The 57671-nt window shown below is 40.3% G+C and carries 52 protein-coding genes and 1 other annotated feature (1 of these 53 running past the window's edge); of the genes, 20 read left to right on the forward strand and 32 right to left on the reverse strand.

Going from position 1 to position 57671, the window contains the following annotated elements; translation table 11 throughout:
* Positions 1–368: 368 nt before the first annotated feature.
* From HHO47_RS12970 to HHO47_RS12990, 5 genes are all read right to left on the reverse strand, one after another.
* Entirely contained in the window at positions 369–1208 is an 840-nt protein-coding gene (locus tag HHO47_RS12970) for an REP-associated tyrosine transposase (RefSeq protein ID WP_169020675.1), read from the reverse strand.
* 457 nt (positions 1209–1665) lie between these two features.
* Positions 1666–2046, reverse strand: a complete 381-nt coding sequence (locus HHO47_RS12975) for a transposase (protein ID WP_248291005.1) — start codon at positions 2044–2046, stop codon at positions 1666–1668.
* A gap of 155 nt (positions 2047–2201) precedes the next feature.
* A complete protein-coding gene (locus HHO47_RS12980; RefSeq protein WP_169020676.1) occupies positions 2202–2543 on the reverse strand; it encodes a hypothetical protein in 342 nt (113 codons plus the stop codon).
* Positions 2544–2550: 7 nt separating this feature from the next.
* On the reverse strand, positions 2551–3372 hold the full coding sequence (locus HHO47_RS12985; protein WP_169020677.1) for a hypothetical protein: 822 nt from the start codon (positions 3370–3372) through the stop codon (positions 2551–2553).
* 225 nt (positions 3373–3597) lie between these two features.
* Complete coding sequence (locus HHO47_RS12990) at positions 3598–5055, reverse strand: PLP-dependent aminotransferase family protein (protein ID WP_169020678.1); 1458 nt, start codon at positions 5053–5055, stop codon at positions 3598–3600.
* 115 nt (positions 5056–5170) lie between these two features.
* Here HHO47_RS12990 and HHO47_RS12995 point away from each other — a divergent pair, with 115 nt between their 5' ends.
* The gene (locus HHO47_RS12995; protein ID WP_169020679.1) at positions 5171–5746 is read left to right on the forward strand and encodes a GNAT family N-acetyltransferase; all 576 of its coding nucleotides are present in this window, start codon (positions 5171–5173) and stop codon (positions 5744–5746) included.
* The gene (locus HHO47_RS13000) at positions 5746–6348 is read left to right on the forward strand and encodes an FMN-binding negative transcriptional regulator (protein WP_169020680.1); all 603 of its coding nucleotides are present in this window, start codon (positions 5746–5748) and stop codon (positions 6346–6348) included. Before HHO47_RS12995 ends, HHO47_RS13000 begins: the two co-directional genes overlap by 1 nt.
* A gap of 79 nt (positions 6349–6427) precedes the next feature.
* On the opposite strand, the gene cyoE is transcribed toward HHO47_RS13000, so the two are convergent.
* The 6 genes from cyoE to HHO47_RS13030 form a co-directional block, all read right to left on the reverse strand.
* A complete protein-coding gene (gene cyoE, locus HHO47_RS13005; RefSeq protein WP_169020681.1) occupies positions 6428–7312 on the reverse strand; it encodes a heme o synthase in 885 nt (294 codons plus the stop codon).
* A 45-nt stretch (positions 7313–7357) separates the two neighbouring features.
* A complete protein-coding gene (cyoD, locus tag HHO47_RS13010) occupies positions 7358–7717 on the reverse strand; it encodes a cytochrome o ubiquinol oxidase subunit IV (RefSeq protein ID WP_169020682.1) in 360 nt (119 codons plus the stop codon).
* Positions 7717–8337: a cytochrome o ubiquinol oxidase subunit III gene (cyoC, locus tag HHO47_RS13015; RefSeq protein ID WP_169020683.1), complete on the reverse strand. Its 621-nt coding sequence runs from the start codon at positions 8335–8337 to the stop codon at positions 7717–7719. Before cyoC ends, cyoD begins: the two co-directional genes overlap by 1 nt.
* Positions 8334–10337 (reverse strand): cytochrome o ubiquinol oxidase subunit I, encoded by a 2004-nt coding sequence (gene cyoB, locus HHO47_RS13020; protein WP_169020684.1) that lies wholly within the window; start codon positions 10335–10337, stop codon positions 8334–8336. Before cyoB ends, cyoC begins: the two co-directional genes overlap by 4 nt.
* A gap of 2 nt (positions 10338–10339) precedes the next feature.
* Positions 10340–11263 carry a ubiquinol oxidase subunit II gene (gene cyoA / locus HHO47_RS13025; RefSeq protein ID WP_169020685.1) on the reverse strand — a complete coding sequence of 308 codons (924 nt, stop codon included), beginning with the start codon at positions 11261–11263 and terminating at the stop codon, positions 10340–10342.
* 253 nt (positions 11264–11516) lie between these two features.
* Positions 11517–11930, reverse strand: a complete 414-nt coding sequence (locus HHO47_RS13030; RefSeq protein WP_169020686.1) for a hypothetical protein — start codon at positions 11928–11930, stop codon at positions 11517–11519.
* Between the two features lie 254 nt (positions 11931–12184).
* Here HHO47_RS13030 and HHO47_RS13035 point away from each other — a divergent pair, with 254 nt between their 5' ends.
* The gene (locus HHO47_RS13035) at positions 12185–13537 is read left to right on the forward strand and encodes a M14 family metallopeptidase (RefSeq protein ID WP_169020687.1); all 1353 of its coding nucleotides are present in this window, start codon (positions 12185–12187) and stop codon (positions 13535–13537) included.
* A 60-nt stretch (positions 13538–13597) separates the two neighbouring features.
* Here HHO47_RS13035 and nqrM read toward each other — a convergent pair whose 3' ends face one another.
* The 11 genes from nqrM to HHO47_RS13090 form a co-directional block, all read right to left on the reverse strand.
* A complete protein-coding gene (gene nqrM, locus HHO47_RS13040) occupies positions 13598–13810 on the reverse strand; it encodes a (Na+)-NQR maturation NqrM (protein WP_169020688.1) in 213 nt (70 codons plus the stop codon).
* An 84-nt stretch (positions 13811–13894) separates the two neighbouring features.
* The gene (locus tag HHO47_RS13045; RefSeq protein WP_169020689.1) at positions 13895–14926 is read right to left on the reverse strand and encodes an FAD:protein FMN transferase; all 1032 of its coding nucleotides are present in this window, start codon (positions 14924–14926) and stop codon (positions 13895–13897) included.
* Positions 14927–15023: 97 nt separating this feature from the next.
* Positions 15024–16253 carry an NADH:ubiquinone reductase (Na(+)-transporting) subunit F gene (gene nqrF, locus HHO47_RS13050; RefSeq protein ID WP_169020690.1) on the reverse strand — a complete coding sequence of 410 codons (1230 nt, stop codon included), beginning with the start codon at positions 16251–16253 and terminating at the stop codon, positions 15024–15026.
* A gap of 19 nt (positions 16254–16272) precedes the next feature.
* Entirely contained in the window at positions 16273–16881 is a 609-nt protein-coding gene (gene nqrE, locus HHO47_RS13055) for an NADH:ubiquinone reductase (Na(+)-transporting) subunit E (protein ID WP_169020691.1), read from the reverse strand.
* Positions 16882–16891: 10 nt separating this feature from the next.
* Positions 16892–17524, reverse strand: coding sequence for an NADH:ubiquinone reductase (Na(+)-transporting) subunit D (locus tag HHO47_RS13060; protein WP_145241325.1), 633 nt, complete (start codon positions 17522–17524; stop codon positions 16892–16894).
* Positions 17524–18288 carry a Na(+)-translocating NADH-quinone reductase subunit C gene (locus HHO47_RS13065; RefSeq protein ID WP_169020692.1) on the reverse strand — a complete coding sequence of 255 codons (765 nt, stop codon included), beginning with the start codon at positions 18286–18288 and terminating at the stop codon, positions 17524–17526. Before HHO47_RS13065 ends, HHO47_RS13060 begins: the two co-directional genes overlap by 1 nt.
* Positions 18281–19483, reverse strand: a complete 1203-nt coding sequence (locus HHO47_RS13070; protein ID WP_169020693.1) for an NADH:ubiquinone reductase (Na(+)-transporting) subunit B — start codon at positions 19481–19483, stop codon at positions 18281–18283. The genes HHO47_RS13065 and HHO47_RS13070 overlap by 8 nt, the downstream gene beginning before the upstream one ends.
* A gap of 4 nt (positions 19484–19487) precedes the next feature.
* A complete protein-coding gene (locus HHO47_RS13075) occupies positions 19488–20831 on the reverse strand; it encodes a Na(+)-translocating NADH-quinone reductase subunit A (RefSeq protein ID WP_169020694.1) in 1344 nt (447 codons plus the stop codon).
* Between the two features lie 372 nt (positions 20832–21203).
* On the reverse strand, positions 21204–22397 hold the full coding sequence (gene fabV, locus HHO47_RS13080; RefSeq protein ID WP_169020695.1) for an enoyl-ACP reductase FabV: 1194 nt from the start codon (positions 22395–22397) through the stop codon (positions 21204–21206).
* Between the two features lie 100 nt (positions 22398–22497).
* Positions 22498–22809, reverse strand: coding sequence for a BolA family protein (locus HHO47_RS13085; protein WP_169020696.1), 312 nt, complete (start codon positions 22807–22809; stop codon positions 22498–22500).
* Between the two features lie 68 nt (positions 22810–22877).
* Entirely contained in the window at positions 22878–23477 is a 600-nt protein-coding gene (locus tag HHO47_RS13090; RefSeq protein WP_169020697.1) for an alpha-ketoglutarate-dependent dioxygenase AlkB family protein, read from the reverse strand.
* A gap of 42 nt (positions 23478–23519) precedes the next feature.
* On the opposite strand from HHO47_RS13090, the gene HHO47_RS13095 reads away from it, so the two are divergent.
* Genes HHO47_RS13095 through HHO47_RS13110 form a run of 4 tightly spaced genes read left to right on the forward strand, consistent with a single transcriptional unit; the run spans position 23520 to position 27270 of the window.
* Positions 23520–24668 carry a methyltransferase gene (locus HHO47_RS13095; protein WP_169020698.1) on the forward strand — a complete coding sequence of 383 codons (1149 nt, stop codon included), beginning with the start codon at positions 23520–23522 and terminating at the stop codon, positions 24666–24668.
* 2 nt (positions 24669–24670) lie between these two features.
* Positions 24671–25225, forward strand: a complete 555-nt coding sequence (locus HHO47_RS13100) for a YajG family lipoprotein (RefSeq protein ID WP_211183722.1) — start codon at positions 24671–24673, stop codon at positions 25223–25225.
* Positions 25226–25227: 2 nt separating this feature from the next.
* A complete protein-coding gene (locus tag HHO47_RS13105; protein WP_169020699.1) occupies positions 25228–25848 on the forward strand; it encodes a peptidylprolyl isomerase in 621 nt (206 codons plus the stop codon).
* Between the two features lie 42 nt (positions 25849–25890).
* Positions 25891–27270 (forward strand): AmpG family muropeptide MFS transporter, encoded by a 1380-nt coding sequence (locus tag HHO47_RS13110; RefSeq protein WP_169020700.1) that lies wholly within the window; start codon positions 25891–25893, stop codon positions 27268–27270.
* Positions 27271–27324: 54 nt separating this feature from the next.
* Here the strand turns inward: HHO47_RS13110 and HHO47_RS13115 are convergent, their stop codons facing one another.
* Both HHO47_RS13115 and erpA read right to left on the reverse strand, forming a co-directional pair.
* Positions 27325–27564, reverse strand: a complete 240-nt coding sequence (locus tag HHO47_RS13115) for a helix-turn-helix domain-containing protein (RefSeq protein WP_016708680.1) — start codon at positions 27562–27564, stop codon at positions 27325–27327.
* 848 nt (positions 27565–28412) lie between these two features.
* Positions 28413–28751: an iron-sulfur cluster insertion protein ErpA gene (gene erpA / locus HHO47_RS13120; protein ID WP_058560150.1), complete on the reverse strand. Its 339-nt coding sequence runs from the start codon at positions 28749–28751 to the stop codon at positions 28413–28415.
* A gap of 293 nt (positions 28752–29044) precedes the next feature.
* Between erpA and HHO47_RS13125 the strand changes: the two genes are divergently transcribed.
* The 7 genes from HHO47_RS13125 (at position 29045) to HHO47_RS13155 (ending at position 38603) form a co-directional block, all read left to right on the forward strand.
* Positions 29045–30727: a chloride channel protein gene (locus tag HHO47_RS13125; RefSeq protein ID WP_169020701.1), complete on the forward strand. Its 1683-nt coding sequence runs from the start codon at positions 29045–29047 to the stop codon at positions 30725–30727.
* 18 nt (positions 30728–30745) lie between these two features.
* Positions 30746–31180: a CopD family protein gene (locus HHO47_RS13130; RefSeq protein WP_169020702.1), complete on the forward strand. Its 435-nt coding sequence runs from the start codon at positions 30746–30748 to the stop codon at positions 31178–31180.
* A 136-nt stretch (positions 31181–31316) separates the two neighbouring features.
* Positions 31317–32333, forward strand: coding sequence for an aspartate carbamoyltransferase (locus HHO47_RS13135; RefSeq protein WP_169020703.1), 1017 nt, complete (start codon positions 31317–31319; stop codon positions 32331–32333).
* Between the two features lie 44 nt (positions 32334–32377).
* Positions 32378–33658, forward strand: coding sequence for a glutamate-1-semialdehyde 2,1-aminomutase (hemL, locus tag HHO47_RS13140; RefSeq protein ID WP_169020704.1), 1281 nt, complete (start codon positions 32378–32380; stop codon positions 33656–33658).
* Positions 33659–34363: 705 nt separating this feature from the next.
* A complete protein-coding gene (locus HHO47_RS13145; protein ID WP_248291006.1) occupies positions 34364–35311 on the forward strand; it encodes a TonB-dependent receptor in 948 nt (315 codons plus the stop codon).
* A 47-nt stretch (positions 35312–35358) separates the two neighbouring features.
* Positions 35359–36578 (forward strand): IS3 family transposase gene (locus HHO47_RS13150; protein WP_223230517.1). Its coding sequence is split into 2 segments (ribosomal slippage): positions 35359–35647 and positions 35647–36578, totalling 1221 coding nucleotides; the frame shifts between segments, so codons are not numbered across the junction.
* Positions 35637–35753: a sequence feature (AL1L pseudoknot), on the forward strand. (Overlaps the previous gene by 117 nt.)
* Before the next feature lie 162 nt (positions 36579–36740).
* On the forward strand, positions 36741–38603 hold the full coding sequence (locus HHO47_RS13155; protein ID WP_348981661.1) for a TonB-dependent receptor domain-containing protein: 1863 nt from the start codon (positions 36741–36743) through the stop codon (positions 38601–38603).
* Between the two features lie 451 nt (positions 38604–39054).
* Here HHO47_RS13155 and mrcB read toward each other — a convergent pair whose 3' ends face one another.
* The 5 genes from mrcB to HHO47_RS13180 all read right to left on the reverse strand — a co-directional run bounded on the left by mrcB (position 39055) and on the right by HHO47_RS13180 (position 44926).
* Positions 39055–41406, reverse strand: a complete 2352-nt coding sequence (gene mrcB / locus HHO47_RS13160; protein WP_169020705.1) for a penicillin-binding protein 1B — start codon at positions 41404–41406, stop codon at positions 39055–39057.
* Between the two features lie 192 nt (positions 41407–41598).
* Complete coding sequence (locus tag HHO47_RS13165) at positions 41599–41760, reverse strand: YqaE/Pmp3 family membrane protein (protein WP_145241282.1); 162 nt, start codon at positions 41758–41760, stop codon at positions 41599–41601.
* Positions 41761–41939: 179 nt separating this feature from the next.
* Positions 41940–43169: an ammonium transporter gene (locus HHO47_RS13170; RefSeq protein ID WP_169020706.1), complete on the reverse strand. Its 1230-nt coding sequence runs from the start codon at positions 43167–43169 to the stop codon at positions 41940–41942.
* A gap of 9 nt (positions 43170–43178) precedes the next feature.
* Entirely contained in the window at positions 43179–43517 is a 339-nt protein-coding gene (locus tag HHO47_RS13175) for a P-II family nitrogen regulator (protein WP_169020707.1), read from the reverse strand.
* Between the two features lie 176 nt (positions 43518–43693).
* Positions 43694–44926, reverse strand: a complete 1233-nt coding sequence (locus HHO47_RS13180; RefSeq protein ID WP_169020708.1) for a GGDEF domain-containing response regulator — start codon at positions 44924–44926, stop codon at positions 43694–43696.
* A gap of 411 nt (positions 44927–45337) precedes the next feature.
* Between HHO47_RS13180 and HHO47_RS13185 the strand changes: the two genes are divergently transcribed.
* From HHO47_RS13185 to HHO47_RS13210, 6 genes are all read left to right on the forward strand, one after another.
* Positions 45338–46855: a S10 family peptidase gene (locus HHO47_RS13185; RefSeq protein WP_169020709.1), complete on the forward strand. Its 1518-nt coding sequence runs from the start codon at positions 45338–45340 to the stop codon at positions 46853–46855.
* A 107-nt stretch (positions 46856–46962) separates the two neighbouring features.
* Positions 46963–47520 (forward strand): hypothetical protein, encoded by a 558-nt coding sequence (locus tag HHO47_RS13190; protein ID WP_169020710.1) that lies wholly within the window; start codon positions 46963–46965, stop codon positions 47518–47520.
* A gap of 20 nt (positions 47521–47540) precedes the next feature.
* Entirely contained in the window at positions 47541–48137 is a 597-nt protein-coding gene (locus HHO47_RS13195) for a 5-formyltetrahydrofolate cyclo-ligase (protein WP_169020711.1), read from the forward strand.
* 315 nt (positions 48138–48452) lie between these two features.
* Positions 48453–49106, forward strand: a complete 654-nt coding sequence (rpiA, locus tag HHO47_RS13200; RefSeq protein WP_169020712.1) for a ribose-5-phosphate isomerase RpiA — start codon at positions 48453–48455, stop codon at positions 49104–49106.
* A 13-nt stretch (positions 49107–49119) separates the two neighbouring features.
* Positions 49120–50349 (forward strand): phosphoglycerate dehydrogenase, encoded by a 1230-nt coding sequence (gene serA / locus HHO47_RS13205; protein WP_169020713.1) that lies wholly within the window; start codon positions 49120–49122, stop codon positions 50347–50349.
* 315 nt (positions 50350–50664) lie between these two features.
* Positions 50665–53184: a TonB-dependent receptor plug domain-containing protein gene (locus tag HHO47_RS13210; RefSeq protein WP_169020714.1), complete on the forward strand. Its 2520-nt coding sequence runs from the start codon at positions 50665–50667 to the stop codon at positions 53182–53184.
* A 65-nt stretch (positions 53185–53249) separates the two neighbouring features.
* On the opposite strand, the gene HHO47_RS13215 is transcribed toward HHO47_RS13210, so the two are convergent.
* The 3 genes from HHO47_RS13215 to HHO47_RS13225 form a co-directional block, all read right to left on the reverse strand.
* Entirely contained in the window at positions 53250–53387 is a 138-nt protein-coding gene (locus HHO47_RS13215) for a hypothetical protein (RefSeq protein ID WP_169020715.1), read from the reverse strand.
* Positions 53388–53553: 166 nt separating this feature from the next.
* The gene (locus HHO47_RS13220) at positions 53554–54906 is read right to left on the reverse strand and encodes a magnesium transporter (RefSeq protein WP_169020716.1); all 1353 of its coding nucleotides are present in this window, start codon (positions 54904–54906) and stop codon (positions 53554–53556) included.
* A gap of 111 nt (positions 54907–55017) precedes the next feature.
* A protein-coding gene (locus HHO47_RS13225) for an efflux RND transporter permease subunit (protein ID WP_169020717.1) crosses the window boundary here: on the reverse strand, positions 55018–57671 show its 3' portion. 427 nt of this gene lie beyond the right edge of the window; only the last 2654 of its 3081 coding nucleotides appear in the window; the start codon falls outside the window, past its right edge — the gene reads right to left on this strand; the stop codon is at positions 55018–55020.

Consider the following 57671-nt stretch of genomic DNA (forward strand, 5'->3'; position numbering starts at 1 on the left):
AATTAGGCTCTCAAAAGAGAGTAATAGATCAAACCTAGGGTTCTGCGTCAAGCTTTTATTTACAAAAGCAAATCAAGTGGCTATTTAATGAGCGAGTTTAATTCAAATTAGGGGTGCGGAACAACAGGTATATACGTTGTATAAGTTTTGCAAATGTTTTTTATTTTCATTGCGTTATCTTTCTGCTTCCTTTTTATTAGCTATTGTTAAAAGATGGATCATTGTGCTTTTACAGATAGGTTATTCCAGAGAGGGAACTATTTATAGTTGTAATAAGTAGAATAAAATTAAATTTTTTTAATGATGCCTCACACCATAAAAATAAATAAACAAGACACCCAATCTAAATTTTGGGTCATGGGTTGGGGTCAGGTCTTTCTTTTTGCCACTATCTTACTTACTCGAGAATAATGCAGCTGAAAATAATCGCCAACCTCTTTCAACGTATATCCACCGGATGCATAGGCAGCTCTTATGGCATCATTACGACTACTACACTGTTGAGCATATTCTGCTAATGCTAACGCTGCCCTGCGCCTTTGCTTTTGGGGTACTTCCGATAAATCGCCTTCCTGTGCTTTAAGTAATTCTAAATGCTCCTTTACGAACTCATCGCTCCCTAAAAAGACCTGATTTGAAATATTACCCCAAGGATCCAGCCCTTTTCCTTGCTCTACAAACTGCGCAAACTTTCGTTTGGCTATTGTTTTATACTTTGCAAATTGCAGTAACATTTTATCTACTGAAAGCCATTGGGGAATCGGCTCTTGACCCATTACATAATGCCAGCTACTCCAAGGCCAATCCGATAGACTATCGACCATTTTCGCTCTAATTGGGTTTAACACAATATACCTATTTAACTCTAATAAATATGCATCCTTATCAACCAAAATTGCCTTATAACGCCCTTGGAATAAATGCCCCACACGCCGATGTTTTCTATTAAACCATTGCGTATATACACCATTTAATTGCCGCATCCCTTTGCTTAAATTCGCATCCGGCGTTTCGACTAATAAATGATAATGATTTGTCATTAAGCAAAAAGAATGGATCACCCAATTATAGCGCTCACAAACGTCTCCTAGGATTTTTAAAAACCCCTCAAAATCTGATTCATCTAGATAGATAGGCTTTCTTTCATTACCCCGCGAAGTTATGTGATATAACGCACCCGCAAACTCTAATCTGAGAGGCCTAGCCATCTTCTCACCTATCAATTTTTATAAATTAATATCTAAGATTAGCGCAACTAACAAAAAGGCAAGAAGAAAGACCTGACCCTATTTATTTTTTAAACTATCAATTTGTATAAATTAATATCTTAAGATTAGCCGCAACTAACAAAAGGCAAGAAGAAAGACCTGACCCCATTCTTTCCTCGTGATATACATTACTGAAATCAAGGGTCAAAGGGTCATATTACCTCGGGTATCGTAGCTAAATGACTTCCAACCGCCACTGCACTCTGGTATTTTTTTAAATTCCAACCTAAATCAGTTGAAAGACAAAAAGAAAGACCTGACCCCACCATTTCTATAAATAGATAGGCTTTCTTTCATTACCCCGTGAAGTTATGTGATATAACGCAACCGCAAACTCTAATCTGAGAGGCCTAGCCATCTTTTCACCTATCAATTTGTATAAATTAATATCTAAAGATTAGCCGCAACTAACTAAAAGGCAAAAAGAAAGACCTGACCCCATTCTTTCATCCTTATCAACCAAAATTGCCTTATAACGCCCTTGGAATAAATGCCCCACACGCCGATGTTTTCTATTAAACCATTGCGTATATACACCATTTAATTGCCGCATCCCTTTGCTTAAATTCGCATCCGGCGTTTCGACTAATAAATGATAATGATTTGTCATTAAGCAAAAAGAATGGATCACCCAATTATAGCGCTCACAAACGTCTCCTAGGATTTTTAAAAACCCCTCAAAATCTGATTCATCTAGATAGATAGGCTTTCTTTCATTACCCCGCGAAGTTATGTGATATAACGCACCCGCAAACTCTAATCTGAGAGGCCTAGCCATCTTCTCACCTATCAATTTTTATAAATTAATATCTAAGATTAGCGCAACTAACAAAAAGGCAAGAAGAAAGACCTGACCCTATTTATTTACAATAAAATAAAAAGACAAAAAGAAAGACCTGACCCTATTTATTTTTATATTTATTCTTTTTATATTCACTTTAGACTTTGTGAACATAGAAGCTCACTTAAACGAACGATTTTATTTTTCAAAATTATTATATATAACAACAAGAAAAAACCAAAAACACGTTTACTTATATCTAATTCTTCCAAATTAATTATATTAAATGAAAACACTATTGCTACTGTATAGTTAATAATAATTACAGTTTTCAAAAATGTATCCTGCAAAATAGCCCCTCTAAGCTTTTTCCAAAAAAATATAATGACCAAACCAATTATAACAACCAAGTAAGTTACATCTTGACCTTTCAATGTAGAGAATAAAGGAAAAAATAGTAAAAAAACTAACACAACTGCAAAAAATTTATCCATATTAATCCTAATCTCTTTTTTCAACATAATTATTAGATATACCTTGGGGAATACCTGAACCAGCAGCAGTATTTATGGTTCCAATATAATCTAAAGTTTGCCCTAAAGGTTTATAAATATAAGATGCGCCTCGTCCAAGAGGTCCCAGCACTACTCCCAATGCATTTTGCGTATTAGGAACTAATAGCCATGAATAAAATGAAACCCCAGTTGATACTACTAAAGCTGATGTAGTAGCAGGTAGTGCCAAAATTCCAGCAGCTACGCCAACAGCGGAAGAAAGTTCAGAATCCGTAGTCGTTTCGTAATCAGAAATACTTTCACCAACTTGCTCTGCCATAAATGAGTTGCCATAACTAGAAGGATTTGATAACGGGTCTCCCCAATAATATTTTCCATCTCTGCCAACCATTCTTTTAAAACCTTCAGCCTTGTAACCCATGGGCTTTGCCCAAGAACCTGACTTTCCTGGATTCCCTTCTGCATTATACCACCATTGCATTGCTGAGGTGACGGCACCATTGGCAAACTTTCCACCAGTAAGTTTAGACACAGTGCCACCTACAGCCCCTGCAATTGCTGTTCTTCTCACTGCATCAGCATAAGTGCCGGTTTTTGGATTCATAAACCCTTTCATACTGGCGGTGACTAAGGAGCTGACAAAGCCATGACCAAACTTTCCTCCTTGAAGAACAGCAGAAACGCCACCTACCATCGCATGGGATGCCACATTTTGAACGGCAGTCCACCCACCGAGATCAAAATTTAATTCAGCACCGATGTATTGAGAAATACCTATTGTAGCCGACGAAATAACGTAAGCTTTCAAAGCTGCACCAAAACTACCTGTGACTGCATAGGTTTTTAAGCCTTGATATAACGGTAATGCCCAAGGTGCATATATCCCTATTACTATGCTTACAGCTGCTAAATGGGAGAATTAGGAATATAAAGTAATGAAATTTATAGTATTAGATCATAGATTATAAATATTTACAAAGTATGATCCCGCCCTGCCAATTTGAACTTCCCACTGTGATAATAATTCATTTGTCTAATAATATTGCGCTACAAGCTGTAAACCTTGCTGCATCTTCTCACTCGATTGTCCTGCAAAGCCAAGTCGAGCATAGCTATAGTTTGTGGGCTTTAAACTACGTACTGAGTTGGTAAAGTAAAACTCGGCTTGGGTTTGTAAATATATACCTTGCTTTGCTAACTGCGCTTTTAAGTGCTGAGTATCTTTATTAAAGTTGACCCACATCGCCATGCCGCCGTCGGGCTTTTTATACTCGATTGGGTAGCCTGAAGTTTGCAACTGCGTTAGATAATCATCCATCGCTTCATAGCGCTGTTTATACAGTTTGCTCATACGTTTTAAATGGCGTTCAAAACCACCTTCTTTCATCCAGTGCGCCACAGCTAATTGCATGATCACATCGTTCTTATGGTTCATCAGCTGCTTCCACGCAGTTAACTGCGCTAATATTTCAGGCGCTGCGCAGATATAACCGATACGTGCGGCTGAAAACATAATCTTTGAAAACGTCGATAGGTAAATAACAATGCCTGCGGGGTCATCGGCGGCCATGGGTTGTAATGGCTGACAGCGATAATGAAATTCATGGTCGTAGTCATCTTCGATGATCATCACGTTATGGGCATAACACAGTTGATAAATTTGCAAGCGCCGCGTTGGCGATAGAGTAACAGTGGTTGGGTATTGATGCAGTGGCGTTAAGTACAGCAATTTGATTGAAAAACGTTCCAGTTGAGCTTTTAAATCATCAACACATAAACCATCTTCATCCTGCTTAATATCGATAAGCTGTGCGCCACAGGCAGAAAATGCGTGCCTTGCAGGTGGATAACCGAGAGTTTCTACAGCAATAAAATCATCTTGTTTTATAAACGCTTTTGCGATTAAAAACAGTGCTTCTTGCGAGCCGTTGCAAACCAATACGTCGCTTACGTTTAAATTACGCGCTTTGTATAAGTAATCGCAAATATGCGCTTTTAATTGCTCGTTACCACTGATCTGCCCATAATGCAGTTGATTGATGTCTAAATGATTACACACATGGCTGACGGAGCGTTTAAATTCTTTTTGTGGGAAACTGGCAAGATCAGGCAAGCCACCAGCAAAGTTATATCTATGCGCAGTTAAATCCATTCCAGCAGCAGGCACAGCCAATGTTTTAGCAAATTGATAAGGTTTTGCTTTCAGTCTTGGAGTACTTGAGGTACTAACACTACTTTGAATGGGCAATGACTTGGTGATCCGATAACCTGAGCGCTGCTGAGATTCAAGCCAGCCTTCCGCTACTAATAATTGCAATGCATTCATCACTGTATGGCGATTGAGCTGATAAGTGTTTGCCATGACACGCGCCGAGCTGAGTTTTACCCCTGGCGCAAGCTTGCCTTGCATTATGGCATTGCGTACCGCGCTGGCTAGTTGCAAATATTTGGCAGGCTCTGACTCATCAAATTCAATAACTAACGGCTGCATTACGACTCCAAAAACACTCTAAACTGGTCTAGTTAAAAAGCTAAAACTGGTTGTTTATTACTGACCAAAGTAGCGTACCTTTGTTATTCATAAATAGCAAAATATGGGGCTTATCATGTTTACAAAACACATTCATCAAACCAATAAGCTGGCTTTAGAGCCACTGACACAAAACCACCTAGAGGGGCTATATCAAGCAGGCCAAGATCCACAAATATGGCGTTGGGTTTTAATGAATTACACCCAACCCCGTGCAACTCTCGATGATTGGTTTATCAACACTGCACAATTTAATGCCGAGCAACAAATAGTCTACGCCATCGTGGATAAAGCAAGTAGCCAAGTTCTTGGCACCACACGGTTGTTTAGATTAGATAAACAAAATCGCAGCGCCGAGATTGGGCACACATTTATAAGTCTCCCTTGGCAGCGCAGCTTTGTAAACACCCACGCAAAATACTTGCTGCTGCAATATGCATTCGATGAATTAGGCTTAGTCCGTATTGCTTTTAACACCCATGAGCAAAACTGCAAATCGCGTAATGCTATTGCACGCCTTGGCGCCCGCTTTGAAGGCATTAGTTATAAAGATAGGTTGCTTGCTGATGGCTCCTATCGAAACACCGCCCAGTTCAGCATTATTGATGAGCAATGGCCGACAATAAAATCGCAGTTAGCAGGAAAACTATAATGTACCCAGCGAAGCATTTTCAACAACATGATAGTAAGCAATTACAGCAGTTAGTAAATAGCTATCCACTGGCGACTATTTTAATGCCAAATCCACAAAGCCAGCTCAATGATATATGCCGCGTGCCAGTTTTATATGATACTAACCGTCAGTTATTTATTGCTCATGTGGCTAAATACAACCCACTCTCATCGCTTGATGGTCAATCAGTGAACTTACTATTTAGTGGCGATGATTGTTATTTATCGCCCGCTTATGCAGATAACAAAACCTTGCCCAGTTGGCTTTACTCGAGTGTTTATGTGACAGCTAAAGTACGTATTGTTAAAGACCAACATCACAAAGAGCAGATCATACAACGGCTAACCGATCATTTTGAGCAACACTTTACCCAACCTGATACAACTAAATGGCAACTTGATGAAGTCCCCGTACAGCATCGCCATGCAATGTACCAACAATTGAGTTTTATTGAATTTATTCCTAGTCACTGGCGTGGCAATTTTAAACTTAGTCAGAATAAACCGCCTGAAATACGTGCTGCCATAAAGCAAAATTTAGTGTTAGCAGGGAAACTCAGTATTGCTGAGTTAATCAATTAACGGTGCTACAAAAATGAAAAAAGGCTCCTCGGAGAACTCAGAGCCTTTGGTTAACTTTGGAATTAACTCGGTTTAGTAATTAGTTAAAAGTAAGCAGATGCGGGGCAATATTTTGATAATCAACAGCCATAGCAATGCTTAATGCAGTGATATTCACAATTGAAAACGCAAATACTTGGCGTGCCCAACCACTAATATCAATATTACGACGATAACCTCGCAGCGCCATTAATAACCACCAAAAACTAGTAGTACAAGCAACAGCTAAAAAAGCCATACCGGTATAACCGCCAATGGTTAATAACATCACCACTAACGCATATACCGCGATATACAACACAATGTGATGTTTAGCTTTATCAATACCTTGCGCTACCGGTAATACCGGAATACGCGCAGCTTGGTAGTCTTTATAGCGGAAAATAGCAATCGCATAAGAGTGCGGCATTTGCCACAAACTAAACATTACTAATAAGATCAACGCGCCAACATCAAACTGTGCAGAAACGGCGCAGTACCCTACCACAGGTGGTACTGCTCCTGATAAACTACCGATAAACGTGCCATACACTGAGCGACGCTTCATATATAAGCTGTAAACACCCACGTATATGACATAACCAAACACAGCAAAAAATACCGCAATCCAGTTAGTAAAAACCATTAGTAAAGCAAAGCCTAGTAAGCCAAGTACTGTGCCATGTAGCAAAGCTGTGGTTGCAGACATTTCACCGGTTACGGTTACCCGTGTTCGCGTGCGCGCCATGCGAATATCAATATCACGGTCGATCACATTATTGATCACGCAACCTGAGGCTACCACCAGTGATAAACCAACTAATGTAGCAAGCATTAGCCAGCCATCAATATCACCACGCGAGGCGAGTAAGAACCCACCCGCAACCGAGATCAAATTGCCCATGATAATGCCGGGCTTAGTGACCTTTAAATAACGACGAAACATCTGCTGTCCTCTATTCTTTGCTTTACGAAAACGTACTAGCTGGGGCTAGTACATCATCATGGCGTTCGATTCGTAGATGATCCACACCGACAGCCCCACCACCATAACGATGATCAGCGCACTGAAGATGAACGATAACGAACTGGCTTTACCATCTTCGGTTTTAAAGTTCAGGTGCAAGAAGTATTTTAAATGCACCCAAATTTGTACAATGGCCATTACAACAATGCAGGCAAATGTGGTTGGTTTTGACAACGTACCGCTCATCACCGCCCAAAATGGGATCGCGGTCAGTACAATTGATAAAACAAAACCTATTAAATAGTCTTTAACGCTGCCATGTGAATTATCACTATGGCTTTGTGTATGTAGATCATTTAATACATGTGATTCACTGTGGCTCATTACATCACTCCCATTAAATAAACGACGGTAAATACGCAGATCCACACCACATCTAAAAAGTGCCAAAACAAACTTAGGCAACTTAAACGTGTAACGGTTGCTGGGGTTAAACCACGGCGTGATACTTCGATCATCATCGTCGCCATCCAGATCAGACCAGCGGTTACGTGCATACCGTGCAAGCCTACTAAAGAGAAGAACGAGGTTAAAAATGCGCTGCGCTGCGGGCCATTACCATGGGCAATTAAATGATGAAATTCATAAATTTCCATACCAATAAACACAGCACCAAAAGCAAAAGTAATTGCCAGCCACGTTAATGTAGCGGCCTTCTTTTGCGCATGAGCTGAGATCATCGCAAAACCAAAAGTGATACTACTTAGTAGCAATGCAGCAGTTTCAACCGCTACAAAGTCCAGTTCAAAAATATCTTTGCCAGATACACCACCCGCTGTATTCATATAAAGCACAGCGTAGGTTGCAAAAAATGAGGCAAACAATAAGCAGTCGGTCATTAAGTAAAGCCAAAAACCAAATACCGTATCGCCACCAGTATCATGATGCTCATGAGCATGAGCATCATGATCGATGCTATTTACATCTGCAGGGATTGCACTCATGCGCTGAACTCCTTACCTTGGTTTAATGTTGTTGCACTAGCATTATGTGCACTTTCAATTTCAAGAATTTCTTCTGGTTGCACGTAGTAATCAACATCACTGGTGTAACAACGTTTAAAGAATACCGTGATGCCAGCAATAACACCGACAATCGCCAACCACCAAATATGCCAAATCATGGCAAAACAAAAAGTTGTAAAGCAAGCACTCATCATCACCCCTGCCGAAGTGTTTTTTGGCATATGAATAGGCGCATAGTTTGCTTTTTGTTGATACGCTTGACCTTTTTCTTTCATGTCGGTCCACGTATCTATGTCATGCACATGTGGGATCGTAGCAAAGTTGTAATACTGTGGCGGTGATGATGTTGACCACTCAAGTGTGTGACCATTCCACGGATCGCCGGTTGTATCTTTTAGTGTTTCGCGATTTTTAAAGCTCACAATAAGCTGTACAACTTGGAACAAAATACCAAACATAATGATCACCGCACCGATAAAGGCAATGTACAACCAAATATTCCAATCTGGGTTATTAGTGTGGTTTAAGCGACGCGTCATGCCTAAAAAGCCAAGTACATATAACGGCATAAATGCTACAAAGAAACCTACTAACCAACACCAGAAAGACGCCTTACCCCACCCTTCGTGAAGTTTAAAGCCCATTGCTTTAGGGAACCAAAATGCAAAACCAGCTAAATAACCAAATACCGCACCACCGATGATAGTATTATGGAAATGTGCAATTAGGAATAAACTATTGTGTAATACATAATCAGCACCAGGGATAGCAAGTAATACGCCTGTCATACCACCAACAGTAAAGGTGACCATAAAACCCAGCGTCCAAAGCACAGGAACTGTGATGCGTAAACGACCACGATAAATAGTAAATAACCAGTTAAACAGTTTCACTCCGGTGGGCACCGCAATGACCATGGTCATTACGCCAAAGAAGGCATTAACATTAGCACTGGACCCCATAGTGAAAAAGTGATGTAACCAAACAATAAAACCTAAGATAGAAATTGCACCGCTGGCATACACCATCGATTTATAACCAAATAAACGTTTTCCAGTAAAAGTGGAAATAATTTCTGAGAAAATACCAAACGCAGGTAAAATCAAGATATACACTTCAGGATGACCCCAAGCCCAAAACAGGTTGATGTACATCATGGCGTTACCGCCAGCTTCATTAGTAAAGAAGTGGAAGCCTAAATAACGGTCTAGCGTTAACATAGTCAACACCGCAGTTAAGATTGGGAATGACGCAGCAATTAAAATATTTGCCCATGTACATGTCCAGGTAAAAATTGGCATTTGCATTAAACGCATACCAGGGGCACGCATTTTAAACACTGTTACTAAAAAGTTTACTGCCGTTAATAGTGTACCAATACCTGATATTTGCAGTGCCCAGATATAATAATCTACCCCAACTCCAGGGCTAAAAGACATCTCCGATAGCGGCGGATAAGCCACCCAACCGGTTTTGGCAAATTCACCAAAGAACAATGAAATATTAATTAATATTGCCCCACCGGCAGTAAGCCAAAAACTTAAATTATTTAAAAACGGAAATGCTACATCGCGCGCACCAATTTGCAGTGGCAATACAATGTTCATCAGACCAATCATAAATGGCATCGCCATAAAGATGATCATGATCACCCCATGCGCGGTGAATATTTGGTCATAATGCTCTGGCGGTAAATAGCCTGTAGCACCACCTGTAGCAAGCGCCAATTGTGCCCGCATCATAATGGCATCAGAGAAACCACGAAACAGCATGATCAAGGCAAGGATAATGTACATCACGCCTAAGCGTTTATGATCGATTGAGGTGATCCAGTCGTGCCAGAGCACCCCCCATTTTTTATATTTTGTGACTAAAGCTGCAATCAATGCCCCTGCAATCACGACTACCGCCATTGTCACCATCAAAATAGGTTCATGGAACGGAATGGCATCTAACGATAATTTTCCAAATAACGACATAATTATTCCTCGCCCTCGCTGTGCATTGTGTGATTTTTATGGCTGCTATGCTCAGGCATTGCACTGTGCATTTTGTTCATATCACCATGTGCTTGCATATATTTCATAATGATGGTGTGGAACAAGCCATCATCAACATCAGCAAAATAAGTCACCGGGTTGTTTTCACTCGGTAATGCCAGTGCATCATAATTCGCTTTAGTGAGCGTATTAGCTTGGCTTTTCACCTTGTTTACCCACGTATCAAAGTCAGCTTGCGTTGGCGTAGCTATGGCATTAAATTTCATACCCGTAAAGCCTGCGCCACTGTAGTTAGCTGAAAAGCCTTTAAACGTACCCGGTTCATTAGCAATTAAATGCAACTTAGTTTCCATGCCCGCCATCGAGTAGATTTGGCTACCTAGTTGTGGGATGAAAAATGAGTTCATGGTACTTTCTGAGGTGATTTTATATTCCACCGGTACATTGGCTGGAAATACCAATTCATTCACCGTAGCAATACCTTGCTCAGGATAAATAAACAGCCATTTCCAATTCAGTGATACCACTTCAACTGTTAGGTGTTTACCTTTACCTTCAAGCGGTTTATAAGGGTCAAGCTGTTGTGTTGATTGCCAAGTAATGGCACCCAGTACAATCACTATCACAATAGGAATAGCCCAGACTGCGGCTTCAATTTTTCCTGAGTGAGCCCATTTTGGCGCATAAATTTGCTGCTCTTGGCCATCACGATATTTCCACGCGAAGTACAAAGTCATCACAATCACAGGAATAACCACAATTAACATCAGCACAGTGGCAATGATGATCAGATTTTTTTCATCTATCCCAACTTGCCCTTTAGGATCAAGCACCCCGCCTTTACAGCCAGTCAGTGCGAGCACAGTTGTGCCCAGAGCAATATTACAGAGGTTTCGAATTAACAAAGGACTATCCTACAACCTAAAATTTGATATGTGCTGCCCCTACAACTCTAAATAAAGCGTAAAAACAACGGTTTGAATATTCCTCAGGTAACTTTTTAGCGCCATAAAAAATACCAAGCATCAAAAAACAATAAAGGAATTTAAAGGTGTTGGTTGAATCGCAGGTACACTGCGGCTAAGCGTTATTGTAGCGGACAGAATCAGCAGATTAGTTAATCTCTAACGCAGCCAAACTCTCTATAACGAGTAGCGTTCAACCATTAACAAGAGGTGGAGCACGACAACCATGAGCACTGTGTACTACTAAAGATGTTTTTGTTTGACGAAAAGCAAAGGCTGCTTTACGTAAAATAACCCCAGCACGACGCGCTGGGAAAAAATGAAAAATCAACCAACATAAACCAATAAGTAACTGGCACGACACAACAGGATATGCCAAAAAGCTCAATACATTAATTAAAGATGACTCATAGATAGCATCATCAGTTAATATATTTTTTAGCTCTGTTGCATCTTCAACACTTCCATTTATTAGCATGGCTGAGTTGATTAATAGAATAACCAATACAGAAAATAGCTCTCGCCCAGCAAAAAGTGCACGCGCACGCAATTGCCATCTACTAAGCGTAGAGTGCGTTTTTGCTGGCGGAAAATTTTGCAAATTCAAACGTATATGGCCTTATTGGTTATATATTACAAAGTAAAAGCTACTAGCTTTACGCTATTTTCCACTTCGTTGTTATGATCTTCATCAATAAAGTTTCAGTAATTACTGAAATTTCTAGAGGATTATAACAAAGTCAACACAAGCTACAAGTATAAAACAACAGAGCGGGCTAACTTTTTATTAATATGTTGAATTATGGTTATAAAATATTATATTCTAAATAAAGTAAAAAATAAGAATAACGGGATGTTAATATGATTCGCAAAACCATACTAGTTGGCTTACTTAGTTACTCATTTAGTTTAACTGCCGCACCGATCGCTATGCACGAAATGAAAGGATTAAACAAAGCAGCAATTACACACGCTGATCTTGCTCCTTTATTTGATACGCTAGCTGATCACCCCAGCATAGAGCGAAAGAATTTAGGTCAATCATTCTTGGGGAAATCAATTGATGCATTTTATATTGGCTCGGGACCAATCAAAGTCATGATGTGGAGCCAAATGCATGGTGATGAAAATACAGCTAGTGCCGCATTAATGGATTTTTTAAGCTATGCAATCGAAACAAAAAATAATGCATGGCGGGAAAATTGGCAAAACAAACTATCACTGATGATCATTCCTATGGTCAACCCCGATGGCGCACAGCTGCAAACCCGTTTTAATGCGCAAGGAATAGATTTAAACCGAGATGCCAAATCATTACGAACACCTGAAGGTCAGTTGTTAATGGCTGCAGCTAAAGCATTTAAGCCCGAATTTGGCTTTAACCTGCACGATCAAAACGCTTATTATGGCGTAGGAGAACAAGGCCTGCCTGCAACTATCTCTGTATTAGCCCCAGCGTATAATGCACAACGTGAAATCAATAACAGCCGTAGTAATGCTATGAAGCTAATTGCACAATTAAGTAAACTCATCGAACAAACAATACCAGGCCATTTAGCTAAATATAACGATAGCTACTCTTATCGTAGTTTTGGTGATACATTTTCAGAAATGGGGATCAGTACAATTTTAATAGAGTCAGGTGCCTACCCTGCGGATCCAAACCGTCAAGTAGCACGCAAAATGAATCGTATGTTGTACGTTAAAATGATCGACGAATTGGTGGCAGGGAACTGGCAACAACAAAAAATCACTACTTACCAAGCAATTCCATTTAATGCTAAAGATGCATGGGTTGATTTACTCATTGATGATGTAATTGTCACCAGTCCACAAGGAAGCTATAGCATAGATATCGCAATTAATGCTAAAGGCCGTTATCCAACAATTAATGAATTGGGTGATATAAGTAGCATTCGCCAAGGGTTTACTCAGCTAGAAGCTAAAACGCTTAGCTTTGATAGTGGTAAAGCTTACCCACTAGCCAAGCCATTAGACCTTACAACCGAGAAGTATCGTCAACTGTTAAGCCTAGGCTACAGCTGTTTCTCGGGAGATATAGCCCTACTTAACAACCACAGTGACTGGTTAAGTTATCAATGTAGCAATACACAGCCAACAATCCCTAGACGCTATGGTGCAGCAGCGTTTATCTTACGAGAACAAGGTACTGCCAAATATGCAATTTTAGGGGAGCAATTAATTAAATTATAAACAACCACAAAAAAGCGCCCTGTGCGGCGCTTTTCTATTATTCTGAATTTAGCAAAAAATTTATAATATTTGGTTTTCTTTCCAAATTTGCTCTTTTGCCATGCGCTTTTTGCGTTTGTCGCATGGATCATCACAATCACAGGCTTTATCAATGCCTACAGAGCCTAAACCACCACAGCTGCTGGCCATAGACTTCTTTTGTACTATCATGCCCACAGCCATCGCTGCAACAATTAAAAGCAGTAAACCAAACGTAAGAAGAAAAAGTGACATTGCTTAGCCCCTATTGATCAGCAATAAAATAATGCTTGATGATAATCACCAAGCTGTTGCTATTATAAACTGATTTAAACCACGCTACAAATAGGGTTTAAACGCAGGACTAGAATAAGTGACTAAACCATCTTCTGATTTAGCAATCAGATAAACAGGTAAATCATGCTCTCGTGCATAAACTTTTGCTTTTTCCATCCCCATTACAGTCAATGCTGTTGCAAGGCCATCAGCTGTCATCGCTGATGGATGCAATACAGTAACCGATACTAGATCATGACGACTTGGCATACCTGTTTCCGGATCAATTAAATGACTATAGGTAATACCATCCATCTCATAGAAAATGCGATAATCACCCGATGTTGCAATGCCGTTATTACCCGGTGCTAAGACACGGTGCACTTTACGCACACCAAGCTCAGTATCCGGTTGCTCAATAGCGATACGCCAATCTTGATCATTTGGTTTTTTACCTGATACACGTAACTCACCACCAATCTCAACCATATAATCAGTTAAGTCATGGCTTTCTAATAATTCAGCTACTTTATCTATACCATAACCCTTTGCTGTAGAAGAAAATGACAATTGCAAACCCGCTACTGTTTTCGCTAGGCCTTGCTCAGTCAGTATTAACTTATCAACTCCAATTTGTGCAACCATGGCTGCGAGTTCTTCATCCGTTGGACGTTTTGTTGGTTTTTTATCAGGACCAAAGCCCCATAAGTCAATCAGTGGTCCCATGGTTACATCAAGAGTCTTAGTAGACTCACCTAAGCGAATCGACTCGCTTACAACTGCTCTAAAATCACTGCTAATAGGCATAACTTGACCAGCGGGAAGTCGATTAAAAGTATTGATTTCAGAATCATCAATATAAGTCGACATTGATTGATTTATATCTTTGAGCAACAGAGTCACTTCTGGTAATAAATTTAATGAATCCAGCTTTTCTTGCTTAGCAAAAACTTTGATGTGATAGGTAGTACCCATGGTTTTACCATCAAGGTAAAGCTCTTGGGGATCATCATTTTGGCCACAGCCACTAATGAGTAAAGTGAGGGTAAGAAAAAAGGTAGCAATTATGCCTTGTCGGTGGAAAACTCTATTCATAGCAGCCTACTTAAATAATGGAAATAAAAAAGCCCCGTAACATACATTGCTACGAGGCTGATATTCTAACCAAAACTAAACTGTTTTGATATCAGTGTTAGCCACCGAAATCATCTAGTAAGATATTTTCGTCTTCAACACCTAAGTCTTTCAACATAGTGATAACAGCTGCGTTCATCATTGGCGGACCACACATGTAGAACTCACAATCTTCTGGCGCTTCGTGCTCTTTAAGATAATTCTCAAATAAAACGTTATGGATAAAGCCAGTGTAGCCTTCCCAGTTATCTTCTGGTTGTGGATCTGAAAGTGCAGTATGCCATACGAAGTTATCATTTTCAGCCGCTAGGCCGTCAAAATCTTCTACGTAGAACATTTCACGCTTAGAACGTGCACCATACCAGAAACTCATCTTACGTTTAGAGTTCAAACGCTTAAGTTGGTCAAAGATATGTGAACGCATTGGCGCCATACCAGCACCACCACCTACGAATACCATTTCAGCGTCAGTGTCTTTTGCAAAGAACTCACCGAATGGACCAGAGATAGTAACTTTATCACCTTCTTTAAGTGACCAAATGTACGATGACATTTTACCACAAGGAAGTGTTAAGTCTCTTGGCGGTGGAGAAGCAATACGCACGTTAAGCATAATAATACCTTCTTCTTCTGGGTAGTTAGCCATTGAGTAAGCACGAATTGTTTCTTCGTCTACTTTTGACTCCAGCTTGAAGAAACCAAAATGATTCCAATCGCCACGATACTCTTCTGGTACATCAAAGTCCGCATATTTAACATGGTGAGGTGGAGCTTCGATTTGGATGTAACCACCCGCACGGAAAGGCACTGACTCGCCATCTGGAATTTGTAGCTTTAACTCTTTAATGAAGGTTGCTTTGTTATCATTAGAAATAACTTCACAATCCCACTTTTTAACACCGAAAATTGACTCTTCAAGTTCAATTTCCATGTCGTTTTTAACATTTACCTGGCACGCTAAACGACAGCCTTCACGGGCTTCGCCTTTAGAAATGTGATCAAGTTCTGTTGGTAAGATATCGCCGCCACCTTCTTTGATGTGAACACGACACTGACCACAAGAGCCACCGCCACCACATGCAGATGATACGAAAATACCTGACTCAGATAACGCACCTAAAAGCTTGCTACCTGCTGATGTTTTAATGGCTTTATCTGGGTCGCCATTAATGCCGATGATGATGTCACCGCTTGCAACTAACTGAGATTTAGCACCAATGATAACTAAAACTAGCAGTACAACGATAGCGATGAAAACACCAACGCCTAAGAAAATCTCATAACTCATGATTTATCCTCGCTACCTATTAAAGTGAAATGCCAGAGAATGACATAAAGCCAAGACCCATCAAGCCAACAGTGATAAAGGTAATACCTAAACCACGTAAGCCGTCTGGCACGTCTGAATATTTCATTTTCTCACGGATACCAGCAAGTAAAGTAATTGCTAGCGCCCAACCCACACCAGAACCGATACCATACACTACAGACTCGCTGAAGTTATAGTTACGCTCAACCATGAAAGATACCGCACCAAAGATTGCACAGTTAACTGTGATCAATGGTAGGAAGATACCTAACGCGTTATAAAGTGCAGGGAAGAACTTATCTAATGCCATTTCAAGAATTTGTACAAGTGCCGCAATGACACCGATAAACGTCAAGAAACGTAAAAAGCTAAGATCCGCGTCAGGATAACCAAGCCACTCTAATGCACCAGGTGCAAGAACCGCATGATAAACCAAGTTGTTAACTGGCACTGAAATACCCAATACCACGATAACTGCTACACCTAGGCCGATAGACGTTGTTACTTTCTTTGATACTGCAAGGAAAGTACACATACCTAGGAAAAAGGCTAACGCTAAGTTTTCAATGAAAACCGCTTTTACGAATAAACTAATATAATGTTCCATTGTCTGCCCCTTACCCTTTCGCTTCTACTTGGTCTTTCTTATAAGTACGCAGTACCCAAATGAATAAACCAATGATGAAGAATGCACTAGGCGGTAAAATCAATAGACCCATAGGTTGATACCAACCACCATCTTGTACAAGCGGGATGATCTCAACACCAAATAATGACCCTTTACCAAATAGTTCACGAATAAAGCCAACAGTCAGTAACACTACTGAGTAACCTAAGCCATTACCAATACCATCAAGGAAAGACATAACTGGCGGCGACTTCATTGCGTATGCTTCTGCACGGCCCATTACGATACAGTTAGTAATAATTAGACCAACAAATACCGATAACTCTTTTGCCGTAGCATAAGAGAAGGCTTGTAATACTTGGTCAACAACGATTACCAATGACGCAATGATGGTCATTTGCACGATAATACGAACAGATGACGGGATCTGGTTACGAATAATTGAGATAAAGAAGCTTGAAAAAGCAGTAACCAACGTCAATGCGATTGACATGATTAACGCATTTTTTAAGCTCGACGTTACCGCAAGCGCTGAACAAATACCAAGTACTTGTAATGCGATTGGGTTATTTGCCAGTACCGGACCAAATAGGACCGACTTCATTTCTTTAGTATCAGCCATTATTTCAACGCTCCTTCACGTACTCTCGCAAGGAAAGGACCAAAGCCGTTTTCGCCAGTCCAAAAGTCAACTGCGTGATCAACACCGTTAGACGTTAAAGTTGCACCTGATAAGCCATCAATTTGATGCTCATTCTTAGCGCCACTTTTTACAATATTGATTGGTAACTCTTTACCATTCCAACTTGCAGTCCACTGTGGGTTTTGGATTTCTCCACCCAAGCCAGGTGTTTCGTTGTGCTTATAAAAGTTAATATCTTTAACCGTTTCGCCATCGCTTTCAAGCGCTAAGAAACCATACATAACACCCCAAAGGCCGTAACCTTGGATAGGTAAAATGATAGCATCTGTAGAACCGTCTGCTTTTTTCGAGATATATACAGGAGACTCATGAGTCATACGCTGAATACCAGCGATATCCTTAATACCTTCGGCTTTTAATGCAAAGCTAATTTTTTGATCAAACTTACTTTTTTCAAAGTCGAAAGCGTCAATTTTAGCTTGAACTGCGTCGCCAGTTTGAGACTCACCGGTTTCCATATTAACTAGGCGCGTTTCGATCTTAGCTTTAAAAGTTTCTGATACAGAACCTGATACATCAATGCCCGCAGCTGCCAAGATATTTTTTTGAATATCTTGCGTTTTGTTAGCTTGCTGTAATGGGCGCAGCTGAACTGAAGCAAACGATACGATGATTGCACACACTAAACATAGTGCTACAACAACAGATAGCGTTTTGCCGATTGATTCGTTATTACTAGACATTACGTGCCAACCTCCGCTTGATATTAGCTTGCACTACGAAGTGATCAAATAATGGTGCAAATAAGTTAGCAAATAAGATTGCTAGCATCATACCCTCAGGGAATGCAGGGTTAATTACACGGATCATTACTACCATCACACCAATTAGTGCACCGTATGCGAATTTTGCTTTGTCAGTAAATGCCGCCGACACAGGGTCTGTCGCCATAAAGAACATACCAAAAGCAAATCCACCAAGTACTAAGTGCCAATGCCAAGGCATTGCAAATACTGGGTTAGTCTCAGAACCAACGGCATTTAATAAGAATGCTGTTGCCACCATACCCAAAAACACACCTAGTACGATACGCCAAGAGGCGATACGAACATAGATTAGGAATAAGCCACCCACTAACAACGCAAGTGTCGATGTTTCACCTACCGAACCTTGAATGAAACCGTAGAACGCATCCCACCAAAGTGCCATGTTGCTGTAATCAAGTGAACCTACAAACGCTTGGCCTAGCATAGTTGCACCAGAGAATGAATCTACTGCTGTCCATACTGTGTCACCTGAAATTTGTGCAGGGTATGCGAAGAATAAAAACGCACGGCCTGCTAATGCAGGGTTTAGGAAGTTACGGCCAGTACCACCAAAGATTTCTTTAGCGATTACTACACCGAATGTAATACCTAGTGCAACTTGCCATAAAGGAATGGTTGCAGGTAGGATAAGCGCGAATAACACTGACGTTACAAAGAAACCTTCGTTAATTTCATGCTTACGCACTGAAGCAAATATAACTTCCCAAAAACCACCTACAGCAAATGTAACTGCGTAAATAGGTAGGAAGAAACATGCGCCATAAAACATTTTAGCGCCCCAGCCGGATTCAGCAGTTAATTCACCGCCAAATAACTGAAACAAACCAACTTGCCAAGAATTTGCTAGTTCAAAACCTTGTGCTAGAGCACCCGCGGCCTGATGACCGATATTGAACATACCAAAAAACATTGCAGGGAACGTCGCCATCCACACTAAAATCATCATACGTTTTAGGTCGATATTATCACGAACGTGTGTCGCGCCTTTATTTACGTAACCAGGGGTATAAAAAATAGTTGCAGCTGCTTCATACAGTGCATAGAATTTTTCATGTTTACCACCAGCTTCAAAATGCGGCTCGATATCTTCTAGAAATTTCTTTAAACCCATCTCTCTAGCCTTCCTTCTCGATCGTAGTCAAGCAATCTCGTAGGATTGAACCATACTCATATTTGCCAGGACAAACGAAGGTACATAACGCTAAATCTTCTTCATCAAGTTCAAGCGCCCCTAATGAAATTGCACCGTCTAAATCACGGGCAATTAAGTCACGTAATAAAGGCGTTGGCAAAATATCTAAAGGCATCACACGCTCATAGTTACCAATTGGTACCATGGCACGTTTTGAACCACCTGTTGACGTTGTCATTTTAAATAAACGACTTGGTGTTAGGTGAGATAAGAAAGTACGTGTTACAGAGAATTTATCTGTGCCTGGAGCAATCCAACCAAACAACTCTTTCTCGCGACCTTCAAGTAATACTGATACTTGAACATGGTAACGACCTAAGAATGCTTGAGGACCTTGTGACGTAGCACCTGCTAAAACAGAACCAGAGATAACACGGTTATCACCGTCTTCTAATTCACCAGCAACTAAATCATCTAAAGCAGCACCCAGTTGAGTTTTCACTAAACGAGGGTTTTTAACACGAGGACCGGCAAGAGAAATCACACGGTCTGTGCTAATTTCACCCGTTAGGAATAAGTGACCAAAGGCGATAACGTCTTGGTAACCGATATGCCAAACTTGCTTGCTTACCGATACTGGATCTAAGTGATGGATATGTGTGCCAACAAGGCCAGCCGGATGTACGCCACCAAACTCATGTACTTCTACTTGAGGAATTGATGAGCTAGGCACTTGGCTACCTGCTTGTTTACAAACAAATACTTTACCATCAGTCAAACGAGAAACCACAGCTAAACCGGCTTCAAATGCTGGTACATTTTCAGCAATAATCACTGCAGGATCTGCAGCAAGTGGGTTTGTGTCGATAGCCGTCACAAAAATAGAGCTTGGATTTGCATCCACGGCAGCTACTTTGCTGAATGGGCGAACACGAAGTGCTGTCCATTGGCCTGACTGAATTAGTACTTCCTTGGCTTTTTCACGTTCGAGACTTGAAAGTTCATCGGACTTGAAAGAGTCAAAGGTGATTTGCTCACTGCCATTTACTTCAATAACAACAGATTGCAGCACACGTTTTGCACCACGATTAATTTCTTTTACTGTACCAGCAGCTGGAGCAGTAAATAATACACCTGGGTTCTTTTTATCTTCAAAAAGCACCTGGCCTTTTTTAACTTGGTCATCCACACGAACATGCATGGTTGGACGCATACCAATAAACTCTTCACCTAGCACAGCTACACGTTTGACGGTAGAACCATCATGAATAACTTGCTGAGGTGCGCCCTCTATGGGTAAGTCCAGACCTTTTTTTATGTTGATCATACGCACTTGCACTACATTAACGGAAAGAAACTGAAAAATCGTACCAACCACGTCGCTATTTCGATGATCTAAGCTAAATTCAAGATATCAAAGAACTACCTGCTTTAGTCTCAAAACAAGCAACGCAGTTAAACTCCTCACATATATTGCGCGAATTTTAACATTAATCGTGACTACTATGCGAGTGTAAATATGAAATTAATACGACAAGTGTGGTTATTTAACTCAATCGCCGCATTAGAATAAAATTCAATATAGACCAAAGTGCTATTGCTCGCGAGTAAGGATGGAAATTAAACAAAAATAGCGGCAGAAAAGTGGCTAACCATAAAAAAGTCGCCGCAGCGACTTTTTAAAATAAACAGGGCTGAATTAGTCAATCATGTTTGCAATAGGCGCGATTGCATCAACGTCTTGATCGTAATCAACACTGTCGATACCAAAACCAAATAAACGCAAAAACTCATTGTGGTAGCCCACGTAATCAGTTAACTCGTCAATTGTTGCTGTGGTTACGCTGTCCCAGATTGTTTGAATACGTGCCTGTACATCATCTTCCAGTTCTTTGTAGTTTTGGAATAAATGGCCGCCGTCATCAAAACGTGGTGACTCTCCATAAAGGCTCTCAGTAAATAACGCGTGAATTTGCTCAATCGTGCCTTCATAGGTGCCATCTGCTTTCATTACTTTGAATAGTGCTGAAATATACAGCGGCATAATAGGAATTGCTGAGCTGGCTTGGGTTACTACTGCATTTAGTGATGATACATACGCTTCACCGTTTAATGCTTTTGTTGACTCTTTAATTGCTACGGTTGCGCGATCTAAATCTTCTTTTGCTTTACCAATTGTTGCATGACCGTAAATAGGCCATGTTAGCTCTTTACCAATGTAAGTATACGCGCTGGTTTTAAAATTATCAGCAAGCACATTAGCTGATTTAAGCGCATCAATCCACATTTCCCAATCTTCGCCGCCCATCACTTTAATGGTGTTGTCGATATCGTCTTGGCTTGCTGCTTCAACTGTTATTTCATCAATTTCACGCTTTGACGTATTAAGGTTTTTAGTCGTCACCGCATCGCCAATTGGTTTAAGTGTTGAGGAATATGTTTCACCGGTATTTGGATCTGTACGACGTGGCGATGCAAGGCTGTATATAATTAGGTCTACTTTGCCTAAATCAGCTTTAATTGTATCAATCGCTTTTTGTTTGATTTCGTTAGAGAACGCATCGCCATTAATATTTTTTGACCATAAACCTTCAGCGTCTGCGGCCGCTTGAAATGCAGCAGTATTATACCAACCTGCAGAACCTGTTTTACGTTCTGTGCCTTCTTTTTCGAAGAAGATACCTAATGTTTTAGCACCGCCACCAAATGCAGCTGTAATACGAGATGCAAGGCCATAGCCAGTTGAAGCACCGATAACTAATACATTTTTAGGGGCATTTTTTAATGCGCCTTGCTGTTTTACATAGTTAATTTGTTCTTGTACGTGCTCTGCACAGCCTACTGGGTGGGCGTTAGTACAAATGAAACCGCGAATTTTGGGCTTAATGACCATTGATCATCCTATATTTATTTCAATAAAAATTAGCGCTAGTTTAAAGGCTAATTGTAAAAATACAGGTCTGATGAGTTTTGTGTACTATCAGACCTTGCCGTTAATCTAATTTAGAGCCACCTAAACAAGTCGGTGAGTCAGCAACCTGACCACTTTGCTCTGTAAACTCATCAGGAGTAAAAGTATGGATAGCCAAAGCATGAATATGATTCGCTAACTCATCTTTTAATACTTCATTAATTTGACGGTGACGTTGTAATGAACGCTTGCCGCTAAACTCTTCACTAACAACAATCACTTTAAAGTGTGAATTTTCACCACGACTGTGCATATGGCTTTCGTTCACTACATTAAGGTGCTTACACGCAATCGCATCAGCTAACTTGCTTTCAATCTGTTGTTGCATTGACATAAAACCATCCTCAAAATTCAGTTATAAATTTACTATAACAACTGCGGCTATACCATGGCTAATGCTATTTAACTGAAACTATTATTAATATAGCGAAACGTCAAACTGATACGAGGGTGAGCTAAAGTGGTTTGCTTGGCAATCGCGTGTTGGTAATCTCGCTGGCTGTCACCATGCATCACTAAACAACTACCACTATGGAGCTGTAAATCAGTTACTTTATTACTGGCCTTATGTTTGAGTTTTAACACCCGCTCTGCACCTAATGAAATACAAACAATCGTTGGCTGTACACCCAGCTCAATTTCATCATCGCTATGCCAGCCCATGGTATCGTGACCATCGCGATAATAATTTACCAATAAAGAATTAAAAGGCTGCTGTAAATGCCCCTCTAAGCGTTTACGTAAAGCTAATAAAATAGCAGGCCAAGGCTCAACCACTAATTTACGGTGAGAATAACCATATTTAATGTCATTATCACTGATAAAACATTGTAAGCGTGGAATTGGCCCTGTTCGCCCGTAAACAGTGGTGTTGGGTTGCTGCCAGTTTAAGTTTTGCTGCAAATGATAAAATAAATCGAGGCTTTTTTGCGCACTTAGCGCCCTTCTTTGATAAGAAAAGCCATTTGGTAACTGTTGGGGGTTGGCCTTTTGCCGTTGCATGTTAGAATTTACCTATCATTTGATTACTGATCACTCACTATTATGACCACGCAAGCACAGCTCGGCGATAAAACATTTACTCTTGAACGTTTTCCATTGGATCAAAAAAACCGTAGCTTACAAGCTTGGGATTCAGCAGACGAGTACCTAATTAGCTATGTTACTGAACATTATCCTGATTGTCGCTCTTTGCTAATTTTAAATGATAGTTTTGGTGCCTTGTCTTGTTATTTTAGCAAACAAAAATTAACGGTTTGTTCAGTAAACGATTCTTATATTAGTCACCAAGCGGCGGCTTACAACTTAGCAAAAAATAAAATACCAACTACGGCATTTAGCCAGCTCGATAGTTTATCGGCTTTACCTAAGCAGGTTGATTTAGTTATTTTAAAAGTGCCACGCACATTAGGCTTCTTGCAATATCAATTATCTGAGCTCAGTGAAGTACTCGCACCTGGCACTCCGGTTATTGGCGCAGCAAAAACCAAAGATGTACATAATTCAACAATTAAAGCATTTGAGCACTTTATCGGTGAAACTAAAACTAGTTTAGCAGTGAAAAAATCTCGCCTAATCATTAGCCAAGCACAAGGTGGTTATAAAGCTGCTGACTTCCCTGTTAATTGGCCTCTTGAAGACACTGATTTTACCATTAGTAATCACGCCAATGTATTCTCGCGGGATTCTCTGGACATTGGAGCACGGTTCTTTTTTGACTTTTTACCACAAACTAATAAAGCAAAAAGTATTATTGATCTAGGCTGCGGTAATGGTGTGGTAGGTTTAATGACACTCGCACGCTGCCCTAACGCTGAAGTTACCTTTGTGGACGAATCATATATGGCGGTTGAATCAGCACGCTTAACGGTTGAACTCAATTTGGAAGATAAGTTTGAGCAATGCCGATTTATTGAAAACGATTGCTTAACGGGCTTTGAACGTGAAAGTGTCGATATAGTGTTATGTAATCCGCCTTTTCACCAAGCACAAGCCGTGACTGACCACATTGCATGGCAAATGTTTAAACAAGCCAAAGACACGTTAAAAAATGGTGGCGAATTACGTATTATTGGTAACCGCCATCTAGACTACCATGACAAACTAAAACGTATGTTTGGCAATTGTGAATTACTTGGTTCAAATAAAAAGTTTGTAGTATTAAGTGCCACTAAAAATAATGGAATGCTATAGCTATGATGAAATATGTTTTACCTTGTTGTACTTTATTATCACTATCGGCTTGCAGTAGTCAGCCTAATCAATTGATCTTAAATCCTGTTTATCAAAATGGTAAGTTAAGCTCAATTAATCAAAGTTTAAGAACCAGTGTTATTGATCTTAGAGGTGACCCTGCAACATTAAAATTAATAACGTCTGACAAAACCCAAACAATTGCCAGCCAGGGCCTTACCGAATCAATTAAAAGTGCCCTCGATAGCGCTTTTAGCAGAAACGGGGCAAGCATTTCAAACCTTGCAACTACACGTTTTGAGGTTGATATTCATACACTGCAAGCTATAGTAACTGAAAAAATGATGTCTCATACCAGCAACGCAAAAATTGAATTAGGTGTGCGTGTGATCCGCAGCGATAGTAACTTCAGTAAAATTTACCGTGGTAATGCAAGCCTTGAAGGACCGCTAGGTCACGATAGAGCAAAAATTGAAGGACAACTCAATAAGTTGACTGAGCAGTTAATAACCCGCATGGTATCAGACCCTGAATTACTCGCCTATTTAGAAGGTTAACCATGAAACGTCTATTTTTAATATTTATATTAGTGCAACTTAGCCAAACCGTAATGGCAGCGACCGAAGGACGCTTTGTGCAAAAAAACAATATATTCCCACGAGTTGAAATCACCACCACAATGGGGAAAATTATAGTCGAGATGGATCGCTCAAAAGCCCCTATCACTGTCAATAATTTTTTAACTTATGTGATGGATGGCAGCTATAAAGGCACTGTATTTCACCGAGTTGAACGTGATGTAGAAAACGACCGAGACTTTGTCATTCAAGGTGGTGGTTACGATAGAAATTACGACGGCGTTTATGAAGGCGAACCTATCTTTAATGAAAGCGGTAACGGTTCAAAAAATGATATGTACAGCATTGCCATGGCTTATCAAGATCGTCAACCTCATTCTGGTACTCGTCAGTTTTTCTTTAACATGGACAATAACGACCATCTAAATCCAGGTAAAGACTGGGGCTTTGCCGTGTTCGGTATGGTAATGGAAGGCTACGAAACGCTTGATAAAATCATGCAAGTTGAAACCGGATTTAATGAAAAAATTGGTTATGACTTTGTACCAAAAACCCCGGTCGTTATTTTAAACATAACTGTATTAGAGCCAACCCCACTATAACAATAAAATAGCGGCCAAACCGCTATTGCCAATGAAGGCGTTATGACTAAAAGCTTGTCGGTATCAGAATATTTTTCGTACTTTAAAGATAAACGACTTATAAATGTGTTTATTTTTGGTATGAGTAGTGGTTTCCCTTGGGTCCTCATAGGTTCCGTGATGTCTGCGTGGCTAAAAGATGAAGGCCTCAGTCGCAGCATGATTGGCTTATTTGGCATTGTATTTGGTGCTTACAGCATTAATTTTTTATGGTCACCTTTAGTCGATAGAATAAAACTGCCCTTACTATATAACTGGCTAGGCCAGCGCCGTAGTTGGATACTATTTTGCCAATGCTTTATTTTGCTGGGAGTTATTTTACTGGCAGGATTAGATATCACTGCGCATTTAGCCATCGCAGCTGCGTTATGCTTATTAATTGCTATCGCCTCAGCGACTCAAGATATTGCTATTGATGCTTTTCGTATCGATACCCTCAGTGAAAACGAAAGCCATAAAGCCACTGCCGCAGCAGCAATGGCTACTTCTGGTTGGTGGAGCGGTTATGCTCTGCTAGGTGCTATTCCGTTTTATATGGCAGATATGCCAAGCATTGACTGGCCACAAGTGTATTACTTTTTAGCTATTGTAATGTTATTACTTATGAGTTGTGTATTTTGGGCAAAAGAACCTAACTCTAACCGCGAAGTTGTACATGCAGAGCTTGAACGTGTATATATAGAAAAATTGGCCAGTATAAAACAAACACCTTTTACTAAAATTATTGCTTGGCTTAGCGTAACAGTAATAGACCCATTTAAAACCTTTTTTGCTAAAAATGGTGTTAAAACAGCCCTCGCGCTACTCGCGTTCATATTCTTATTTAAAATTGGCGAGGCTTTTTTAGGCAGAATGTCGATTGTGTTTTACAAAGAAATTGGCTTTAGTAATAGTGACATAGCTACTTTTTCGAAAGTAGGCACGGCAGTTTTAACTATCGCCTTTACATTTATCGGCAGCCTCTTTAATCAAAAATATGGCATTGTAAAAGGGCTATTTATAAGTGGCGTTGCAATGGCTGCCTCTAATTTAGCGTTTTCGGCTATAGCGCTAGTAGGGCCAAATTTAGGGTTATATGCGTTTGCAATTGTGATTGACGGTTTTACTCAAGCCTGGTCATTAGTTGCTATGGTGGCATTTATATCTATGCTATGTGATCGCGCTTTTAGTGCAACACATTATGCTTTATTAGCATCATTGGGAAACTTAGGTCGTACGTTACTTTCAAGTTACAGTGGTGTGGTGATTGATGATTGGTTAGATGGGAATTGGTCGTTATTCTTTATTTTGACTGCCTTGATGGTAATACCATCATTAATATTTTTGTACCTTATTCGGCATAAATTGTATGAGTTAGAAAATAGTTATCACGGTAGGAATTAACACATTTCACATCAATGAGAGCGCTTCCCTGCGCTTACAAAAAGAAACTAAATATTAGTCTTCTTTTAATAAGCCTAAACCTTCATACGGGTCGACTTCTAATGCGTCACAATAACGTAAAAATTCAATTACGTCTAAACGGCGCTCTTGGTTTTCAATTTTGCCAATAAATGAATGTGGTGTGCCAAGTACTTGAGCAAGGCTACGCATTGTGTGACCTTTCTCGTGACGCTTAGTTTTTAGCCACTTGGTTAGTTTTGAGTTTTCTTCAGAAGAAACTGTTTTACCCATCATAAAAAACATCTCCTACTAGATGATTTAAAGTTAATTAATTAAGAGTGAAATTTGCCCGTCTCACTCTTGGATACATTATATACTATTCAGACTCATCTGAAATAACTAATTTCAGCAAAATCCCTATTTAAGGAACCAGCTGCTATAGATGAACTGCTTTATTGTCAAACCCACAACAAAACACTCGCTCTATAATTAGTTCCTTTTTAATGTAACAAATAATTAATTTAAATAAACCTTTTTTATGATTAATTATTTTTGACTTATATATTAAATAGTTACATTATTAACTGTCCCTTTATTGTTAGGAGCAAGCGTTCATGTTCAGGTTATTGTTTTTGCTACCCATTATTCTCTGCTTAGTTTGGCATTTTTTTCTTAAAGCAAATGGCGTACCGTTCAAAAAAGGAAAGAAAGGCTTTATATATATTTTAGCATTTTCTGCAATAGTGTTAGGCTTTTTTATTCTAATGATCCAAATCACTCACCCTACATAAATGAGTGACTTAACCTAAAGTAAGCCAATTTGACGTTCACGTAGCATTTATAAACAAGAAATAACAGCTAAAGCCAGCAAAGGTATAAAGCTCAGACCACCAGCAACAGCATCTATTAATGACAATAAGCTAGATAGAAGCATTACACTAAAGAACTAAAATAGCGATGCATCCAAAAGGAGGATTATTGAGTGGGAAATACTTCAGTAAGCTGTTCAGCTAGCTTTTCCCGCGTCAAAAGTCATTACGAAATCGGTTTCAGTTAATGAAATAATAGCTACGCAATAATTTTGGATAATAAGATGTTTTAGATAATAAAAAAGCCGCAATCTACGGCTTTAATCAATTACTTTAAACGCTGAAACTAGCGCCGCACCCGCAGGTGGTAGTTGCATTGGGGTTAGAAACAAAAAAACGTGCGCCTTCAAGTCCCTCGGTGTAATCCACCTCACCATCAACTAAATATTGAATACTCATTGGGTCAACCACTAAGGTTACGCCATTTTTTACAATTTCTAAATCGCCTGGGTTTGCTTTTTCATCAAAAGTAAAACCATATTGAAAACCTGAACAACCTCCACCTGTGACATAAACACGCAGTTTTAGATCTGGGTTTTCTTCTTCGTCGATTAACTGTTTAACACGAACAGCAGCTGCATCACTGAACTTAATGGGTAATTCTTCTGACATACCATAACCCTCTATACCTACATTGCTTTGATTATCTAATACCCGAGTGTTTTAATCAAGTATAGTAAACCACTGCTGATTTCTTCTATAACTAGGTTGTCATCACGCAACTGGCTCACCTTCAATAAGCTTAATCAAAAGTTATTTCTAGAGCTGACTATTTCAGCTCGCATATCATATAGTAGTCTTACTAAATATCAATTTGGTTTAAGTGAAAAACCAGTAAAATCTCAAGGACTTCCATTAACTATTTTGATAAACTGCTCACTGAAATAGGTGGCGAGGAAATATGCATGTGGCTTGAAATGCTTAGGCGTAGCTTGGCAAAGCCAAAAACATCGGTGCAATTGTGCTTACTCGGCGTAAGTGCTGGACTAATTGCGGCGTTTTTGATCATTCTATTTCGCTTAACTATTCTATTTTTCCAAGGTGCGTTCCTTGAAAATCCTGACGATTTTACTACCTTACCGCCTCTTGAGCGGGTTTTAATGCCAGTTATTGCAGCCTTTTTAATTGCGCTATTTGCAGCTTTGACTGGTTTTAAACATTATCGATTAGGTATTCCCTTTGTTATTCATCGTATTAAACGCCATTACGGGCAAATGCCATTATACAACACGGTAAATCAATTTGTCGGTGGTGCACTGGCATTGATCAGTGGTTTCTCAGTTGGCCGCGAAGGGCCGTCTGTACATATGGGGGCAACCGGTGCAAGTTTGCTGGCTGATAAATTACATTTGCCTCATAACGCCATGCGGACACTCAGCGGCTGCGGGGTTGCAGCAGGTATTGCAGCCTCATTCAATACACCACTTGCGGCTGTTATTTTTGTGATGGAAGTGGTGCTTAGGGAATACAAAGTGCATATCTTTGTGCCAATAATGCTCGCTGCGGTCACTGGTGCACTGGCGACCCAATTTGTATTTGGTGACGCATCAGAATTAGTACTGATCACAGTGACGGCATTAAGTGGCTGGCACTATCCTTTTTTAATCCTGTTTGGTATGGCTTTGGGCGCGGTTGCTTATGCTTTTAACCAAAATCTAATGTTGATCATTCGCACCTTCAAACCTTTGAGTATGTTTCCACGTTTATTACTAGCAGGCCTGATTGCTGGCGGCATTGCTTATATGGTGCCACAAGCAATGGGATCCGGTATGAGTGCAATAACTTTGGCAGTAGAAAGCCCAGATGATGTACAACTGTTAACCACCATTTTAATTGCAAAATTGCTGGCGACATTATTTGCTATTGGCTTGGGTATTCCCGGCGGAATTATTGGCCCAGTGATTGGTTTAGGGGTCTTAATGGGCACTTTAATGGCATTTTTTGCACAATTTATTAGCCCCGGCGTTGATATATCTGGTACTTATAGCGTCTTAGGCATGGCTGGCTTATTAGCTGCCACCTTACATGCTCCACTGGCAGCTTTAACTACGGTGATGGAGTTAACCTCAAGTCCTGAAATAATCGTACCGGCCATGTTAGTTATCTCAGCGGCATACGTCACCGCATTACAAGTGTTTGGCAATCGGTCGATATTTTTACAGCAGCTCGACTTTCAAGGTTTAGCCTATCATGTATCTCCAGCCACCGAAGCACTGCAAAAAGTAGGGGTGATGGACGAGATGGATGAGAACTTCAAACTACTTTATTCAGATGATAAAGAACAAATAGAAAGCACCTTAAATGCTGTTGATAGCCAAACCCCGTTAATTGTTTATGATGAAGAAAACGGCTACCGTTTGGCTGAATATGATTTGAGCTTAATGTCAGATCAAAATATCTCGATAAATTATATCAATCTGCAAGGTATAAGTAGCCAAGCCACACTAGCAGATGCATTTGATGTATTAAAAGATAAGCGCACAGGCGCTGTATATATATATAATTTACTCGATAACCAACAAATTATGGGAATTATGCGCTGGGATCAGATCCGCCATATCCTCACCATACGGAACAGCTTACTGTAACAAACTAAAGAGATTATTATGAGCGTCTTACTCATTTACAAAGCCTTGCATGTATTTTTTATGATAGCCTGGTTTGCTGGTATTTTTTACTTACCTCGGCTTTTTGTCTATCACGCAATGAACGAAGAGAAAGCATGCAGTGCCATGCTTAAAATAATGGAGCGCCGTTTATTACTGTTTGTTACTCCCTTTGCCTTATTAACAGCCGTTTTTGGTGTATTGATGATTGTTGAATACGGCCGTGAGTGGTTTAAGCACAGCATGTGGTTACATTATAAGTTAGTTTTGGTCATTATTTTGTACCTTTATCATGCATATTGCTTTCAATTATTGGCTGACTTTAAACACGACCGCAATAAGCGCAGTGATCGTTTTTATCGTATTTTCAATGAACTCCCTGTTTTAGTGCTGCTTACTATCGTATTTTTAGCCATCACTAAACCAAGCTTGTAAAATTTGCTGTATACCCAAACCACCTCAAGATGCAGAAACTCGCATCTTGAGGTGGTTTGGGTATAATATCGCGCGATTGAGTGACCATCATGAAAGGTTGCTCGCGCCTCATTTCAATGTAATAGGAATAACCCCAATGTTAAGTTTCGAAGGTGAAAATATTCTTTCTGTTAATCAGCTCAATCGAGACTGTATTGAACGTATTTTTACAGTAGCCAAAAAAATGGAGCCGTATGCTAAAAAACAAAAGCGTACCAATGTGTTAGAAGGCGCAATCTTAGCAAACCTATTCTTTGAACCAAGTACCCGTACCCGCGTAAGCTTTGGTACAGCCTTTAACTTATTAGGCGGCCTTGTGCGAGAAACCACAGGGATGCAAAGCTCAGCCCTCGCAAAAGGTGAGTCGCTATACGATACCGCGCGGGTTATTTCAGCCTATGCTGATGCCGTTGCTATGCGCCACCCCGATGCAGGTTCGGTAGCTGAATTTGCGACAGGTTGCTCAGTACCCGTTATTAATGGCGGTGATGGCCCAAACGAGCATCCCACTCAAGCACTACTTGATTTATTAACTATAGAACGTGAGCTTAATCGCTTTGGACAAGGTATTGATGGCATGCATATCGCCCTTGTTGGTGATTTAAAATACGGCCGTACCGTGCATTCATTATCAAAGTTATTATGTCATTATAAAGATATAAAATTTTCGATGGTGGCACCTGATGGCTTACAAATGCCTAGCTATATTTTGGATGCTGTTGATAATGCAGGTCATAAAATAGAAATCGTCGATAAAATGGAAGGTAATTTAGCCGCCGATATCGTCTATCAAACTCGCATTCAAGAAGAGCGCTTTCCATCGCAAGAAGAAGCCAATAAATACCGCGGAGGTTTCCGCATTAGTCAGTCAATTTATAACGCCCACTGTAAACCTAACTCAGTCCTTATGCACCCGTTACCTCGTGATAGTCGCTTAGAAGCGAATGAGCTCGATAACGATTTAAACAGTAATGACAATTTAGCGATTTTCCGTCAAGTACAAAACGGAGTATTGATCCGCATTGCATTATTTGCATTAACGTTAGATGTTGCTGACAAAGTTGAAAACTATGAAGTTGAAGTACCATGGTTTAGCCGTAAACGTAACGACTAAAGCCCACAATTTCAATGTAACCATGAAACTCAATAGGAATATTCATGACAATTAGCCAAGATTTATTTGCCCGCGCCCAAGCCTCAATCCCAGGTGGCGTAAATTCACCAGTACGTGCTTTTAATGGCGTTGGCGGCACACCGCTATTTATTACCAAAGCCCAAGGCCCATTTACATTTGATGCTGATGGCAATCGCTATATCGACTACATTGGTTCATGGGGACCGATGATCATGGGTCACAATCACCCAGCAATTAAACAGGCCGTACTTGAAGCTGTTGAAAATGGCCTAAGCTATGGTGCGCCTACCGAAACCGAAATTTTCATGGCTGAAAAAGTAAAACAATTAGTGCCTTCAATTGAAAAGGTGCGTATGGTGAGCTCAGGTACTGAAGCCACCATGAGCGCGATCCGCTTGGCTCGTGGCTTTACTGGCCGTGACAAGATACTTAAATTTGAAGGCTGTTACCACGGCCACGCCGATTCATTATTAGTTAAAGCCGGCTCTGGCGCATTGACTATGGGCGTACCTAATTCACCTGGCATCCCTGAAGATTTTGCCAAGCATACATTAACAGTTTCGTTTAATAACCTTGATGAAGTCAAAGCTATTTTTGCCAAATACGCTGACGAAATAGCCTGTGTTATCGTAGAACCTGTTGCTGGTAACATGAACTGTATTCCTCCTGTAGCAGGCTTTTTAGAAGGCCTGCGTGCAGTATGTGATGAATATAAATCAGTGCTGATTTTTGATGAAGTAATGACTGGATTCCGTGTAGCTTTAGGTGGCGCACAAGCTTATTACAACATCACTCCTGATTTAACTTGCTTAGGTAAAGTGATTGGCGGCGGCATGCCAGTAGGTGCGTTCGGCGGTAAAACTGAGATCATGGATTACATCGCCCCTGTCGGTCCAGTTTATCAAGCAGGCACTTTATCAGGTAACCCAATTGCCATGGCTGCGGGTCTAAAATCGCTAGAGTTACTGTGCGCTGAAGGACTACATGCTGATCTTGAAGCAAAAAGTAAAGCAATCTGTGAAGGTTTTGAAGCCGCAGCAAAAGCCGCAGGCATCGCCCTTACAACTAACTATGCCGGTGGTATGTATGGATTCTTCTTTACTGAACAAGAGAAAGTAACCACTTACCAACAAGCAACCCAGTGTGATTTAGAGCGCTTTAAAAAGTTCTTCCACTTGATGCTTGAAGAAGGTGTTTATTTAGCGCCATCAGCATTTGAGGCAGGCTTTGTTTGCTCTGAACACTCAGAGCAAGAAATTGCCGACACCATTGCAGCCGCCGAGCGAGCGTTTGCTAAGTTATAAACCAAAAGACCATCATTAAAATAATGATGGTCTTAAATTATTCAGTTAAGTATTTATTTAATCAAAGTCTGTTAAATTAAGGTTTAAAACTTACCTATACTACTTCTGGCTTATTTTATTTAGGAAATAATAAATCACTCAACTACTAGATTTAGTATATAAACGCTAATACATAGTTGTACAAAAGGTATCACTCCTTTCCATAATTACAACAACCATAACTTCACTATTCGCCAATCTGCACTTTTGTTTTCATTTTAAGAACCGCTTCAAATTACCGCCCACTCTGAGGAACAAGAATCTCACATAAAATTTAAATACTCCGGTATCTTTTGACGTGGTTTCTTATCACATTGTACTTTACTGAAGCTTCAAGCTTTGAAATCTCTATAACAAGTCCAATTTTTTAAAAAAGGTCACGTCAAATGCATCTTTTAATTTACAATTACCCCTCAACTAATCCTTAAACTAACAGCTAATGATATAAATCAAACTCTAAAAGTAAATTGAAAGCAAGCAAATTAACAAAAACCCAAATTAAAAGTTACAAATAAAAAACAACTTGACACAATTAAATCCACTATGTTAAAAACTTTATGGTTCTTTAGTTGTGTTCACAGTATATTATGAACACAATATAAAAATCACGAAAGCTACTCTATTAGCAGAAAAAATAACAATTAAATTTATTCAGGGAACAATCAAATGAAAAACAGCTTTTCAAAAACATTTAAGCGTTCATTTACAGCAGCTGCTGTTGCAATGACCTTAAGTGCAGCAATGCCAGCTATAGCTGATAATGTTAACGGCGCTATTAAAGGCAACATAACTACTCAATCAGGTACATCTTTAGCTGGTGCAACAATAACAATAACAGATAAAACTAAAGGCTATGTAAAAATCCTCACTGCTGATACAAATGGTAATTTCAATATTAATCAGGTTCCAGTTGGGAAATACGACATCGTAGTATCTCAATCAGGTTTTGAACAAGCCCAAATTAATGATGTAATTATCGGTGTAGGCAAAACTGCGTTACTAGAAATTCCTTTAGTTGAAGGTAATATGGAACGCATTGCTGTAGTTGGTAGCGCAATTAGGGCTGTTGATGTATCAGTGACAGAATCGTCATTAAATATTAGCTCGGAAGAACTTGATTTATTACCAGTTGCACGCTCTATCACTTCTGTTGCTTTACTTGCTCCAGGTGCAACTGAAGGCGACAGCCGCTTTGGAGATCAAGCCTCATTTGGTGGCTCTTCCGTTGCCGAGAATGCGTATTATGTAAATGGTTTAAATATGACAAACTTTCGTAATGGTTTAGGTGGGGCAACAATTCCATTCTCCGCATACGAAAGCTTTCAAGTAAAAACAGGTGGTTATTCAGCTGAATTCGGTCGAACTACTGGTGGTCTGATTTCATCAGTAACTAAATCTGGTTCAAATGATTTTCATTTTGGGGTTGAAACGATCTATTCTCCTGACTCTTTGAGAGAGCAAGCACCAAACTCTTTATATTCACAAAATGATCGTTGTGAAGATGCTGACGGTCATTGTATTGGTGATTTATATGTAAATAACCAAGATAATTATAATAATTCTTTTGAAACTAACATTTATGCGTCTGGCGCAATAATAGAAGATACATTATGAATCGCCCCGTGTTTGCCAGAGACTCAATAACTTGAGAAACTGGAACTATGAAAAAATCAAATCGCTATACATCAGAATTTCGTGAACGTGCAATTAGGCTTGTTACCACACAACAGCATGAATACCCTTCTCTTTGGGCTGCGCTAGTATCGATTTCAGATAAACTGGGATGTACCCCAGAAACACTTAGAGCATGGGTCAAGAAATCTCAAGCTCAACCGTCTAAACCCTCTTCTAATACGCAATCAACTGAAGAACGCCTTGCCGTCTTAGAGCGCGAGAATAAAGAGCTCAAGCGAACGAATGATATCCTGAGGCAAGCTGCCGCTTTTTTCGCCCAAGCGGAGCTCGACCGCAAACAGAAGTAATAGTGGATTTTATTGATGCTTGCAGAGAGCATTACGGTGTCGAGTCAATTTGCAAGGAATTGCCGATTGCACCATCAACGTATTATTCTCATAAACAGATACAAAGAGAGCCTGAGCGACTGTCTAACCGCAAAAAGCGTGATGCTGAGCTGATAATACTCATTCGCGAAGTGTGGGAGGATAATATGTCAGTTTATGGTGCAAGAAAAATATGGAAGCAGCTACAGCTTGACGACCATCAAGTCGCCCGCTGTACAGTCGAACGATTGATGCGAGTTATGGGAATTCAAGGTGTTCGTCGGGGTAAAGCACATAAGACAACGATACCTGACGAGCAACAAGATAAGCCACTTGATTTAGTTAATCGTCAATTTACTGCTGAGCAGCCAAATCAACTTTGGGTAGCTGACATCACCTATGTTGCCACATGGAGTGGGTTTGTTTATGTCGCTTTCGTGATAGATGTTTTTTCACGATACATTGTAGGTTGGCGTGTATCAACGACAATGCACACAGAGCTTATTCTTGATGCGTTAGAGCAAGCTATTTGGCATCGTGGCAACCCCGAAGGGTTAATTCACCACAGCGACAGAGGCAGCCAATATTTGTCTATACGATACACTGAGCGACTTGCTGAAGCTGGAATTCAAGCGTCTGTAGGCAGTGTGGGTGACTCTTATGACAATGCATTGGCTGAAACAATAAATGGATTATTTAAAACAGAGATTATTCGCAGAAATGGCCCGTGGAAGAATGTTGATGCTGTTGAATACGCAACGTTAGAGTGGGTCAATTGGTTTAATAATCAACGCTTATTATCTTCAATTGGGTATATTTCACCAGCTCAATATGAAACAGACTACTATGATAATTTAAACGAGTCAGGTAAAGTGGCCTGACTTAAACAAACTGGTCTCCGATGAACTCGGGGCGATTCATTATTCTTTTATGGTATTTACACTGCTCGTGATAATGAAAGAGAATACGGTAATGCATCACAAACGGCACTGACAGCTATAAAAGATGATGACCCATATTACTTAGCAAGAATCGATTGGAATATAAACGAGGATCATCAATTAATGCTATGGGGTTTCAGCGACAAGCGTACATATTCAGAAAGTACTCTTGAAGATGCGGCGGGCATGGGCAACTACACCGCGGATGGTGGTACCGCATACCATGAGCGTGGTGGCGAAAGCTTTGCACTTCGTTATACAGGTAACCTAACTGATAACTTAAGTATGTCTGCTATGTACGGTGAAGTTAAGTTTTCAGAAACTGACTATTCAGACTTTGATGATTGCCCTACTGGGCATGACGCAGACTTAGGTACTGACACAACATGTTATGTGAACTTCACTGTTGGTGCTAATGAAGATAAACGTGAACAATTGCGTGTAGATCTTGACTGGTACCTTAACGATCAACACACACTGAAATTCGGCTATGATTCAGAAGTTAACACAGCTAACTCAACGACTATAAACTCAGGCGGCGTATACTACTACTACAAAACATTTGATGCAGGTGCGAGACTTCCAAACGGTTATGTTTTACCTGAGCAAATGAAAACTACACGTGTTCGTGATTATAAAAATGGAGGTGAGTTCGAAGTTAAAAACTGGGCGATCTACATTGAAGATGAGTGGGCAGTCACAGATAATTTAACGCTTAATCTGGGTCTTCGTAATGATAGCTTCACTAACTACAATGCAGATGGCGAAGAATTTGTTGCAATCGACAATCAAATAGCCCCAAGATTAGGTGCTTCATGGGATATCAACGGAGATGGTGATAGTAAGCTTTTCTTCACTGCTGGCCGCTATTATTTACCTGTCGCAGCTAATACAAATATCCGTTTAGCTGGTGCCGAAACATATATCCAAACTTGGTATGAATATGAAGGTTTAAATGCTGACGGTACTCCAGCTGGATTAGGTAATCAGTTAGGTGATCCAGCGATTTCTAACGGCGGTGATGGCACTGCAAAGCCTTCAAATACTTTATCGGATAAAAACCTAGAGCCAATGTATAATGATGAGTTTATTATTGGTTATCAAGCAGCGATTAATGATGACTGGTCATGGGGCATCAAAGGTACTTATCGTACTTTAGGTAACCAAATAGATGATGGTTCATATATCTTTGAAGATGATGAAGGTAATTACCTAGGTGAAAACTGGTTCTTATTCAACCCCGGAAATGGTGCTACTTTTAACTTTGACCTTGATGGTGATGGCACTACAGAAGAATATAGCTTCACAGCTGAAGAACTAGGTTATCCAGAAGCTAAGCGCCGTTATGCTGCTGTCGATCTTACTATTGAAAAGAATTGGGATCAATTATGGTCTCTAAAAGCACTATACACTTGGTCACATAACTATGGTAATACTGAGGGCTTTGTAAAATCTGATAATGCTCAAGATGATGCAGGCCTAACTCAAGATTGGGATTACCCTTATTTAATGGATGGTGCTAATGGTAACTTACCAGCTGATCGTCGTCATAATATCAAAGTATATGGTGCTTATGCTGTAACTGATAACTTCCTAGTTGGCGCAAATCTAAATATTGCTTCTGGGCGTCCTTGGACTGCCTTAGGTAAGGGTTATACTCCAGACCCTGATTTGTACCAATATGGTGATACATATTATGTAGGTGATAAGAAGTTCCCTCGTGGCAGCATGGGAACAACTCCCTGGACAGCTCGATTAGATCTTAACTTTACGTACAACCTTCGCTTTAATGATCAAAAAGTACGCTTCGCTTTGGATATCTTTAATGTATTCGATGCATCTACAGCAACACGTTACAACGAAATTGCTGAAGCAGCGGCTGGTGATGATAATGCGACATTCGGTTTAGCGCAAGGTTATCAATCTCCTCGTAGAATCCAACTGTCTGCTTCTTACGATTTTTAAGCTTAAACGTTTAATTAAATAAAATAAGCAAGACATAAAAAAGCCTCTTTAAGAGGCTTTTTTATGTCTGCTCTCATATCAATGAATGACACAATATCCAATCTTCCGCACTCACTTTAAGAATAAATTTTCTGATACTGTTCACCCAAACAATCAATGATGGTTTGATTGATGCTCCCAAATTAGAAATAAAGTAAGTTAATTGCTCAGCGAGTAAAGTCACAATCTATTGCCACCAGCCAAGTTTTAAAGGACTCACAACAGATCAGCGCGTTAGCAGTGAAAACTCAAAAGTCTGCACATTCAGGCTCTGTAGATACCAGAAAAATCAGCCAGCTGTCTGAGCAACTAAGCAGTGCAATGCAGTTTTTTAAAACCTAACCAGCTTACCTAATAAATGAATACACCAACCTAAGTTGCCGTGTTCGTTTTATAAGCCGTTTCAATACAATTAACGCTGACAACTTGGCCTTGGCTCAAATTCACTGACTCTAAGTGGCAGTTGAATTACTTTACCGCAACCCGGTGGCGCTTGCTTACCCGTTAATTCATCAATAAAAGCCCAGCGAATTGAAGGCGGACGAGTATCGGCTATTGCTTCAGGATTGAGCGGCTTAAGATAACGAATATACGTTTCTAATGCACCAACACTGCCCGTTAAGCCTGTACTTTTATTATCATCACGACCAAGCCAAGCAACGGTAACGGTATTTTGATCAAACCCTGCATACCAACTATCACGTAGATCATTACTGGTGCCCGTTTTACCAGCCAGCTGAATTGATGGAAAATGGGCATTTAAACGCTTAGCAGTGCCATCTTTAGTGACTCGTTTCATCGCGTATTTAGTCATATAAACAGCTGCTTTATCAAAACGTGGTTCTGAACTAACTTGATGCTGATAAAGCACACGCCCAACGGAATCGGTTAATGCCGAAATAGATGTTAATTGGCGGTACTCGCCATCAGCCGCCAACGTGGTGTAAAGTTGTGCCACTTCAAAGCTCGACATTTCAATCGCCCCTAACAGTAATGATGGGTACTGTGAGATTTGCGCTTTAGCGCCGAGTTTATTAAGTGTATTCGCGACTTTATCAACCCCGACATCAAGCCCTAAGTTGACCGCCGGAATATTGATACTTTGACTAAACGCTTTGTACAGTGGCAGCATACCGCGATATTGATGATCAAAATTCTCTGGTTGCCATACTTTGCCTTGTTCATTAGTCACTTGTACTGGCGAGTCATCTAACAAAGTAGCTAAGTTATAGTGCGGTAAACCCAGAGCTGTTAAATACACCGCCGGTTTAACTAACGAGCCTATGTTGCGCTTAGTATCAAGTACACGGTTAAAACCTAAAAAGCGCGGATCGCGTCCCGCAACTAAAGCAGATATACCGCCTTTCTCTACATTCACTGAGATCATCGCCGCTTCAAGCTGCTCTGTCGTGGCTCGTTTTTCAAGGTAAAGTAGGCTTTTTTCAATTGCCTCTTCCATTGCCGCTTGTTTTTGCAGATCAAAATAGGTAAATACCCGTACGCCGGCATCTAGTACTTCTTGGTCCGGTAGTAATTTTTTTAGCTCACGATCCACCAGCTCTAAATAACCAGGATACGATTTAGGCAAGCTATCTTTCATAGGTGCTATATCAATTGGCCGCTTTAATGCAGCACGGTATTCGCGGGTATCAATTAATTTATTATCAACCATCAAACGTAGCACTAAATCACGACGTTCCATAGTGCGTTCAGGATAACGGCGTGGATTATAATATGAAGGGCCTTTTACCATCGCAATGAGTAACGCTATTTGATCATACTCAAGCTCATCAACAGGCTTAGAAAAATAAAACTCAGACGCTAAACCCATGCCATGCACACCTTGATTATACGATTGACCAAGGTATACTTCGTTTAGATAAGCTTCTAAAATTTGATCTTTTGAATAGCGATAATCTAAAATTAACGCGATCAACGCTTCGTTAAATTTACGGATCAACGTACGATCACGGGTTAAATAAATATTTTTTGCCAGCTGCTGTGTTAACGTACTACCACCTTGAACTGTACGCCCTGCTTTAATGTTGCTGTATAAAGCCCGCATAATCGAAAACACGGATACACCGTGGTGCTGGTAAAAATTCTGATCTTCAACAACTAATAATGTATCTGTAAGCATCGGTGGAAATTTACCCAGCGGTACAAACTCACGATCTTGTTTTGAATCATTACCAATCCGTGCTATTTGCACTGGCTCTAATCGAGCAGTGTTTAAGCGCCGGCCAAACTTATCTTTAATACTCGCGAGTTTTTGTCCTGCAAAGCGTAACTCAATCACTTGAGCTTGTTCAAAGCCATCATAAAATTCAAATTCACGACGGAAAATTTTAATACTATCACCCGCTATTATATACTGCCCGGTACGACTTAACTGATTGACCGATGAATAGTTTAGCCTATCCAGTTCCCATACCACTTCTTGGCTAGATAAGAATTGACCAGGGTAAAAACCCATTGCTCGTGCATAAACTTGTGCTGGTAATTGCCATTTATTGCCTTCAAATTGACGCGTAATTTTGGCATCCAGATAAATTAAATATAAGCCCATCGCAACAATGCCAGCTAAGCTTAGCTTCCAAAAAATAGACCAGACTTTGCGACCAATTCCACGTTTTTTTATATTCGTTGCAGACATATTTTTAGTCGCAGTTTTTTTCACCGACTTAGACGCTGTACTTGGTGCTTTCTTTGCCGGGCGTTTTGATGGCGTTTTAGTGGAGCGGGAGTCTTTTTTATCAGCCATTGACGTTGCTATTTATTTCCAGAGTTAAATTTACAGGTGCGAGCTTAGCATATAGCTATATACCCAAGCCACTGCATATAGCATCTTGAGGTAGTTTGGGTATATTACACCTGCAAAATTAACCTTGACTGAAACTACTTATTCCAAACCTTGAGCAGTAAATCTTTTAATCCGAGTTGCGGTGACTTAATTTTAGCGTGTACACAACCACAATGAGTGGATCATTGCTGGTATAAAGAATATAAAGCACAAGACAATATTAATAATCAAATCTTTACCCACACCCGCTTTCAAAAATACAGCAACAGGTGGTAAGAATATAGATAAAATAATCAGCAATAGTTTGTTATCCATGCTTAACCTTATTATTTGTAGTTGGACTAGTTTTAAGCATAGTTACTTATTGTGATTTTTGCTGTATTAATAAACTTTAATTAAAAAAATTTAGCGTCTGCATAAATACAAAAAACCCTAATCGAAATTAGGGTTTTGTTTTGAACACACAATGATTTTAAAACTTTTTCACTTTCTGCTTAGTTGCTACGAACAGAAACAAACTCAGGGTAAGCATCAATACCACAATCATGTTGATCCATGCCGTTTAGCTCTTCTTCTTCTGTTACGCGGATACCTATCGTTTTCTTAAGTATTGTCCACACAATAAGTGAAGCTACAAATACAAAACCTACGATACAAACTAAGCCAATTAACTGGTTAACTAGGGTTGCATCAGTATTTGCTACTGGCACTAGGATAATACCCAAAATCCCACACACACCGTGCACTGATATCGCACCTACTGGGTCATCAATTTTAACTTTATCTAGTGCTACAATGCTAAATACTACCAATGAACCACCTAAAAGCCCCAGTAAACAAGCCAATAAAGGCGATGGCGATAAAGGATCAGCGGTAATAACCACTAGGCCGGCAAGCGTGCCATTTAGAACCATAGTTAAATCGGCTTTTCCCCACAATACTTTACAAACAAACAGTGCTGCAATCGCACCGGTTGCAGCCGCCGCATTAGTATTTAATAAAATTTTACCTACAGCCGTTGCGTTTTCAGCATCTGAAATTAATAGTTGTGAGCCACCGTTGAAACCAAACCAGCCCATCCATAAAATAAATGTGCCCAGTGTCGCTAATGGTAAGTTAGAACCTGGTATTGGATAAATTTCACCATTTTTACCATATTTACCTTTACGTGCACCTAGCATTAATACACCAGCAAGCGCAGCAGTAGCCCCTGTGCCGTGAACAATGGCCGAGCCTGCAAAATCAACAAAACCCATTTCAGATAAGAAACCGCCACCCCATGTCCAATAACCTTCAACAGGATAGATAAAACCAGTTAAAACAATAGCAAAAGCTAAGAAGGCCCATAGCTTCATACGCTCTGCAACCGCCCCCGATACGATTGACATAGCGGTGGCAACAAATACAACTTGGAAGAAGAAATCAGATTCTAAAGAATGATTAGCATCAGCGGCTTGAGTGCCAATAAGCCCACCTAGCGATGGAATGAAACCACCTTCAACGTTGTCTACATACATAATGTTGTAGCCAACTAGTAAGAACATGGTACATGCGATAGCATAAAGCGCCACATTCTTAGTTAAAATTTCGGTGGTATTTTTTGAACGTACTAAGCCCGCTTCAAGCATGGCGAAACCTGCCGCCATCCACATCACTAAAATACCGGATATTAAAAAATAAAATGTATCCAGCGAAAATTTGAGTTCAATTATCGTGTTTTCCATAACCCCCCCTTAAATTGCTTCTTCATCTAATTCACCCGTCCGAATACGGATAATTTGATCTAAGTCGTAAACGAAAATTTTTCCGTCACCAATTTTACCTGTTGATGCAATCTTGGTAATGGTCTCAACGACCCTTTGACAATTTTCGGTACGAGTAGCAATTTCTAGTTTTATTTTAGGAATAAAATCAACTTGATATTCAGCTCCACGATACAACTCTGTATGACCGCGTTGACGACCAAAGCCTTTGACGTCAACAACAGTCATCCCCTCAATGCCTAAATCAGCTAACGCTTCACGCACATCATCTAATTTGAATGGCTTTATTATTGCACTAATCATTTTCATAGTGGCCCCCTTCGGACGCTTTTTGTTATCCTGCTTGCTAAGACAACTCAACCTTTGTGCCACTATTTTTAGCTTATTAAAAACAATAAATTACATAATAAAATCAAATCAGACGCATAAAAAATGCACCATATAGGTGCATTTTTTTAATATCTCAACTGTACTGGTGCAGTAATCTAGTTTTGTCTGACTACACAGTCTCTACTTTGATCTTTAGCTTGATACAAAGCTTTATCAGCTAAACGCATAGCACTTGTTAACGTAACATTTTGAAATTTTGTTAAACCAATACTCACTGTAATTGCAAATGTATCACCGTTGATCACAAAATCATACTTAGACAACCGTACTCTAAACGCTTCTAGTAACTGGTAAGCTTGATCTAAATCTATATCAGTTAATACAATGGCAAATTCTTCCCCCCCCACGCGTGCAACGATAAAATCTTTAAACGAACTGCGTAATAAAGACGCTACTTGCTTTAAAGCCTGATCGCCAGCTTCATGGCCAAACTTATCATTGATTGCTTTGAAAAAATCAATATCGAGTAACGCTAAGCTATTGTTACGCGAAGTTTCTTTTAATCGTTTTTCGGCAAATTGATAAAAATAACGGCGATTATAAAGGTTTGTTAAATCATCGCGAAAGGCACTTTCTTTAATATCTGCGATCAATGATAGCTGCTCCATGGTCTGTAATACACGACAATGAAACTCTTCATTCATAAAGGGTTTGGTTAAAAAATCATTCGCGCCGAATTTAATAAACCGTGCTGATAAACCATGCTTACCCGCACCTGATAAGCCAATAATCGCTAAATCATCACGACCACGAAAATTTCGTACCGCTTTAACAAGCTCAAAACCGTCCATTGTCGGCATCGCATAATCAGTTAGTAATAATTTAATCTCTGGATCATTTTTCAATATTTTTAAAGCTTGTTCACCATCATGCGCATCTTGCACATCAAACAGCTGCTTTTCGAGCATTTGTTTAATTAACAAACGGCTTAAACGAGAATCATCAGCAATTAAGGCTTTACAACCTTGGTTACGTAATAGCTGCGCGACTAATTTAACCGCATAATGATAAGAATCACGATTATCTTTTATTACATAATCGACTACTCCAAGCTCTAATATTTGCTGGCGTTTATATTCATCAATGGTAGATGTTAATACCACGGTAGGGATCGCTTGGTCTAAAGTATATTTAACAACTTCACCATTCATCGCATCAGGCAAGGTTAAATCGACCAAAGCAAGCGTGTAATGATGTTTTGCAATGAATTCTTTGGCCTCGGCAAGTGACCAGGCAAAATCAACAGCAACATCAAGATAATGCGCTGATAAGTGCCGCAAAACCTGCTGGACCACTTTACTATCTTCAACAACTAAAACTCTTTGCATATATCTTCTCTACACTTCAGGTGGACATTGCGAGGGTAAATTTTTTACGAGTAAAAAACTAAAAGTTATAACAGGCAGTAATATACTTTATTATGAGCTTGAGAAAAATATATTGCTGAATATATACGCATAAAACAGAGTATTTACATTACTGATAATATTAATCTCTAGGACGTGCTGACCTTTTGTGATTAATTTTGCAGCAGCATGTTTGATATTTAAGCAAGGCAGAGCCTATGAGTGTGGTTGTTCCCCATAAATAGGCGATAACGCAGTATAAATTCCAAACATACGCTGCCCAAAGGGTTCTTCCTAGGGCTCACCGATTAATATCGTCGTCTAGTCTCATTCCCTTTGTTATTTACAAAAAAATTATCTTTAATAGATTAACTATTGTTTAAAGGATCCACCATGAAGCTTATCAGTATCATTAGTGTTTCTGTGGCCATACTTACTTTGAGTGTAAGCACAGCCAGTTATGCAGAAAACCAACGACGTATCGATGTCGATAGTAAAGTTGTCACCGAACATAAAGCGCGTATTAATGGCGAGCGTTTTTCATATACCGCAACTACAGGCACGCAACCAGTATGGAATGACAAGGGCGATGCCGTTGCAACATTACAATACACGTATTATGAACGTGACAAAGTTGACGATCGCACTAAACGCCCATTATTAATTTCGTTTAATGGCGGACCAGGCTCTGCATCAGTATGGATGCACTTAGCCTATACTGGACCACGGGTATTAAAAATTGATGACGAAGGCTACCCTATTCAACCGTATGGCGTGAAAGACAACCCATACTCAGTGCTTGATGTTGCCGACATCGTTTATGTAAATCCGGTTAATACAGGTTATTCTCGTGTACTTGAAAACGAAAAAGGCGAACTACCTAGTAAAGACGCCCAACAAAAAATGTTTTTTGGTGTTAATGCCGACATTAAATACTTAGCCGAATGGTTAAACACCTTTGTAAATCGCACTGAGCGCTGGCGCTCACCTAAATTTTTAATTGGTGAGAGCTACGGTACAACCCGTGTATCAGGCCTTGCTCATGAGCTACAAAACCGTCAATGGATGTACGTTAATGGTGTGGTACTGGTGTCTCCAACTGAAATCGGTATTAAACGTGAAGGTTCAATAAAAGCGGCTAACCGCCTACCTTACTTTGCTGCAACGGCTTGGTATCACAAAGCACTTAGCCCAGCACTGCAAGCTAAAGATTTAGATGAGCTACTACCTGAAGTTGAAGACTTTACCGTTAATAAGCTAATTCCAGCAATCGCTAAAGGCGGATTTATTGCTACCGATGAAAAACAAGCTATTATCAAACAAATGGCCTTATATGCGGGTGTATCTGAAAAGTTTGTTGCACAAAACAACCTTGATATTCCTACCAACTTCTTTTGGAAAGAACTACTACGCGAGCGCGGTCAAACGTTAGGCCGTTTAGATTCGCGCTATTTAGGCATGGACAAGCGTGACGCTGGCGAATCTCCCGATTACTGGGCTGAGCTAACATCATGGTTGCATTCATTTACACCAGCCATCAATCACTACTTACGTAAAGAGCTTAACTATAAAACTGACGTAAAATATAACCTGTTTGGTAATGTGCACCCGTGGGATCGCAGTAATAATAACACCGGTGAAAATCTCCGTTTAGCTATGGCACAAAACCCGTACCTTAATGTAATGATTCAATCAGGCTATTATGATGGTGCCACTAACTACTTTGATGCTAAATACACTTTATGGCAACTAGATCCAAGTAGTAAAATGCGTGATCGCCTAAGCTTCAAAGGCTACCGCAGTGGCCACATGATGTATTTACGCCATGCAGATTTAGAAACATCAAATAACGATTTACGTGATTTTATTTTACAGTCACTACCAAAAGAAGGTGAAGCTGCAAAGTATTAAACAGTGCTTAAAACCACTGGATTAAAAAAGCCCGTTTTTACGGGCTTTTGTTTATCGATAATTCGGATATACTCAAATTATTGATTTTACGTTTTTGGAAAACACAGATGACTGAAAACTTCCGTGTTATGTATGTTGGTCTAGCCCAAGATATTGAGCGATCGAATGCGATTAAACAACTGGCTGTAAAGCTCAAAGCTCCTGAAAGTAAAGTAGCTGCATTTTTTGAAAACAACCCCCTATTTGCCCCTTGTGAAAAAGAAAAAGCGCTCAAACAAGCAAAGCTACTTGCCAGCGTAGGCATCAAAAGTAAACTGCAACCAATAACCAACAACGCACCAGCGGTAAGTCGCAGCGATGCAACCAGCCAGCGAGATGAGCGTATTTTTAACGCCCTTGATTACATCACCAGTAGTTTAATTCGCATCGAAGAAAAACTCGACGACCTAGAGCAACGCTTACCCGCCACAACCCAACAACCAGACACTGATGAAGGCGACAATTGGCAAACTGACGACCTATTGCTAGACGAAGAGCTAACAACACCGATCAAAAAACGCAGTAACATGCTGCTGTATTCCCTTATAGCTATGGTTATTGTCTTGCTTATAGCACTAGGCTTATCGTTTGCACTCCCTGATTTATTCAGTTTTATAGATAATTAACAGATAAAGCAAAAATAAACATGAGCAAAAAAAGAGCACTGATCCGTCAACAAATCCGCAAAGCACGTAATTCGCTGTCAAAATTCGAGCAAAAAATTGCCGCAGAATCACTTAAAGTGAATTTTACTCAACACTTGAAACAGCAAAAAACCATTAAAAATGCCCATATCGGCATTTATTTTAGCAATGACGCAGAGCTAGATACATCATTGTTAATAAAAGACCTTTGGACTAAAAATCACACTCTCTACCTACCCGTAATTCACCCATTTAACGGCACTACTTTATACTTTCAACGCTATGAAGAAAATTCACCCATGAGGGCAAATCGCTATGGTATCTTGGAGCCTAAGTTAAATTGTAGTCAGATATGCCCACTTGCGGAGCTTGATTATCTGCTAATGCCATTAGTGGCATTTGATGATAACGGTAACCGGTTAGGGATGGGGGGTGGCTTTTATGATAAAACTTTGGCGCGCTACGAAAAAGAACACTGGCAAAAACCACAACTGATTGGCCTTGCACATCAATGCCAACATGTACCAAGTTTACCGGTTGAATCGTGGGATGTGCCATTAAATTACATAATCACACCACAGAAAATCTACCATTGGTAAGCAATTTATATATACCCAAGCCACCTCAAGATGCAGAATTCAGCGTTTCACAGGGGCTTAATATCAAGGCGTTACTTTGTAAGAATGGCATTCCCTTTTAAGAAGTAACAACGATGAGAGTAAGTGCCTGTGGAACGCCCAACGGGTTGGTTTAAAAGCGATTTATACTGCGTTATTGATTTTAACAATAGAACCACTATTGCTTGTAATCAATGCCTTGTCTAAATCGCTTTTAACTCCAACTGAAACTCGCATCTTGAGGTGACTTGGGTATACTACTAATGGCAATCCCTCTCACCTATTGAGCACATAATCATGACACAAGATGAATTAAAAAAAGCAGCTGCTTGGGCTGCACTCGAATTTGTAAAAAAAGACACCATTGTGGGTGTTGGCACAGGCTCAACTGTAAACCATTTTATTGATGCATTAGGCTCAGTAAAAGACACCATACGTGGTGTAGTATCAAGTTCTGACGCTTCAACCGAAAAACTAAAAGCACTCGGTCTTGAAGTATTTGAACTCAATGATGTTGATACCCTTGACGTGTACGTTGATGGTGCCGATGAAATAAATACGCTGAACGAAATGATCAAAGGCGGTGGCGCAGCACTCACCCGCGAAAAAATAGTCGCTGCGGTAGCAAAACAATTTGTATGTATTGTTGATGAAACAAAAATAGTGGACACCTTGGGGGAATTTCCACTGCCGGTAGAAGTTATTCCAATGGCACGCAGTTATGTTGCTCGCCAATTGCTGAAACTAGGCGGCGATCCAGTTTATCGCCATGGCGTGGTAACAGATAATGGTAACGTCATTTTAGACGTACATAATTTGTCGGTCAGCCAAGCAAAAGATTTAGAGCTGACAATTAACCAAATTGTTGGCGTAGTAACCAACGGCTTATTTGCCCGCCGCGGCGCAGATAAAGTGATTATCGGTACCAAAAATGGGCCGCAAATTAGATAAATAGGATGAGGATATGAGTAAGGTATCGTTAGCAAAAGACAAAATTAAAATTCTTTTGCTTGAAGGTGTACATCAAAGCGCTGTAGAAACGCTAAAACGTAATGGCTACAGTAATATTGATTATGTAAAAACCTCATTGCCTGAGGACGAACTAATCGAACGCATTAAAGATGTGCATTTTGTAGGCCTTCGTTCTCGTACTCATATTTCTGAAGCGGTATTAGATGCCGCAGAAAAATTGGTTGCCGTTGGTTGTTTTTGTATCGGCACCAACCAAGTTGATTTAAGTGCCGCACGCAAACGCGGTATTGCAGTATTCAACGCACCGTTTTCTAATACCCGCTCTGTTGCTGAGCTAGTACTTGGTGAAATTTTACTCTTGTTCCGTGGTATTCCAGAGCGTAATGCCACTGCCCACCGTGGCGGCTGGTTAAAGACCGCCAATGGCTCATTTGAAGCCCGTGGTAAAACTTTAGGTATTATTGGTTACGGCCACATTGGTACGCAGCTAGGTATTATGGCTGAAAACATCGGTATGAACGTTGAATTTTACGATATTGAAGACAAGTTAACCCTAGGTAATGCTACACAAGTACATAACCTAACCCAACTACTGCAACGCGCTGATGTTATTAGCTTACACGTACCTGAAACACCGCAGACTAAAAACCTGATTGGTAGCGCGGAAATTGCAGTGATGAAACAAGGTTCAATTTTGATCAATGCCTCACGCGGCACCGTAGTTGATATTGACGCCCTAGCAGAAGCACTGCGTGATAAAAAAATCAGCGGCGCTGCCATCGACGTATTCCCAGTTGAGCCAAAATCAAACGATGAAGAATTTGTATCGCCACTACGCGAATTCGACAACGTAATTTTAACGCCGCACATCGGTGGTTCAACTCAAGAAGCGCAAGAAAACATTGGTATTGAAGTAGCAGGTAAACTAGCAAAATACTCAGATAACGGCTCAACTATTACTGCTGTTAACTTCCCTGAAGTATCACTGCCAGAGCTTGCCAACCGTAGCCGTTTATTACACGTACACCACAACCGCCCAGGTGTGTTAACCCAAATTAACCAAGCGTTTGCCCAGCACGGCATCAACATCGCCGCGCAATACTTGCAAACAGACGAAGCGATTGGTTACGTAGTAATAGACGTAGATACTGACCACTCTGAAATAGCACTAAAAGAGTTAAGTGCAGTAGAAGGCACGATCAGAGCACGTATTCTTCACTAACAGCGGTCAAAAAATAAAAGCCGTGCTTGTTAAATCAAGCACGGCTTTTATTTTCAGTGAGATAAATGTTACTTTGCAAAGAGTTCAAATTGCACTTCCTGTTAATAAAAAACGCATGATGGGTAGCGCACTGTACAGAACAAAATCTGACGGCAGAAATAAAATCAGCGTTAGCTTATAAACATAGCCATAACAAAAACCAATATATTTTAACAAACCGCTTTAGTTATACATATACTATATTTTAATATTATTTGTTTGTTCCCAACCCCCTATATACACTAGGTTGCGTATGACAACAACACGGGATAAACAATGAAACTATTTAACAAGTTACCTTTGCAACTTGCTATCGCAAGTACATTGGCTACTTCAGCGACTGCAATCGCTGTTGAACAAACAGCTGACACAACAGCACAAGATATTGAAGTTATTTCGGTCACCGGCACACGCCGTAGTTTACGAAGTATCGCGGAAAGTACCGTGCCTGTAGACTTGCTGACCAGTCGTGATCTGGCAACCTCTGGCCAACTAGAAATAAGCCAAGTGCTTGCAGCGCAATTACCTAGCTTTAATTACCCAAGCGCAACCCTTGCTGATGGTACTGACCATGCAAAACCAGCAGTATTACGAGGCCTAGCTCCTGATCACACCTTAGTACTGATCAATGGCAAACGCCGTCACTCTGGTGCTTTATTGAATTTAGGTGGCACAGTTGGCCGTGGCTCTACGGCTGTTGATTTAAATAATATTCCAACCTCTGCGATTAAACGCGTTGAAATATTACGTGATGGTGCAGCTGCTCAATATGGCTCAGATGCCATTGCTGGTGTGATTAATATTGTGCTCAAAGATGCCGATGAAGGCGGTAGTGTAAGCTACACTTATGGCCAATATGATTCACAAATGGCAGGCTCTGCCCAGTTAAAAGAAACAATCGTCGACTCACAAGGTAAGCTTGGTTTTGTTAAAGGTGATGAGCGCCGCGTTAACGATGGTATTACCCGTATTGCAAGTGCCAATGCGGGCTTTTCGCTTAGCAAGAATGGCTTTATCAATATCTCAATTGAAACCCGTAACAACGAGCCAACTAACCGCTCAGGTATTGATGAGCGAGAACAATATAATCGTGATGAAAACGGCGCACTTGATCCAAAAGAGCTGACGTTTGACCGTTATAATCACCGTTTTGGTAAAGCCGATGTTGAAGATATCGCGCTATTTTATAACCTTGGCTATGACTTTAATGATGACTTATCATTTTACTCTTTTGCCAGTTACTCAAATCGTAAAGGTAACTCAGGCGGCTTCTATCGCCGTGCCAAAGACAACCGCAATGTGCCAAGCGTTTATCCAGATGGTTTTTTACCAAACATTGACACTGATGTTGACGACTATTCGTTTGCTATCGGCTTAAATGGAATTAGTAATGATTGGACATGGGATATCAGCACTAATTATGGTCGCAATGACTTTTCCTTAGGAGTTAGCAATAGTATCAATACCTCTATGGGTACTAACAGTCCAACAGAGTTTGACAATGGCGCGTTAGTATATGAACAATTCCTTATTAATCTGGATGCCAGCAATAGCTTTGACTTAGGCTTGCCTGATGACGTGTTTGTTACCATTGGTACTGAATATCGCCATGAAAACTACCAAATCAAAGCCGGTGAACTAGCTTCATATTTAACGGTGCTTGATGCACAAGGCGTGCCTGTTGCCGCTGGTGGCGCACAAGTTTTATCCGGTTTTTCACCGGATAGTGCAACTGATAAAAGCCGCCATAACATTGCCCTATTTGCTGAATTTGATACCTACCTCACTGAGAATTGGAATGCTGTGCTAGCAGGTCGATTTGAAGACTATAGTGACTTTGGCAGTACTTTTACAGCGAAACTTGCCAGCCGCTATAGCATTACTCCTGCATTATCGTTACGTGGAGCTATCAGTAGTGGTTTTAGAGCGCCATCCCTAGCACAAACATCTTATAAATCAGTTAGCACTGTATTTGAAGATGGTGTACCTAGAGAAGTTGGGCTATTTCCAAGTAATGAGCCTGCTGCCAAAGCGCTTGGCGCAAAAGATTTAGATGCTGAAGAGTCTGTCAATATGACCGCTGGTTTTATCTTTACCCAAGGTAATTTTAACTTCACTCTTGATGCTTATCGTATCGATATTAATGATCGCATTGTGCTTTCTGAAAACTTAGAAGGCCCTGCTGTTGAGGCTATTTTACAACAAGCCGGTGAGCTTAATACCCAAAGTGTGCGCTACTTTACCAATGCTATCGATTCGCGTACTCAAGGGGTTGACATTGTTGCCACTTATTTACTCGGTTTAGCTAATTATGGTGACTTACGTTTAAGTGCCGCTGTAAACTTTAACGATACAGAAGTTACTCATGTGAAAGACAATCCACCGGAACTCGAAGCGTTAGGTGATGGATATCAATACTTTGCACGACGTGAAATTTCTCGATTCGAAAAAGGCACACCAGCAGATAAATGGAACCTGTCTGCAACATGGGATTATGAAAATATACAAACCACGCTTCGTGTAACACGTTATGGAGAAGTAGTTGATGCATCAAGTGATGCTGATGGCGATGAACGGCTTAAAGCAAAATGGCTCACTGATATTGAAGTGGCTTATCGTCCAACTGAGCAATGGAAGCTGGCTTTAGGCGCTAATAATCTATTTGATCAGTACCCGCAAGATACTGTAAATAACGTGGGTTATAGTGATTTCAACCAAATTTTCACTTACAGCGGATTCACGCCATATAGTTTGGATGGTCGCTTTGTTTATGCAAATGTAACGTTTAATTTTTAATTAAACAACTAACGACGGCCCATAAATATGGGCCGTCGTTATGAGGGGTGCAATGATATGCTAAATTAAGCTGCTTTTTTCAGCGCTTTTTTAAGCTTACCTATTTTGGCTTTTTGTTTTGCGACTTTATCTTTACGTGCGCTGATTTCTTTTTTAATCGATTTGACTTCTTTACTTATTGCTTTAGCTGGTTTCTTTGACATTGAGTATTTCCTTTTTTAATTATGTAGCTCGCCACTGCGAGAGCTGTACTTTATGATAAAAAAGAACCAGATGCTACGCGTCAACCAGCTCTTCACTAAAAGTTCATATAAAGGAAATAAAACTGAAATCAACCAAGTGTAAGCAAAAGTTATCATACATCACACACTAAAGTAGTAATAAACTACCTAACCCTAAGAAAGTCACAAAACCAACGATATCGGTCACTGTTGTCAATATTACTGAACCTGACAATGCGGGATCGATTTTCATTTTATCTAAAATAGAAGGGATCACTACGCCTGACAAAGAGGCTGCTATTAAATTAAGCAAAATAGCCACGGTAATGGTAATGCTGAGCATCACATCACTAAACCAAAAATAGGTAAGCGCACCAATTACCATAGCCCATACACAGCCATTCACAGCCCCTACCCTCAGCTCTTTTTTAAGTAACGCCTTACGGTTTGAGTCGGTTACCTGACCAAGCGCTAAACCGCGCACAATTACGGTAAGTGTTTGACTACCTGCAATCCCTCCCATTGACGCAACTACCGGCATTAATACTGCCAATGCAACCACTTGCTCAATGGTTGCGCCAAATAAGCCTATAAACCAAGATGCCAAAAATGCGGTAGCCAAATTAATGCCTAACCAAATACCACGGTTTTTAGCACTTTTTCGTACGCTGGCAAATAGATCTTCGTCTTCACGTAAACCACCGGCTTTTGCCGTGGCTTCATCGGTGACCTCTTGGCGTAATTCGTAAGCTGAAGTAACTTTTAAGCGCCCTAGTAGTTTATTATCAGCATTGACGACTGGCATGGCCATTCTTTCGCTATGGATCACTACTTCCGCAGCTTCATATAAATCATCGTCAGCATGCAGTGAGGTGATATCGTGATCAGCAAAACTTAGTAAGATATCTGAGTCATTGGCTTTAAATAATGCATTTACGGGTACTTCACCAATTAGGGTGCCTTTGCGGCTCACTAAATAAATAACTTCGGTGTATTGCGGTAAGCCCTTTTGTAATATTTTCTTTGCACCACCAACGGTCAATTTGTCCGACACTTTTAATGAATCAAAATCAAGCCAGTGACCAAGTTGCTCTGGTAAATACTGCTGCGCTAACTCGTATTGCTTAGTTTGTACTTCATCTAATTGGCGACGAGCGTATTCAACAAAGCGCTCAGGGATCACTTCTTCAAGTTCAAGTAATTCAGCAACGCTCACTTCATCAAGTAATTTAAAGCCGTCATCTTCATCGAGAGTTTGCAATAACCAACGACAGCTATCGGCACCTAGATTAATGAATATTTCGTGCTGGGTGTCTTCATCTAATAATTGCCAAATATCAATCCGCTGATCTTTTGGTAAGGCTTCAAATAATAGCGATAAATGTTCTGTCGAGAGTATCTCTTTGGCGTCAACTAACAGCTTATTTTTACGCTCTGTGGTATCACATTGTAGAAGCTCGTCAATAAGCTGTGGGAGTTGATCAATCGGGTATTCAATCATGTTGAAGCCTTTGAATTTAACTACTTTGTGGTTAGTTTACCTCAGCTTGAAAAAATAGTTTGAGAAATTTTGTATGTATTCCCCACACCTAATTAGCCGTGGGGAAGTTGTTTATTTAAACCAGCCTTGTACGCGCTCTACCAACAGGTAATTAACGGGCACCAGTAATAAGGTGATAAAGGTTGCAAAAATAATCCCAAAACCAAGGCTAACTGCCATGGGGATCAAAAACTGTGCTTGCGTTGCTTTTTCAAACAACAACGGCATTAAACCAATAAAAGTAGTGATACTGGTTAACATCACAGGGCGAAAACGTGATGCGCCCGCTTGTTTTACTGCCTCTAATAGTTCGCCACCTTCCGCACGCTTTTTATTAATAAAATCAACTAGTACTAATGAGTCATTCACCACCACGCCGACTAAAGCCAGCATGCCGAGTAAGCTCATGATGCTCAAGTCCATGCCCATGATCCAGTGCCCCATTACCGCACCAATCATCCCAAAAGGGATCACGCTCATAACAATAAGTGGCTGAATATAAGACTTAAATGGAATGGCCAGTAAGGCATAGATAATAAAGAATACAAACAGTAGGCCCCATGCAAGTGAACCAAAGGATTCTCTTTGCTCTTTGGCTTCACCTTCGAGTGAATGAGTTACACCAGGATACTGTCGCACCAACTCATCAAGGTATGCTTTAAGATCTGCTTGTAAGACCGTCATGTTGGTATTGCCTTTTTCAATGTCAGCAGTCACATTGAGCGTTCGATAACGGTCTATACGATTGATTGTTGAAGGGCTTTTACCGGGCACTAACGTGGCGATATGCGACAGCGGCACAATACCACCGGTTGGCGTTTTTATCAGAATATCTTTTAAATCGGCTACTGAGCGACGCTCCTCAATGGGTAAACGTACCATAACACGCACATCGTCGCGCCCGCGTTGGATACGCTGCACTTGCACACCAAAAAATGAGTTCCGCACTTGCTGTGATACATCAACTCGGTTTAAGCCAAGTGCAAGACCTTGATCGGTCAATTCTATTTCAAGCTCTTCTTTACCATCTGACATGCTATCAGCAATTTCATACACTGTTGGGTAAGTCGCTAACCGTTGTTTTACTTTATCAGCTACTTTTTCTAAGGTGACAATTGAGCTACCATTAAGCTGCACATCGATAGGGCTTGAGGTACGACCAAATTCAGCCCTAAAGGTAACACTTTCAGCACCGGGTATAATACCAATTAACTCTCGCCATTCACTTACCAACTCTTGAGAAGTGATACTTGAGTCCCGCGTTTCCGTCGGTGTAATTTCAAATCTTACTCTGCCTGAGTTTGACGAGCCACCACGCCCCCCCGTGGTTGCCAAAATATTTAAAATGACGCTTTGACCATCTTCATCACGGTATTTTTCTTTTAAATCCTTCGCTTTATCTGACATATCAATAATATATTTATTGGTCACTTCAAAAGGTGTACCTGCAGGAAAGGTCAAGGTTGCACGTACTGTCTCGCTTGGAATACGTGGGAAAAACACAAACTTAGTCCAACCGCTGGTGATCAAGGTTAGAATAATTAAACAGACTCCGGCAAAGAAACTAATGGTGGCTAATTTATTACGTATCGCCAGATTTAACAGGGGTTGGTAATATTTTAATATCGCATGTTCAAAGCCGTCGGCAAAACGTTGCTGAAACTGCTCTAGTTTTGATGGATCACTTTTTTCATTGCGTAATTTTAAATACTTTAAGTGTGCAGGCAGTACAAACTTTGATTCAATTAATGAGAATAATAAAACTGGGATCACTACTACCGGAATTTGTGCGAATAAAGCTCCGCGCGGACCTTCAATAAATGCCAGCGGTAAAAATGCAGCTACCGTAGTTAACACACCAAAAGTAACCGGTGTGGCTACTTCTTGCGTGCCGCGAATAGCAGCTTGTTCGCCTGATTCAGCCGTTTTCATATGGGTATAGACGTTCTCACCGGTAACAATGGCGTCATCCACCACGATACCCAGCACCAAGATAAAGCCAAATAAACTCATTACGTTTAAGCTCACACCAAAAAATGGCATCGCTAAAAATGCGCCCATAAACGATACAGGAATACCTATAAACACCCAAAACGCAATTGCAGGTCGCAAAAATAACGTTAGTAAAGCTAGAACCAAAATTCCGCCTTGTAGTGCATTGGTAGATAGAGTCGCTATCCGCGCTTTAACAAGTTCTGATTCATCGTCCCAGTAACTTAGTTCAAAGCCTTCTGGGAGCGATTTTTGCTGCACATCAATATAGTTTTTAACGGCATCAGCAACATCAATAGCACTTTGCGGGCCGATACGATAAACATCAATAAATGCTGCTTGTTTGCCATTAAAGCGTGTTCGAACAGGCGTTTCTTCAAAGCCATCATTAATTGTCGCAATGTCACCTAAACGAATAATCGTACCATCGGCTTGGTTTTTAATAACGATTTTAGCGAACTCATCTTTACGATAAGCTTGTCCTTTAGAGCGGATCAGTACATCTCCGCCTTCGGTTTTTAAGTTACCAGCCGAAACATCAGAGCTTGAGCTGGCAATCGCTGATGATATATCGGCTAAACTTAAACTATATTGGCGCAGCACATCCTGGCTTACTTCTATAGATAGCTCATAGTCACGAACACCACTGAGCTCAACTTGGGTAATACTTGGATCTCTTAATAATTCATCGCGTACTGTTTCTGCATAAGCGAGGGTTTCTTTCTCGCCATAGA

This window comes from Pseudoalteromonas arctica, assembly GCF_012927645.1.
Lineage (GTDB): Bacteria > Pseudomonadota > Gammaproteobacteria > Enterobacterales > Alteromonadaceae > Pseudoalteromonas > Pseudoalteromonas arctica_A.

Bases quoted from the DNA above. Each gene is read 5' to 3' on its own strand.
- HHO47_RS12970 (WP_169020675.1), bottom strand. From the start codon at position 1,208: ATGGCTAGGCCTCTCAGATTAGAGTTTGCGGGTGCGTTATATCACATA.
- HHO47_RS12975 (WP_248291005.1), bottom strand. From the start codon at position 2,046: ATGGCTAGGCCTCTCAGATTAGAGTTTGCGGGTGCGTTATATCACATA.
- HHO47_RS12980 (WP_169020676.1), bottom strand. From the start codon at position 2,543: ATGGATAAATTTTTTGCAGTTGTGTTAGTTTTTTTACTATTTTTTCCT.
- HHO47_RS12990 (WP_169020678.1), bottom strand. From the start codon at position 5,055: ATGCAGCCGTTAGTTATTGAATTTGATGAGTCAGAGCCTGCCAAATAT.
- HHO47_RS12995 (WP_169020679.1), top strand. From the start codon at position 5,171: ATGTTTACAAAACACATTCATCAAACCAATAAGCTGGCTTTAGAGCCA.
- HHO47_RS13000 (WP_169020680.1), top strand. From the start codon at position 5,746: ATGTACCCAGCGAAGCATTTTCAACAACATGATAGTAAGCAATTACAG.
- cyoE (WP_169020681.1), bottom strand. From the start codon at position 7,312: ATGTTTCGTCGTTATTTAAAGGTCACTAAGCCCGGCATTATCATGGGC.
- cyoD (WP_169020682.1), bottom strand. From the start codon at position 7,717: ATGAGCCACAGTGAATCACATGTATTAAATGATCTACATACACAAAGC.
- cyoC (WP_169020683.1), bottom strand. From the start codon at position 8,337: ATGAGTGCAATCCCTGCAGATGTAAATAGCATCGATCATGATGCTCAT.
- cyoB (WP_169020684.1), bottom strand. From the start codon at position 10,337: ATGTCGTTATTTGGAAAATTATCGTTAGATGCCATTCCGTTCCATGAA.
- HHO47_RS13035 (WP_169020687.1), top strand. From the start codon at position 12,185: ATGATTCGCAAAACCATACTAGTTGGCTTACTTAGTTACTCATTTAGT.
- nqrM (WP_169020688.1), bottom strand. From the start codon at position 13,810: ATGTCACTTTTTCTTCTTACGTTTGGTTTACTGCTTTTAATTGTTGCA.
- HHO47_RS13045 (WP_169020689.1), bottom strand. From the start codon at position 14,926: ATGAATAGAGTTTTCCACCGACAAGGCATAATTGCTACCTTTTTTCTT.
- nqrF (WP_169020690.1), bottom strand. From the start codon at position 16,253: ATGAGTTATGAGATTTTCTTAGGCGTTGGTGTTTTCATCGCTATCGTT.
- nqrE (WP_169020691.1), bottom strand. From the start codon at position 16,881: ATGGAACATTATATTAGTTTATTCGTAAAAGCGGTTTTCATTGAAAAC.
- HHO47_RS13060 (WP_145241325.1), bottom strand. From the start codon at position 17,524: ATGGCTGATACTAAAGAAATGAAGTCGGTCCTATTTGGTCCGGTACTG.
- HHO47_RS13065 (WP_169020692.1), bottom strand. From the start codon at position 18,288: ATGTCTAGTAATAACGAATCAATCGGCAAAACGCTATCTGTTGTTGTA.
- HHO47_RS13070 (WP_169020693.1), bottom strand. From the start codon at position 19,483: ATGGGTTTAAAGAAATTTCTAGAAGATATCGAGCCGCATTTTGAAGCT.
- HHO47_RS13075 (WP_169020694.1), bottom strand. From the start codon at position 20,831: ATGATCAACATAAAAAAAGGTCTGGACTTACCCATAGAGGGCGCACCT.
- fabV (WP_169020695.1), bottom strand. From the start codon at position 22,397: ATGGTCATTAAGCCCAAAATTCGCGGTTTCATTTGTACTAACGCCCAC.
- HHO47_RS13085 (WP_169020696.1), bottom strand. From the start codon at position 22,809: ATGTCAATGCAACAACAGATTGAAAGCAAGTTAGCTGATGCGATTGCG.
- HHO47_RS13090 (WP_169020697.1), bottom strand. From the start codon at position 23,477: ATGCAACGGCAAAAGGCCAACCCCCAACAGTTACCAAATGGCTTTTCT.
- HHO47_RS13095 (WP_169020698.1), top strand. From the start codon at position 23,520: ATGACCACGCAAGCACAGCTCGGCGATAAAACATTTACTCTTGAACGT.
- HHO47_RS13100 (WP_211183722.1), top strand. From the start codon at position 24,671: ATGATGAAATATGTTTTACCTTGTTGTACTTTATTATCACTATCGGCT.
- HHO47_RS13105 (WP_169020699.1), top strand. From the start codon at position 25,228: ATGAAACGTCTATTTTTAATATTTATATTAGTGCAACTTAGCCAAACC.
- HHO47_RS13110 (WP_169020700.1), top strand. From the start codon at position 25,891: ATGACTAAAAGCTTGTCGGTATCAGAATATTTTTCGTACTTTAAAGAT.
- HHO47_RS13115 (WP_016708680.1), bottom strand. From the start codon at position 27,564: ATGATGGGTAAAACAGTTTCTTCTGAAGAAAACTCAAAACTAACCAAG.
- erpA (WP_058560150.1), bottom strand. From the start codon at position 28,751: ATGTCAGAAGAATTACCCATTAAGTTCAGTGATGCAGCTGCTGTTCGT.
- HHO47_RS13125 (WP_169020701.1), top strand. From the start codon at position 29,045: ATGTGGCTTGAAATGCTTAGGCGTAGCTTGGCAAAGCCAAAAACATCG.
- HHO47_RS13130 (WP_169020702.1), top strand. From the start codon at position 30,746: ATGAGCGTCTTACTCATTTACAAAGCCTTGCATGTATTTTTTATGATA.
- HHO47_RS13135 (WP_169020703.1), top strand. From the start codon at position 31,317: ATGTTAAGTTTCGAAGGTGAAAATATTCTTTCTGTTAATCAGCTCAAT.
- hemL (WP_169020704.1), top strand. From the start codon at position 32,378: ATGACAATTAGCCAAGATTTATTTGCCCGCGCCCAAGCCTCAATCCCA.
- HHO47_RS13145 (WP_248291006.1), top strand. From the start codon at position 34,364: ATGAAAAACAGCTTTTCAAAAACATTTAAGCGTTCATTTACAGCAGCT.
- mrcB (WP_169020705.1), bottom strand. From the start codon at position 41,406: ATGGCTGATAAAAAAGACTCCCGCTCCACTAAAACGCCATCAAAACGC.
- HHO47_RS13165 (WP_145241282.1), bottom strand. From the start codon at position 41,760: ATGGATAACAAACTATTGCTGATTATTTTATCTATATTCTTACCACCT.
- HHO47_RS13170 (WP_169020706.1), bottom strand. From the start codon at position 43,169: ATGGAAAACACGATAATTGAACTCAAATTTTCGCTGGATACATTTTAT.
- HHO47_RS13175 (WP_169020707.1), bottom strand. From the start codon at position 43,517: ATGAAAATGATTAGTGCAATAATAAAGCCATTCAAATTAGATGATGTG.
- HHO47_RS13180 (WP_169020708.1), bottom strand. From the start codon at position 44,926: ATGCAAAGAGTTTTAGTTGTTGAAGATAGTAAAGTGGTCCAGCAGGTT.
- HHO47_RS13185 (WP_169020709.1), top strand. From the start codon at position 45,338: ATGAAGCTTATCAGTATCATTAGTGTTTCTGTGGCCATACTTACTTTG.
- HHO47_RS13190 (WP_169020710.1), top strand. From the start codon at position 46,963: ATGACTGAAAACTTCCGTGTTATGTATGTTGGTCTAGCCCAAGATATT.
- HHO47_RS13195 (WP_169020711.1), top strand. From the start codon at position 47,541: ATGAGCAAAAAAAGAGCACTGATCCGTCAACAAATCCGCAAAGCACGT.
- rpiA (WP_169020712.1), top strand. From the start codon at position 48,453: ATGACACAAGATGAATTAAAAAAAGCAGCTGCTTGGGCTGCACTCGAA.
- serA (WP_169020713.1), top strand. From the start codon at position 49,120: ATGAGTAAGGTATCGTTAGCAAAAGACAAAATTAAAATTCTTTTGCTT.
- HHO47_RS13210 (WP_169020714.1), top strand. From the start codon at position 50,665: ATGAAACTATTTAACAAGTTACCTTTGCAACTTGCTATCGCAAGTACA.
- HHO47_RS13215 (WP_169020715.1), bottom strand. From the start codon at position 53,387: ATGTCAAAGAAACCAGCTAAAGCAATAAGTAAAGAAGTCAAATCGATT.
- HHO47_RS13220 (WP_169020716.1), bottom strand. From the start codon at position 54,906: ATGATTGAATACCCGATTGATCAACTCCCACAGCTTATTGACGAGCTT.